Annotated in this window: 36 protein-coding genes; 22 read left to right on the plus strand and 14 right to left on the minus strand. The window is 41.5% G+C overall.

Features of this window, described 5'->3' with window-relative positions:
* Positions 1-89 precede the first annotated feature (89 nt).
* Positions 90-2609, plus strand: a complete 2520-nt coding sequence (locus L1D51_RS04595; protein ID WP_239962844.1) for a TonB-dependent receptor plug domain-containing protein — start codon at positions 90-92, stop codon at positions 2607-2609.
* 63 nt (positions 2610-2672) lie between these two features.
* Here L1D51_RS04595 and L1D51_RS04600 read toward each other — a convergent pair whose 3' ends face one another.
* Positions 2673-3554 (minus strand): dioxygenase family protein, encoded by an 882-nt coding sequence (locus L1D51_RS04600; protein WP_082423015.1) that lies wholly within the window; start codon positions 3552-3554, stop codon positions 2673-2675.
* Between the two features lie 231 nt (positions 3555-3785).
* Between L1D51_RS04600 and L1D51_RS04605 the strand changes: the two genes are divergently transcribed.
* From L1D51_RS04605 to L1D51_RS04615, 3 genes are read left to right on the plus strand one after another with little or no spacing between them, the layout of a single operon-like run.
* Positions 3786-5303: an ATP-binding protein gene (locus tag L1D51_RS04605; RefSeq protein WP_239962846.1), complete on the plus strand. Its 1518-nt coding sequence runs from the start codon at positions 3786-3788 to the stop codon at positions 5301-5303.
* 1 nt (position 5304) lies between these two features.
* A complete protein-coding gene (locus L1D51_RS04610) occupies positions 5305-6000 on the plus strand; it encodes a response regulator (RefSeq protein ID WP_062565069.1) in 696 nt (231 codons plus the stop codon).
* A gap of 59 nt (positions 6001-6059) precedes the next feature.
* Positions 6060-6608 (plus strand): hypothetical protein, encoded by a 549-nt coding sequence (locus tag L1D51_RS04615; RefSeq protein WP_055022100.1) that lies wholly within the window; start codon positions 6060-6062, stop codon positions 6606-6608.
* On the opposite strand, the gene L1D51_RS04620 is transcribed toward L1D51_RS04615, so the two are convergent.
* The 3 genes from L1D51_RS04620 to L1D51_RS04630 form a co-directional block, all read right to left on the minus strand.
* On the minus strand, positions 6605-7510 hold the full coding sequence (locus L1D51_RS04620; protein WP_239962848.1) for a tetratricopeptide repeat protein: 906 nt from the start codon (positions 7508-7510) through the stop codon (positions 6605-6607). The two genes, L1D51_RS04615 and L1D51_RS04620, sit on opposite strands and share 4 nt — an antisense overlap.
* A gap of 67 nt (positions 7511-7577) precedes the next feature.
* A complete protein-coding gene (locus L1D51_RS04625) occupies positions 7578-7754 on the minus strand; it encodes a hypothetical protein (protein WP_239962850.1) in 177 nt (58 codons plus the stop codon).
* A 127-nt stretch (positions 7755-7881) separates the two neighbouring features.
* On the minus strand, positions 7882-9525 hold the full coding sequence (locus L1D51_RS04630) for an amidohydrolase family protein (RefSeq protein ID WP_239962857.1): 1644 nt from the start codon (positions 9523-9525) through the stop codon (positions 7882-7884).
* Positions 9526-9632: 107 nt separating this feature from the next.
* Here L1D51_RS04630 and L1D51_RS04635 point away from each other — a divergent pair, with 107 nt between their 5' ends.
* A complete protein-coding gene (locus L1D51_RS04635) occupies positions 9633-10532 on the plus strand; it encodes a LysR family transcriptional regulator (protein ID WP_239962859.1) in 900 nt (299 codons plus the stop codon).
* Here the strand turns inward: L1D51_RS04635 and L1D51_RS04640 are convergent.
* Positions 10529-11881: a magnesium transporter gene (locus L1D51_RS04640; RefSeq protein WP_239962861.1), complete on the minus strand. Its 1353-nt coding sequence runs from the start codon at positions 11879-11881 to the stop codon at positions 10529-10531. The genes L1D51_RS04635 and L1D51_RS04640 overlap by 4 nt on opposite strands.
* Positions 11882-12121: 240 nt before the next feature.
* Here L1D51_RS04640 and L1D51_RS04645 point away from each other — a divergent pair, with 240 nt between their 5' ends.
* The 4 genes from L1D51_RS04645 (at position 12122) to L1D51_RS04660 (ending at position 21841) form a co-directional block, all read left to right on the plus strand.
* Positions 12122-14875 (plus strand): Ig-like domain-containing protein, encoded by a 2754-nt coding sequence (locus L1D51_RS04645; RefSeq protein ID WP_239962863.1) that lies wholly within the window; start codon positions 12122-12124, stop codon positions 14873-14875.
* Between the two features lie 302 nt (positions 14876-15177).
* Positions 15178-17856 carry a TonB-dependent receptor gene (locus L1D51_RS04650; RefSeq protein ID WP_239962872.1) on the plus strand — a complete coding sequence of 893 codons (2679 nt, stop codon included), beginning with the start codon at positions 15178-15180 and terminating at the stop codon, positions 17854-17856.
* Positions 17857-17959: 103 nt separating this feature from the next.
* Entirely contained in the window at positions 17960-18916 is a 957-nt protein-coding gene (locus tag L1D51_RS04655) for a cytochrome-c peroxidase (RefSeq protein ID WP_239962874.1), read from the plus strand.
* A gap of 168 nt (positions 18917-19084) precedes the next feature.
* Positions 19085-21841 (plus strand): Ig-like domain-containing protein, encoded by a 2757-nt coding sequence (locus tag L1D51_RS04660; protein WP_239962876.1) that lies wholly within the window; start codon positions 19085-19087, stop codon positions 21839-21841.
* A 32-nt stretch (positions 21842-21873) separates the two neighbouring features.
* Here the strand turns inward: L1D51_RS04660 and L1D51_RS04665 are convergent, their stop codons facing one another.
* Together L1D51_RS04665 and L1D51_RS04670 are read right to left on the minus strand one after the other, a co-directional pair.
* Positions 21874-22872, minus strand: coding sequence for a helix-turn-helix domain-containing protein (locus L1D51_RS04665; RefSeq protein WP_055022104.1), 999 nt, complete (start codon positions 22870-22872; stop codon positions 21874-21876).
* Positions 22856-23773 carry a GGDEF domain-containing protein gene (locus tag L1D51_RS04670; protein WP_239962885.1) on the minus strand — a complete coding sequence of 306 codons (918 nt, stop codon included), beginning with the start codon at positions 23771-23773 and terminating at the stop codon, positions 22856-22858. The genes L1D51_RS04665 and L1D51_RS04670 overlap by 17 nt, the downstream gene beginning before the upstream one ends.
* A 284-nt stretch (positions 23774-24057) precedes the next feature.
* Between L1D51_RS04670 and L1D51_RS04675 the strand changes: the two genes are divergently transcribed.
* Positions 24058-26358, plus strand: coding sequence for a TonB-dependent receptor plug domain-containing protein (locus L1D51_RS04675; RefSeq protein WP_054560673.1), 2301 nt, complete (start codon positions 24058-24060; stop codon positions 26356-26358).
* 58 nt (positions 26359-26416) lie between these two features.
* The gene (locus tag L1D51_RS04680) at positions 26417-28345 is read left to right on the plus strand and encodes a phytase (protein ID WP_239962894.1); all 1929 of its coding nucleotides are present in this window, start codon (positions 26417-26419) and stop codon (positions 28343-28345) included.
* 58 nt (positions 28346-28403) lie between these two features.
* Here L1D51_RS04680 and L1D51_RS04685 read toward each other — a convergent pair whose 3' ends face one another.
* From L1D51_RS04685 to L1D51_RS04695, 3 genes are all read right to left on the minus strand, one after another.
* Positions 28404-29990 carry an L-lactate permease gene (locus tag L1D51_RS04685; RefSeq protein WP_054560675.1) on the minus strand — a complete coding sequence of 529 codons (1587 nt, stop codon included), beginning with the start codon at positions 29988-29990 and terminating at the stop codon, positions 28404-28406.
* A gap of 81 nt (positions 29991-30071) precedes the next feature.
* On the minus strand, positions 30072-30656 hold the full coding sequence (locus L1D51_RS04690) for a YqaA family protein (protein ID WP_055021262.1): 585 nt from the start codon (positions 30654-30656) through the stop codon (positions 30072-30074).
* Between the two features lie 59 nt (positions 30657-30715).
* Positions 30716-31624: a GGDEF domain-containing protein gene (locus L1D51_RS04695; RefSeq protein ID WP_239962896.1), complete on the minus strand. Its 909-nt coding sequence runs from the start codon at positions 31622-31624 to the stop codon at positions 30716-30718.
* Positions 31625-31860: 236 nt separating this feature from the next.
* On the opposite strand from L1D51_RS04695, the gene L1D51_RS04700 reads away from it, so the two are divergent.
* Together L1D51_RS04700 and L1D51_RS04705 are read left to right on the plus strand one after the other, a co-directional pair.
* On the plus strand, positions 31861-33093 hold the full coding sequence (locus tag L1D51_RS04700; RefSeq protein WP_055021264.1) for a TMEM143 family protein: 1233 nt from the start codon (positions 31861-31863) through the stop codon (positions 33091-33093).
* A 141-nt stretch (positions 33094-33234) separates the two neighbouring features.
* On the plus strand, positions 33235-35274 hold the full coding sequence (locus L1D51_RS04705) for a S9 family peptidase (RefSeq protein WP_239962898.1): 2040 nt from the start codon (positions 33235-33237) through the stop codon (positions 35272-35274).
* A 33-nt stretch (positions 35275-35307) separates the two neighbouring features.
* Here L1D51_RS04705 and L1D51_RS04710 read toward each other — a convergent pair whose 3' ends face one another.
* A complete protein-coding gene (locus L1D51_RS04710; RefSeq protein WP_239962900.1) occupies positions 35308-36438 on the minus strand; it encodes an ROK family transcriptional regulator in 1131 nt (376 codons plus the stop codon).
* Between the two features lie 155 nt (positions 36439-36593).
* Here L1D51_RS04710 and fucP point away from each other — a divergent pair, with 155 nt between their 5' ends.
* From fucP to L1D51_RS04750, 8 genes are all read left to right on the plus strand, one after another.
* Entirely contained in the window at positions 36594-37871 is a 1278-nt protein-coding gene (fucP, locus tag L1D51_RS04715; RefSeq protein WP_239962902.1) for an L-fucose:H+ symporter permease, read from the plus strand.
* 92 nt (positions 37872-37963) lie between these two features.
* The gene (locus tag L1D51_RS04720) at positions 37964-38314 is read left to right on the plus strand and encodes a hypothetical protein (RefSeq protein ID WP_054561182.1); all 351 of its coding nucleotides are present in this window, start codon (positions 37964-37966) and stop codon (positions 38312-38314) included.
* Positions 38314-38694, plus strand: a complete 381-nt coding sequence (locus tag L1D51_RS04725) for a hypothetical protein (RefSeq protein WP_054560682.1) — start codon at positions 38314-38316, stop codon at positions 38692-38694. Before L1D51_RS04720 ends, L1D51_RS04725 begins: the two co-directional genes overlap by 1 nt.
* An 84-nt stretch (positions 38695-38778) precedes the next feature.
* The gene (locus L1D51_RS04730) at positions 38779-39534 is read left to right on the plus strand and encodes a substrate-binding periplasmic protein (protein ID WP_239962904.1); all 756 of its coding nucleotides are present in this window, start codon (positions 38779-38781) and stop codon (positions 39532-39534) included.
* A 3-nt stretch (positions 39535-39537) separates the two neighbouring features.
* On the plus strand, positions 39538-41754 hold the full coding sequence (locus L1D51_RS04735) for a tetratricopeptide repeat protein (RefSeq protein ID WP_239962906.1): 2217 nt from the start codon (positions 39538-39540) through the stop codon (positions 41752-41754).
* A gap of 149 nt (positions 41755-41903) precedes the next feature.
* Entirely contained in the window at positions 41904-43787 is a 1884-nt protein-coding gene (locus L1D51_RS04740) for a propionyl-CoA synthetase (protein WP_239962908.1), read from the plus strand.
* A gap of 112 nt (positions 43788-43899) precedes the next feature.
* Positions 43900-45567, plus strand: coding sequence for an asparagine synthase-related protein (locus L1D51_RS04745; RefSeq protein WP_239962910.1), 1668 nt, complete (start codon positions 43900-43902; stop codon positions 45565-45567).
* A gap of 128 nt (positions 45568-45695) precedes the next feature.
* A complete protein-coding gene (locus L1D51_RS04750) occupies positions 45696-46265 on the plus strand; it encodes a DUF2799 domain-containing protein (protein WP_239962919.1) in 570 nt (189 codons plus the stop codon).
* Here L1D51_RS04750 and L1D51_RS04755 read toward each other — a convergent pair.
* On the minus strand, positions 46251-47933 hold the full coding sequence (locus L1D51_RS04755) for a sensor domain-containing diguanylate cyclase (protein WP_239962927.1): 1683 nt from the start codon (positions 47931-47933) through the stop codon (positions 46251-46253). The genes L1D51_RS04750 and L1D51_RS04755 overlap by 15 nt on opposite strands.
* Before the next feature lie 115 nt (positions 47934-48048).
* A complete protein-coding gene (locus L1D51_RS04760; protein WP_239962936.1) occupies positions 48049-49362 on the minus strand; it encodes a DASH family cryptochrome in 1314 nt (437 codons plus the stop codon).
* Between the two features lie 235 nt (positions 49363-49597).
* On the opposite strand from L1D51_RS04760, the gene L1D51_RS04765 reads away from it, so the two are divergent.
* Complete coding sequence (locus tag L1D51_RS04765) at positions 49598-51238, plus strand: BamA/TamA family outer membrane protein (RefSeq protein ID WP_095209726.1); 1641 nt, start codon at positions 49598-49600, stop codon at positions 51236-51238.
* Here the strand turns inward: L1D51_RS04765 and L1D51_RS04770 are convergent.
* A complete protein-coding gene (locus L1D51_RS04770) occupies positions 51235-51708 on the minus strand; it encodes a VOC family protein (protein ID WP_054560690.1) in 474 nt (157 codons plus the stop codon). The genes L1D51_RS04765 and L1D51_RS04770 overlap by 4 nt on opposite strands.
* Positions 51709-51782: the final 74 nt, after the last annotated feature.

The raw sequence follows: 51782 nt of genomic DNA on the forward strand, positions 1-51782 counted from the left end.
TAATCATATAGTATACTTTTATGTTATTTGTTTGTTCCTTTTTTATTGATAAACTGCGAAGCGAAATCAACGTCAGAAGGGATCCAACAATGACAATTTTTAAAAAAGTACCTTTGCAAATCGCAATTGCAAGTACACTCGCTACATCAGTGACTGCAATCGCTGCTGAGCAAACAACTGACAACACCGCTCAAGATGTTGAAGTTATTTCTGTTACAGGTACTCGCCGTAGCCTTCGTAGCATTTCTGAAAGTACCGTGCCTGTCGATTTATTAACAAGCCGCGATTTATCAAGCACAGGCCAGCTTGATATGAGCCAAGTATTGGCATCACAATTACCAAGCTTTAACTACCCGAGTGCCACCATTGCTGATGGCACTGACCACGCGAAACCGGCTGTTTTACGTGGCCTTGCCCCTGATCACACATTAGTTCTTATTAATGGTAAACGCCGCCATGCCGGTGCATTATTAAACTTAAATGGTACGGTTGGCCGTGGTTCAACGGCAGTTGATTTAAATAATATTCCTACTTCTGCAATTAAACGTGTTGAAATTCTGCGTGATGGCGCTGCAGCTCAATATGGTTCTGACGCGATTGCCGGTGTGATCAATATTGTATTAAAAGATGCCGATGAAGGCGGTAGCGTGAGCTACACATACGGTGAATACGACACACAAATGGCAGGCTCTCCTCAGCTACTAAACACCACAACCGATAGCGAAGGCAACTTAAGCTTTGAAACTGGCAGCGACCGTGAAGTAAACGACGGCATTACGCGTACAGCAAGTGCTAATGCGGGCTTTGCACTTGGCGATAATGGTTTTATTAACGTGTCGATTGAGTCACGTAATAACGAGCCAACAAATCGCTCTGGCTTTGATGCACGTGAGCAATATAGCCGTGATGAGAATGGCGATTTAGATTCACGTGAATTTGACTTTGACCGCTATAACCACCGCTTTGGTAAAGCCGATACCGAAGACTTCGCGCTTTTTTATAACCTAGGTTATGAGTTTGATAACTCGCTATCGCTTTACTCATTTGCAAGTTACTCAAACCGTAAAGGTAACTCAGGTGGTTTTTATCGTCGCGCCAAAGATTCTCGTAACTTAACTGAAGTGTATCCTGACGGTTTCTTACCGCAAATTGATACCGATGTTGATGATTACTCATTTGCAATTGGTCTAAATGGCGAAACCAATGATTGGGCTTGGGATGTAAGCACCAATTATGGTCGCAACGATTTTGGTATTGGCGTAAGCAACAGCTTAAATACCTCGATGGGTGTTAGCAGCCCAACAGAATTTGATGATGGCTCGCTTGTTTATGAACAATACTTGGTGAACATGGATGCTAGCAACACACTAGATTTAGGTTTACCTGATGATGTGTTTGTTACGATTGGTGCTGAGTATCGTCACGAAAACTACCAAATTAACGCAGGTGAAACAGCATCTTACCTCACTGTATTAGATGACGATGGCAACCCAGTTGCTGCCGGTGGCGCGCAAGTGTTACCTGGTTTCTCACCAGAAAGTGCAACAGATAAAAGCCGTCATAACATTGCGGTATTTGCAGAGTTTGATACTTACCTAACTACAGATTGGAACCTTGTTTTAGCAGGTCGTTTTGAAGATTACAGTGATTTTGGTAGTACCTTTACCTCTAAACTTGCTTCGCGTTACAGCATTAATGAGTCGCTGTCGCTACGTGGTGCAATTAGCACAGGTTTTAGAGCGCCTTCACTTGCCCAAACATCTTATAAATCAGTAAGCACTGTTTTTGAAAATGGTGTGCCAAATGAAGTGGGTTTATTCCCTGTTGATGAGCCAGCAGCGCAAGCACTGGGAGCTCGTGATTTAGACGCTGAAGAGTCAGTTAATATGACGGCGGGTTTCATCTTTACGCAAGGCGGCTTTAGCTTAACCCTTGATGCGTATCGCATTGAAATTGACGACCGTATCGTATTGTCTGAAAACTTAAGCGGCCCTGAAGTTGAAGCGATTTTAGCCGAAGCAGGCGAAGTAAATACGCAGCGCGTTCGTTACTTTACTAATGCCATTGATTCACGTACGCAAGGTGTTGATATTGTTGCGACCTACTCACTAGGTTTAGAAAACTATGGTGATTTACGCTTAAGTGCAGCAGTTAACTTTAACGACACCGAAGTGACACATGTTAAAGAAAACCCAGCAGAGCTAGAAGCCCTTGGCGATAGCTACGAGTATTTTTCTCGTCGTGAAATCACACGCTTTGAAAAAGGCACTCCAGCCGATAAATGGAACCTATCTGCAACATGGGATTATGAAAACTTCCAAACTACATTACGAGCAACTCGTTATGGTGAAGTAGTTGACACTGCAAGCAGTGAAGATGGTGATGAAGTACTTGATGCTAAATGGATTGCTGACTTAGAAGTGGCTTACCGCCCTGATGAGCAGTGGAAGTTCGCATTAGGCGCCAACAACCTTTTTGATCAGTACCCTCAAGATACTGTAAGTAATATTGGTTACAGCGATTTCAACCAAATCTTCCCTTATAGTGGCTTTGCGCCATACAGCTTAGATGGCCGTTTTATTTACGGTAACATCACTTATAGCTTCTAAAAAAATAGGGCGTGAAAGCAGTAATTGCTAACACGCCCTAACCTACAATGATAAGTGAATAAATTAACTAATTTGAATAGTGTGATACGCCAATAAAGTGCCATCACTATTTTGTGCTGTGTTTAAAATAAACTGCTCATAATCACTACCAAACACGTTGTCGTTGCTAGCAAGGGTTGTATCTTGTTCACCACGTGATTTGTAATCGCTATGAGTGGTACAAATTTCTTTTGCAAACGCATCAGTAAAACAGAACTGACTGATTACATAGTCGTTATTGTTGTTTGCTACTTTAAAGTGAATATGAATAGTACGGCCAGAGTACCAACCTGGGAAATGCGTTTTAAAGTTCACACGACCACTACTATCTGTGATCAATGAACCACGATACCAGGTACTTGCCTCAGCTTCGGCATCGCCATCAGTACAGAAATCACCCGCAAAACGTGAGCTATCAGAGCTACTGCTAGTATCGCCCGAATAAATACCGCTGGTATCACAGTGCCAAACCGAGATTTCGTAATTTGCTAATGGGTTACAGTCGCTATCGATTAACTGTAAGCAAAGCATCATAGGTAAACCCGTTAGGCCATCAGAGATGTCTTCGTCTGAATCAGCTTGGAAGTAACACGGGCCTTCGGTTGTTGCTTGAGTCAGAGCTAACACACATGCGGTTGATGTTTCAAAAATGCTGTCATCAGGAAAGTCATCTGTAATAAGAGCTGTTGTGCCTGATACATAATCACTATCGTTCGTAGTTGTTGTATCGTCTGTATCAGTGCTGGTGTCTGTATCTGTTGATGTATCGGTGTCTGATGTTGTATCCGTTGATGATACTGTATCTGAGTTACAGCCTAAAAATGCCAACATAGGCACAGCAGCAACTGAAACACCTAATGTTTTAAGCATTTTTCTACGAGTATAAAGTTCAGGTTTTAAAGTCATCTTGTGCCCCTTCGCTAACATGAGTAATTAACGTCGAGTATAAAGAACAAATGTAGAGACTTTGTGTAGAAAAAATGGTGCTTTTATAGAGTGACTAGGATGCACATGCCAAAAAATAGACATTTATAGTATATTCATTTCTGGCTATTACATTTTACTATTACATCTATGAAGTTAATTCACAAACTCTTAATTACCAATCTTATCATTACGCTACTACTGGTGCTGACCATGTTTGGTCTAAATGCAATTTCCAATAAGCGTATGCTCAATAATGTATTTGAAGATATAGATAACGAAGCATTTAACCGTATAGCCACTGAAATTAGCCTGCAGTATCAGCAAACGGGTTCGATTGGGATGTTTATCGATTCTAAAGCCCTGTGGTATGAATTAATTAACCGTAATTTTCATTCAAGCCGTTTATTGTTTTCGCCCAATAGCCCAAAACCAGGAGAGCCCGGCCCTTTTCCATTAAATGGCCCTCCTGAAAAACGTATGCAAAATGAAGCGATGCCACCCCCCGATGACTTTGGGGTGCCACCATCGTTCGACCAGCCACCTGAATTTGACCCATCAAATGAGTTTAACGAGCCTGCTAACTTTGCTGACATGCATGAGTCGCCACCTCGCAATAAACCCATGCCTGATGACTTCATGCCCTTTGAAAAACGCCTAAGTTTGCTTGATGAAAAAGGCGAAATATTGATTGCAGGCAATACCGAAACTGAGGTCATGAACGAGCAAGAAATCACCCACAATGGCGACGTTGTTGCGGTGCTTCAGCTGCATGCTAACCGCAATCATGTTAGCGAGCTAACTCAGCATTACCTAAATACACAAATTAATATCAGTTTGTGGACAGCAGGGATTGGTTTATTAATTGCGTTATTGTTTAGTTACTTACTCGCACGTCATTTTACTAACCCTATTTCGCAGCTGAAAAAAGGCGCAAAAGCCCTTGCAGAACGCGAATTTGAGACCAAAATAACCGTCAACAGTAGTGATGAATTTGCGACCTTAGCGGATGATTTTAATCGTATTGCCACAGAGCTCAGACGCTTTGAGTCGCAGCAAAGCCAATGGCTCATGGATATTTCTCATGAGCTACGCACGCCTTTAACTATTTTAGAGGGTGAACTAGAGGCTATTAACGATGGCATTATCGAACCAAACCAAAAGGCAATAAGCTCACTGCAAGAAGAAGTGGCGCTGTTAAGCCGACTTGTGAACGACTTACATAAAGTTAGCTCACTCGACAGACACAGTTTTAACTATCATATGGAAACTATTGATTTTAATGCCTTGGTGGCCCTACAAGCGCATAAGTATGCGTTTAAATTTCAATCCAAAAACATCACGCTTAATGCCACCTTACCAGAGCAAACAGTGATGATCTTAGCCGACCAAAATCGTATTACACAAGTTCTACAAAACATTTTAGAAAATAATTTACGCTATACCGATGAACAGCAAAAAGTCTGGTTAGATTTAACCGTGTCTAATCATCATGTATTTTTGTCGATAGAAGATTCAGGCCCCGGTGTTCCTGATGAGGCTCTTGAAAAACTATTTGATCGTTTATATCGCACCGATAGCTCTCGTAACAGAAAAACCGGCGGTTTTGGCTTAGGCTTGGCGATTTGCCAAACAATTGTTGAAGCCCATCAAGGAAAAATAAATGCAACTAAAAGCCGTTTAGGCGGTCTGTGTTTAACGTTAAAACTCCCGCTTGCAGAGGCGCAATAATATGTCAGAAACCTTAGCTAAACAGCATATTCTCGTTATTGAAGACGAAGTTAAAATTGCCGAATTAATAGAAAAGTATTTATATCTTGAAGGGTTTAAAACAAGCCTAATTCACGATGGCAACTGCGCACTGGATGCTGTTAATGAGCTAAACCCTGATTTGATTATTCTCGATATCATGTTGCCAGGCACAAATGGTATTGAGTTGTGTAGCAAGATAAGACAATTCAGTGATGTGCCTATTATTATGCTTACAGCACGGGTTGAAGAAATTGATCACTTAATTGGTTTTGATGTTGGTGCCGATGACTATGTTACTAAGCCATTCAAACCAAAAGAGTTAATGGCGCGTGTGAAAGCTATTTTGAAACGACGACGAATGCCAAGTAGCAAACCGAGTACATTCAAAGCGGGCAATATTATTGTTGATCCGAGCGAATACAAAGTGTTGGTAAAAAATGAAGAACTGAAACTAACAATTAATGAATTTAGCTTGTTAAAAATATTAATTGCCTCACCTAATAAGGTTTTTTCACGCCAAGATTTACTAACCATGACTCAAGGTAAGTACTTTGAGAGCTACGAGCGCAGTATTGATTCGCACATTAAAAACTTGCGTAAAAAGCTGACTCAAGCCGATCCTGATAGTCATTACATTGAGTCAATTTATGGCGTGGGATATAAATTTAAAATTTAAACAACCTTTTTCACACTTGCGACGACTAACTAAATAACATAACCCATTAGGACATCATTATGAATTTAGTACGTATTAGCGTAAGTGCACTCTTAATCACGGCCACTACTGCTTGTATTGGCCTCTCTAATGCCAGCACAACAAACAACCAGGGTGATTATCGCGTTATCACTTTTAAAGACTGTAAAAAGGTAAGCGAAAGTCCCCTCAATAACGAGCAAATTGCAGCATACCTAGAGCTTGAGCGTGAACAAGTAAAACTTGAAGCACTTGAGCAACCAATTAATGACATAGAGCTACAAGTTACTGAGTACTCTGAGCAAATAGAAGCAATCACCGAAGAAGCAGTTGTTGAAGACGAGAACCACTTGCGAATTAATAAAAGTTTATTAAAAGAGCAAGATAAGTTGGCTAAAGAACTCAATAAACTTATGGCTGCTCATGATGCTGATTTTAAAGCACTGGAACAGCAAGCAAAATTAATTGAACATGCCGCTAAGCAGTTTGATAAAACTATGAAGCCTTTGATGGAACAAGGTGAGTCAACCCATCTACAAATTTTAGCGCCGGGTGAAGCCGAAAAACCAGGGTGTTTTTACACTATCTAAAGCACGTTACCTAGGTGTGCATAAAGTTTCGCATGTGATTGGCGAATGTCTTCTTTATGCACTTGCTTAAACCATTTTAATGCTTGATCTTGCTTTCCTGCTTGCCAATTGATTTCAGCAAGACGTAACTTATATATAGCAATCATATTTCGATCTGAGTCTGAGTCCATGTACTTAAGAGACTGTACATAAACTTCATCGGCTTGCTCATAACTAGCCAGAAGTTGGTGGGTACGAGCTAAGTTACCTAAAGCGACAGATATTTTGCGGTTATGGTTGGTTTTTAAAATCCAATCAGCGGCGGATTTTCGGCTTGCAAGTGCACCGTCTACATCACCTAATGAGTGATAAACATTTGCTTTATTCGAAGCCAGTTCAAAGTGAAAAATGGGATCTTTGCTTTTACCAAAGCGTCGCTCTGCCCTATCAAGAATTTGCAATGCCGTTTCTTTGTTGCCAAACACGTATTGCAAATTAGCCAATTCGACCATACGCATAGGGTTACCAAAAGAGTCGAAGATTGCTTGCAGTTTTTCAAATGCTTTTGTGGCATATTTACGACCAGTTTCAAAGTCGCCTAAATAATGCATTGATTTAGCGTAATAAAAGTAAACTTGCACTTGGAAGACAACAGGCAATTCTTCACCGGTAATGAAAGGCTCAGTGCTATCTTTCAAGATTTGAAATTCCATTTTGTCGTAGAAATAATCAAACTGATAAGATTTAATCTCATACCAACGCGCAGAGCCAAGCTCACTGCTTGCTAGCTGTTGATTAATGTAATCTAAGCAACTAATTTGTGATTGTTGCTCACAAAACATCTCATGATCACTAAAGTTTTCAGAGGCATTGGCATTAAGGCTCGATAATCCTAACAATAACAAGGCTAACTTTTTCTTCATGCTCTATTTTCTCAGCGATAACTCACTCAGAAAACTAACAAAATTTAACAGCTTATAACAGTAATTTTTAATTAAATTGATAAGTGTAACCAAGCACTAAGTTTTGATCTGAGCCATAATCACTGTCTTCTGTTGCAGCAAATAGCTTAAAACTTTGTTGTTTATCAAATTGATAACTTGCACCAATAGCGGCGAAATAACCTGAATAATCGTTAGAACCTACCGAATACGCTGCTGCAGTCATTAATGTCCATTTTTCGGATAATGGCTTTAATTAGTAAAGCCTCTTAACCTAACTCTGCATTCCTTTTATCTAACTACAATCAGGTATATAAAGTTAGGTTAAGAGTATATAGTTTTCCTGTGCATCACTACAACGCGGCAATACACTCCACTTCAACCTTTGCGCCAAGTGCCAAGCCACTGGCTGCAAAAGCACTCCTGGCGGGTAACTTAGTAAAAAATGGCGTGTAGGCTTGATTTGCTAAAGGCCAGTCTTTTATATCTGCCAACATAAGGGTGCATTTAACAATATCGTTAAAATCTAAGTTGTGATCTTGCAAAACAAAGCCAATGTTTCTCATTGCCTGCGTCATTTGGGTGCTGATGTCATTGCCAGCCAACGCCATGGTGGTTGGCAAGTTGCCTAATTGCCCCGATAAAAATAATAACCCTGCCGCTTCACGCGCCATCACAAACGGTAATTTTTCATTATCACCCAAGTAGATAAACTGGCCATTTTTAATTACATGAACAATGTTTTGGCTATTGGCAACCTCATTACTTGGATCACTGTTAAGTACCACAAGATTCGCCGTTTTACCTGCCTTTATTGAACCAGTTTGCTTCTCAATGCCAATCACTTTTGCACCATTAATGGTTGCAGCCTGTAAAGCTTCTAAAGGTGTTAAACCTGCCCGTTCAACTAATAATTGCATTTCATGGTGCACCATAGGCGTTACAGTATTAAACCTATCACTGGTCACATCGGTACCTGCTGCAATAGTTACTCCGGCTTGATGAGCCAATTGCGTAAACAGCCCACCCCACTCATTTAGCAATAACCCTTTTTCACCACGAGAGGCTTTAGTTTTATCAAATACCGTTAAGGTTGAGTCTAGAATTGTGCCCTTATTTTTCATCTGTTTTATAAGTGTTTGATAAGCTTCTAATTGCTTTGCATCGCTTTTTTGCTGCTCTGTTAAAGCGACATTTTTACGGCGCATATCATAGAAGTTTTCAATTACTTGCGCGGCAAAATCGGCAGCATGTGAAATTGTTTCAACCCCACCATTAACCGCTTCAAGTGGTGTTGCTGGGCCAATAAAAGCATGCGACCACACCTTGAGGTCATGTTTTTTAGCAGCTTGAGATAGCTTTGCTACCACTGTTCCTGGCACATTTGCATAAATTTTGATGCCGGTTGCCCCCAACCCTTTGCTACGTAGCATAATGGCATCAAAGTCACTGTGTTCATCAACGGCACGCATCCAGTCAACAGCACCGGGGATTTCACCTTTTGCAGAGGCGACTGTACGGGGATCCGAAAAGAACGCTTTACCACCAATAATCACAGAATAATAAATATCCGGTGATTGAATAATATCGTTATCGGCTCGTCTTTTAAGTGAACTCAAAGCACGGGTATCGCCGCCCATATCGCGCACACTTGTTACACCACCCTGTAACAGCTGACGCAAGCGAATGCGCGTGATTTCATCGTTATCTGAATCATCAGGCGAAGTAGCATGGTGCACATGAGTATCGATTAAACCGGGTATTACATACTTACCTGCTAAATCGATTTTAATGACATCATCGGCAAAGCGATGAGAGCTCGCAGGAACAATTTGTTTGATTTTGTCATCTTCTATGATGATGGTTTGTGCTTTGTTAACCGACAAGGCTTCGACATCGATTAGGTTCACATTTTGTAATGCAATGGTTTGAGCCATCACCGACGACGATAAACCCAATGCAATGCTGGCTAGTAATGTGTTAATGCCCGATTTCATAATCACCTCTTATTCTTGTTTTAACTCCCAACTTACACCTGAATTGCTTGGTTTTACATCTCACTAAAGTTTATAGTGTATAAACTTATAGTTTAAAAATAATAACAATGAACAAACTAGAAGCCGTTAGGGCCTTATGCTTAGTCGCTGAATATCAAAGCTTTACTCGGGCTGCTAAGCAGATGCAGCTGTCTACCACCATGGTAAGCCGCCATGTTAAACAGTTAGAGCAAAACTTAGGCTGCTTGCTGCTAAAGCGAAACACCCGTAAAGTTTGCTTAACTGATGCAGGGCAAAATTATGTTCTGCAAATGAAGCCTTTACTGAATAAATTTAATGAAGTTGATGAAGAGCTAAGCGGGCTTAGTCAAGCGCCTAGCGGCAAGCTGGCTATTTCCGCCAGTATTGAATTTGGTTGCCAATATTTAACACCTTTGATCAGCCAATATCAGCATGCTTTTCCCGATGTTAAATTAGATATTGTATTGTCTAATACGCCCGTTGATTTATTTGATAGCCAAATTGATCTGGCATTTAGAGTTGCTCCTTCATTACCTGATGCCAGCCATATAGCGCAGACAGTTTGCCATTCATCATTATCTTTGTGGGCAAGTCCTGCCTACTTAAAAAAGCATGGCACGCCAATAGATATAGCAGCCTTATCGGAGCATAGATTACTGTTTTTCAGTCATCATATTCGTCATGACCAATGGATTTTTTTGCTAGATGGTCAGCATGTTTGCCGCAAGTTTAACTGGGCAATGACTTCTAATAATGGCCGATTTTTAAATGAAGCAGCGGCAGCGGGTGATGGGATCATTCAAGCCCCTCGTTATTCAGTAGCCCCGTTTATAAAATCAGGCGAATTAGTCGAAGTGTTAGCAGAGCACACCCTAAATCCACTAACGATTGCTGCGGTTTATCCGCATAGGTATGCGCTGTCAAATCGGGTGAAATCATTTGTTGAGCTGGCTAAACACTACTTTAGCCAGCATCCGATCCCTTAAAGAAGGAGTAAACTACCTAAACCTAGGAAGGTAACAAAACCGACGATGTCGGTGACTGTGGTCAGGATCACAGAACCTGAAAGGGCTGGATCGATTTTAAGCTTATCTAAAATCGATGGGATCACCACCCCTGATAACGAAGCAGCAACCAAGTTAAGTAAAATAGCGATAGTAATTGTTAGACTTAACATGCCATCATTGAACCAAAAATAAGTGAGTACACCAATCACAAAGGCCCAAACACAGCCATTTAACGCCCCCACTCTTAGCTCTTTTTTCAGCAGTGCTCTACGGTTGGAGTCGGTAACCTGACCGAGTGCTAAACCGCGCACAATAACCGTTAACGTTTGACTACCTGCAATACCGCCCATAGAAGCGACAACCGGCATTAATACCGCCAGCGCAACCACTTGCTCGATAGTTGCACCAAACAAACCGATAAACCAAGAGGCCAAAAACGCCGTTGCTAGATTAATACCAAGCCAAATACCGCGGTTTTTTGCCGATTTAGTGACGCTTGAGAACAGATCCTCGTCTTCACGAAGACCACCGGCTTTTGCAGCGGCTTCGTCGGTGACTTCTTGGCGCAATTCATAAGCTGATGACACTGACAATCGGCCTAATAGTTTGTTGTCGGCATTAACAACTGGCATTGCCATTTGTTCACTGTGAATAACCACTTCGGCAGCTTCGTATAAGTCGTCATCAGCATGTAAAGCCGATACATCAAGGTTAGCGTAATCCAGCAGGCTGTCATTATCATTGGCTTTAAATAAAGCATTGATAGCCACTTCACCAATGAGAGTGCCCTTACGGCTGACTAGATAAATCACCTCGGTATATTGCGGTAAGCCTTTTTGAAAAATTTTACGCGCGCCAGCCACGGTGATTTTTTCTGACACTTTTAGTGCATCAAAATCGAGCCAGTGACCTAACTGCTCTGGATTATATTGCTGTGCAAGGTCGTACTGTTTTGTTTGAACTTCATCAAGTTGTCTGCGTGCATAATCAACAAAGCGCTCAGGAATAATTTCTTCAAGTTCAAGTAACTCTTCTACGCTTACTTCGTCAAGTAGCTTAAAGCCTTCGGCTTCTTCTAGGCTTTGCAATAGCCAACGACAGCTGTCGCCACCTAGGTTAATGAAGATTTCATGTTGTGTATCTTCATCGAGTAATTGCCAAATCTCTAGACGCTGTTCTTTAGGTAAGGCTTCAAACAATAACGATAAATGCTCAGTAGAAAGCTTTTCTTTAGCATCAGCAAGTAACTTATTTTTACGTGTTGTGGTATCACACTGAAGCAAGTCATCAATTAACTGGGGAAGTTGGTCAACAGGATACTCAATCATTTGAGACCTCGGTTAATTACATCAATAACAATAGTCTAACGCAGCTCGGGGAAAATAACTGCTCTGAAAAGGTATATTTTTCCTAACATGATATGAAGCCAACTTTTAAAGTGAATTAACATTTGAAATTTCTGTATATACTATGCTTGAACAAACAAAATACAATTAAGATCTATTCTCATTCGCATTTTGATGTTACTATCTCGCCAATTTCCAAAAATAATTAATGCGAGTTTCCATATGGGTAACAAAATAAAGTATTTATCATTAGCAGTGGCGCTAGCACTCACTGGGTGCGGTGGTTCAGATGGCGACAAGGCTCCTCAGTTTACAAGCAGTAGCGCCTTTACCTTAAGCGAAGATAGCAGTCTTACCGGTCAACTAACTACCAGCGATGACGATTCAGTAAGCTATTCACTTGGCTCTGCAGCAAGTAACGGACTATTTTCATTAAATGCTGATGGCAGCTTTAGTTATACCCCAAAAGAAAATTTTGCAGGCCAAGACACGGTAACCGTTACTGCTACTGACGGTAACTTAAGCACAGATGCAGTGCTTACTTTTACGGTTAATAACGTTAACGATGCGCCAACACTTGCGAGTCAATCAATTTCTGTAACTACCTCGACTACAACAGAAGGTACATTAACTTTTAATGATGTCGACGGCGATACTGTAACTGTGTCTTTAGTATCACCTCCAGTCAACGGTACCCTAACTCTAGATGAGCAAACGGGGGCATTTACATTTACCGCAGAAACGCTGTCAGAAATTAACGACAGTTTTGTTATTGAATTTACCGATGGCAATATCAGCTCGCCTATCAGCGCAACTATTGAATTAAAACCTTCGTATGTTACGAACGAGGATAAACTCAATTACTACTACAGCTCAGATAAATCGTATCTAAAACAAGCTGAGGCAATCGGCGAAAACATTAATGATGATGTTTATATGAGTGACGTTAATGCTGCTCTGGCAATTGGTTATCTATTAGCTGGTTTCGACCAAAAAGCGATCGAACACTTTGATAAAATCACAACATTAAGTGACAAAGCAAACGCATACCGATTAACCGCACAAAAATTTGATGCTCTAGGTGTTGCAGAACAAGCAAGCTCTTACCGAGACCTCGCAGTAACCACTTATAATCAATATATTGCAAGCATAGGTGTTGAGAACCTAACATCTAGCGACGCTGCATTTTATTCGTATATTGCTAATGAATATAAAGATTCTGGTGAATTTACTCGCGCCGCAGAGCTTTATAAAACATTAGAGTTGTACGCAGATAGTGTTAGGCAAGAGAACTACACAACAGTTTATGGTCGTTTATTAACAGCATTTAGCAACGCTTCTAGTTCTGCTGTAGAAAGGTATTTAGCAGAGCCAAACGAAACAAATAAAGCGCTCGCTTCTGAGATAATTAAAACGTACGGTGAAGCTATTACCAAAACAGGCTACCAGTACGTTAGCAGTGGTGAATATAAAGGTGAAAAAACCGACAGATTGAAGTCTTATTATATTCAAGGTGTTATTGAACTGTCGATGCAAGTTAATGATATTGCGACTGCTAAATATTACGCTAACTATGCATTATCACTATTTGGTCATACTGGTTTTGATAGCAGCTATTCATTTAGTGCAGCAACAAACTCTGCGGTAACACTTGCTACTTATCAATCACCTTTAGAAAAATTAACAGCCTATATTGGCAGTTTGTACGATATCGATTTTGCACAGAATCCTGCATTTAATTTAATTTCGACCGAAAAAGACCAAACTGATGCACGAGAGAAGTCTTATGCTTATCAAATTGCAAACAAAGTTATTGCTGGATTTAGCGTTGCAGATGCAATTGCAGATGCTAAAGATTACTTTATAGAACAAGATGATAATAACGTAACTAGCTTATATTGGGCTATGGCTGATGGTACAACCTCATCGGGTGCTGCCTCTATTGTTTATAGTTATGGCTACCCTGAGCTTGGTTTAGCGCTCTTAGACGAAGCAAGTAAAGTTATGTTTACCGAAGCCTATTTTGATCAACAGTCCTTCAGGAGCTCTCATCGTAGAACAGGTTGGCAGGGCTGTGCTCGCCATATTTCGCTTGATTTATTAATGGGCAGCGAAGAGCAAGCAAAAAGCCATGCCCTGCAATGTACTCAGTGGATGGAAGCAAATTCAGGAAAGCTATCTACAGAGCTCGATATTAAAGGTTATAGCGAATTAATTCGCACCTACAACATGGCAGGGATTAATGACAAAATACCTGAATTAGTAGCTAAAATGAAGGCTGAAATTGACAAGCTGGAAAATCCTGAAAGCAAAATCCCCCATTTAGTTTCTTACTTAGGTTACCTAAACGAAAATAACCTAACTGAGCTTGCAGTAGAATGGGTGCAAGAAGCCATTACCCTTGTTTCAAGCAATGCACAATTACTTGAATTTGAAGACTTTACTGACCTATTTGAAACACTTTATTTGACCCTAGTTAGTACAAAAGAAGTTGGTGATAAATATTTTGTACGCGATTCATTCTTTGTATCTCTAGCTAAGTACCAATCAAATAACGAACAGTATGCTGACATTTATCAATCGGTTCACAGCCAGCTTATTAGCATGCTAGATGAGTCAACCGAGTATTTATTAACTCAAGAAGATAAAGTTATTCAGGATAACGTAGAAACCTATGTATCTATGTATACTCGTTTAGGGCAATACAACAAAGCCGAGCAATTGATTAACTTAGATATAAATGCAGAGGCAGACAAATTAGCACTGTATGCTTTACAAGCATCTCTTGTAGCAACTAAAGATGATTTTCCGGGTAGCACAGTTGCAAGTGTTGATACTGATAACGATGGTAAACCAAACTTCTTCTTATCATCGGCAACACCTGACGCTATTAGCGACTCAGGGCTCACTGCTGATACCGATGCTGACAATGATGGTATTGAAGATAGTTTAGATACTACGCCATTAGGTGAGTAAATTATTGGCAAGTACATGTTTACATGTACTTGCCTACTCTTTTCAAAAAGACAATGAATTTCATCTAATAAAATCCCAAACATAGAAACAGCGACCCTCTAGCTGATAAACGCCCCATTAATTATTTAATTTTTCTGCATAAATAATAACCACAAATGCAATTGAGATCTATTTTCATTCGTATTTTAATGATAAAATCAGCCCACATAACACGCTAACTTTCTGCTAGTCGTGATTAAACATCATGCAGCTGCAGTTATTACCTAAGCTTTTTACCAGATCAACAATCAGGAGTTGTCACAATGCAAATACGCTATTTATCAGCGTGTTTGATGCTTTTACTTAATGCCCCGTTACATGCTAACGAAGTAAAAGAGCAAACAATTAAGCCTCAATGTGAACCAAGTAAAGATCAGCACTGTAATACCGACGATATTGAACGCATTACTGTAAAAGGTCAGTACATAGGGATTGAGGTTCCTGAAGTAATTGGTCGAGCCTATCTTGATCGCAACTTTATTGAAGCAACTCCAAAAGGAAATGGCGATATTAACGAGCTAATTGGCTTACTGCCTGGCGTGTTATTAAGTGAAAATCATTTCTCAATTGATAGTTTGGCAGAAGTCAGTGCCCCAGAAATAAGCATATCGGGTGCTAAGCCTTGGCAAACAGGTTTTATGATTGATGGCATGAACTACAACAATCGGTTAGATCCTGCTAGTTCTTCAAGGATCAGTGCATCAGAAAATGATGTCTATGGTGGTGTGCAAAGCATGAATGTTAACAGCCAATTGGTTGAATCAATTACAGTGTATGATCACAACATTCCAGCTGATTATGGTGACTTTTCTGGTGGTGTTATTGATGCCGAAACCATTTCACCCTTTTCTAAAGATACAAAGATAAGCTTAGGTGTACGTACTAACCAAAGTGATTGGGGGGAATATCACATTATCAGAGGTGAAGATAACGATAATGATAATCCGCTCGCAGAGCAAGAAGCACTTGAGCCGCCAGTATTTGAAAAAACAGATATCGATTTGATGCTGCAAAAGCGTATCAATGATAAACACGCCCTATTGTTCAATTTAAGTTACTTAAAAAGTGATATCTCTTCTATTTCATTACAAGAAATGAAAACCGAGCACAGAGAAAATATCAATGGCTTACTAAAATATAGTTATCGTGATGGTTGGGTTGATGCGCTTGATCTAACGTTTTTATACGCCCCATACAAATCACAAAGCTTCCTCGATGACGTACTAGACAGTGACTATGAAATTGATGGCGGTAATACGGGCTTTATTGCCAATCTAAGTGAAGAAACCAGTTTAGGCTTTTGGCGTAGTGAGTTTAATGCTAGCCAAAGCGATAATAATCGCAGCGCCCCTGCGCATTTTTATCAATGGCTACAAGCTAAAGGTAAAGAATGGGGTCAGTATGCTGACCAAGAATCTAGCAATGAAAATTACACACCTATCTTATTCTCCAAAATAGGAGGTTATGGTAATTTAGAAAACACCCAAACAACCTTCAACTGGCGTAATTCATTAACCCTAAACCGCAAAAACTGGGGTAAAACAGAGCACGCCATCCGTATTGGTGCTGAATTGAATCATCAAAACGTAGAACGTAATCGCGCACAAAACTATTACAAATATGATTCACCTGTGCAGTACTCTTCAAGCCAAAACTCATTAAACTGTAGCGGTTATACTATTGATTGTATTGAAGAAAGCTTTTATGTGGATTTAGATACGCTTGCCGAGCAACTAGGCGGCAGTATCGATTTTAATAACCCAGAGCACTTACTTGCCTACTCTAATAATGTAGCAAGTACGGCTCAGTATTTTAATTCACGTTTGGTCACACCCAGTGAACAAATAGACGTAAGCTTAAATAAAGCAGCACTGTATGCAACCGATGTGATCACCTGGAAGCAGTTTGAGTTTCAATTAGGGCTCAGATACGACTACGATGATTTTTTTAGAAATCATAATATCGCTCCTCGCTTATCAATGGGTTATGACGTATTTAACGATGGCAATACACTGCTTACCGCGGGTTTAAATCGCTACTATGATGCAGGATTATTAGCATACAAAATCAAAGAGCAACAAAAATTTGCCTACCGTGAGTACCGCCCTATCCAAAACGGTTATTTACAGGCTTGGCTTCCTTCTTCTTACACAGGTAACTTTCGCTATATTTTTGACGATGTGAAAAGCCCTTACGATGATGAAATTGCGCTAGGTCTTCGCCATGCCACAGAAAACTTTGGCAACCTATCACTGAAATATGTGAAAAGATTTAAACGTGATCAGCTTGCCCGTAATGAAGAAACCAACTTACATAATGATGGTTATAAATACATTACTATGGAAAATACTGGCACAGGTGAAAGCGAACGTTACTCACTGTCTTGGGATGCAAAATTTGGCGATCACTCTTTGTGGGCTAATATCAGCTACAGTGAAAACTCAGAAAGTAATACTGATTACACAGCTACACCTGACAACACCCCTATTGAATCATTGGTTTATTATAAAGATCAAATCATTAGCTTATCTGAACTCAATACTATTAAAGCTAACTTTGGCCGTCCTGTTGCTGCAAACTTTGGTTGGAATACTTTTTGGACAGACAACTTATCGACTGGCTTAACAGCAACGTATTCTGGTAGCTACACCACAGCTGTGCTCGGCTCTGGTTCTGAAGTTATCGGTGTCGAAAGTGAATGTAGTGGCTGTGAAAGCATAAATACTGCTATTCCAATTTACAAAGACTATGAATATAAAGCTCGCGTGATGGTCTCGTTAAATACCAGTTGGGAGTATCAAATTACGCAAAAACAGTCATTACAATTACGTGTTGATATAAGCAACTTATTTAATGCTCGTACTTATTCTATTATTGAAGGAAAATCAGGTGTTGAACCTGGCAGAATGTTTTGGCTGGGTGTGACCTATAACTATGAATAAAGGGTTTATTTCAGTCGCTTGTTTTCTCTTTGCTTCTGTAGTTCATGCAGACACAACTCTGCGAGAACTTTATTCTGTGGAGCAAAGTCAATGGCCAGCCATAATGACAGCTAAAGAGACCCCTGCTGCGCCACTAAAACCGTTAAAAGCCAAACCTTTTAACCAAAGTGATGAGATCATTGCATTAGGTGAAAAGCTATTTAACGATACACGTTTGTCACGAGATAACACGGTAAGCTGCGCAAGCTGTCATGAATCTCGTTTAGCGTTTACGGATAGGCGTAAACTAGCTGTCGGCATTGATGGCCAAGTCGGTACTCGTAATACCCAGGCAATTATTGGCATTGATCATTGGCAAACATTTTTTTGGGATGGCCGAGCTAAAACAGCGACAGAGCAAGCTTTAATGCCTATCGAAAATCCCAAAGAAATGGACTCATCTATTCAGCAATCGCTTGACAAAGTAAACGCTGCAGAAGATTACCGAACCCCTATTTTCGCAGCGTTTGGTAATCAAACAATGAGCAAAGAGCAAATGGCAATAGCCATTGTTGCCTTTGAACGCACGTTTGATATCCCAGAGTCATTATTCACGCGGTTTATCGATAAAGCGCAAACCAATCCTAATGAAGCGGTTGCACTTTTAAACGATCAACAACTTGAAGGCTTACATCTATTTAGAACCAAAGCAAAATGTATGACTTGTCATGAAGGAGCTTTACTCAGCGACAATGAATTTCATGTTACGGGGCTGCATTTTTATGGTCGAAAACTTCAAGATTTAGGACGTTTTGATGCCACGCAAGACCCAGCTGATATTGGCAAGTTTAGAACACCTTCTCTACTTGCTTTAAAGCAAAGTACCCCTTGGATGCATACAGGCTTATTTCAAGGACTAGCTGGTGTTGTTAACTTTTATAATGCAGGCGGTGCAAGACCAAAGCCTAAGGGAAAGTATAAAGACGACCCAAACTTCCCTACAACCACTGACTTACTCCATAAGTTAGAGCTAGAAAAGCATGAGCGCGAAGCGCTTGTCGCCTTCTTAGAAATACTTTAAAAAATGGATGAGAATGACAACGCTCTCATCCATATAACTATCACTTCTTAGTTAGCTGTAATTCCAAAAAACACAACAACCAAATACAAATGAGATCTATTATTATTTTTATTTGAGTGGTAAAATCCGTTCCGTTTTTAATATTATATGATTAACATGGGATATAAGATGAATAATAAGATCAAATACGCACCGCTAGTTATTGCGCTCGCTTTAGCAGGCTGTGGCGGTTCGCAGAGTAACAAAGCGCCAGAGTTTACAAGCAGCACAGCATTTACATTAGAGGAAGATACATCTTTCTCAGGTCAACTTGAGGCGACGGACGATGACTCATTGAGCTTCACACTCGCATCTGCTGCAAGCCATGGTTTATTTGCTCTTAATGCCAATGGCAGTTTCACTTATACCCCAAACGCTGACTTTGCTGGTCAAGACACAGTGACGGTCACAGCCAGTGATGGTAACTTAAATACGGATGCTGTTTTAACCTTCACAATCAATAATGTAAATGACGCTCCTGTATTAGTTAGTCAAACAGTGACGGTGACAACGTCAACGACAACACAAGGTTCATTAGTATTTAATGATGCTGATGGAGACGTAATTACTGTTGAGTTAGTAACAGCACCCGCTAATGGCACATTGCAGCTAGATAGCGACACAGGTCAGTTTACTTATGAGGCAGAAACACTCTCAGAAATAAACGACAGTTTTGAAATCGCTTTCACCGATAACAAAATAAGCGAAGCGATTACAGCTACTATTGAACTAACACCTTCATATGTGACAAATGAAGATAAACGCAATTTTTACTACAGCTCACATAAATCACACCTAAAGCAAGCAGAGGCAATCGGTAGTGAAATTAATGACGACAATTACTTAAATGAAGTAAATGCACAATTAGCTGTGGGTTATTTAATTGCTGGTTTTACTGACAAGGCTAATTCACATTTTGAAAAAATCACAACATCTCATGAAAAAGCATCGGCATATCTTGATGCAGCAGCTAAATTAGATGAATTACAACAAAGTGATGCAGCTATTGAGTACAGAGAATTAGCTTTTACGACATACAATCAATATATTGCTGAAAAAGGGTTAGAAAACATTAGCAGTAGCGATCCGAGCTTTTATCTATCTATTTCAAATCAATACAATAGCGCTGGTCAAACTGAACACGCACAAGCCATATTAGATACTATTTCTCTTTACGCCAGTAAGGTATGGACTGAAGAGTACAATAAAACTTACGCTAGATTTGTTTCAGCTGTAAAAAAAACAGCACTCGCTTCTGTAGAACAATATAGTGCGAGCCATACCGAAGCAGTTAGAAATGCAGGCCTTGCTGTAATAAAAACCATGGCAGATCTTGCCGAAAATATTGGGGCTTACACCCAACCGTCAGGAGATTACAAAGGCCAAAGCACAGAGCGTATGCGGGCATTGTACATGAGTTGGGCTGCCGACTATTATTTAAGACTCAATGATACTGAATCTGCTAAATATTATACAAATTTGTCATTGTCATACTATGGTGTAGTTGGCTTTGATAATAGCTATAGTTTTTCAGCAAGCCCTTACGCTGAAGCAACCCTCGCAACCTATACTTATCCACTTGAAGCACTTACAGCAACGATTAAAGCCCTCTATGATGTGGAGCTGGTAAATAACCCTGCCTATCAATTACTGACTAAGCAGGCCGATAAAGACGACGCAATTGAATACTCTTATGCGTATGAAATCGCAAATAAATTGCAAGCAGGACAAACTTTATCTGACGCGGTCAGTAACGCTAAAAACTACTTTATGGAAGGTGAAACTACCAATGCTAAAAGCTATTATCAAACCTTAATAAATGCATCGGCACAGCCTGGTGCTGCAGCCATTTTACAAACTCGTGGCGAAAATGAACTAGCACTAGAAGTCACTGATTATGCCCAAAGCATCCTAGCATCGCCTGAATATGTTTTATCTGTATCTGAATATTACATTATGGGTAAATTTGGATGTGGTGGCTTAGTACAATTAGCCCTTAACTTAAACAGCCCTGAAAAAGCAAAACTTTACGCAACAAGTTGCGCCGCAATGCTTGATGAGTACTTTTTAGAAAATGAAAACAACTTTTCAACAAATAGCAGTATCAGTGCTTTAACGTCTCTTATTGCGACGTATGGTTTTATTGAAAACAACGAAGGTATAAGTAGTCTCGCCTCAAAACTGGATACACAAATTAGCTTATTAAGTAATAAACATGAACAAGCAGAAAAACGCTTGAAAGTACTTGGTTATTTGGTGAGAGCCGGCTTATTAGACACAGCTGTTTCGTGGTTAGAAACCAGCTTAGCCATTATTGATAGCGAAAAAGAAAATATAGATATTGAAGACTACACTGCTTTATTAGAGTCAGTTTTTGAGTCTGCTTTAAGTAATGAGTTGCTTAACACTGGGACTTTTGAGCAATATACACTTATAACAGCACTGTCTCGCTTTCAAGCAAACAACCAGCAATATGCTGAAGTATATGCAAATACGATGTCAGCACTTACAACATCTATCGACAAAGCAAAAGCTTATGTATTAACTCAATCAGATAAAGTAATACAAGATAACCTAGAAACCCTTGTGGCTGTGTACGCACAATTAGGTGACGATGAATCTGTAAACGAACTAATCAACCTTCCTGTTAATGCTGAAGCGGATAAATTACCTTTACTCACGTTACATGCGACTCTAAAAGCTCAAAGGGATGACTTTTCTGGTCAAGCAATTGCCAGTATTGATACAGATCATGACGGCAAACCCAACTTCTTTTTGCCTAATGTAACTGAACAAGCAATTTTAGAGTCTGGTCTAACGGCTGATGATGATGCTGATAATGATGGAATTTTAGATGAAAATGACATCACACCTATTGGTGAATAACAGCCATAGCCCATGCAATAGCATGGGCTTTCTTACCCCTTCAATTGACTTGGCGTAAGCCCGGTCCAGCGTTTAAACGCTCGTCTAAAATTAGCAATATCATAAAATGATAAGCGCATGGCAACTTGCTCATTGCATTGCTCGCGCATGGCAAGTAGGTAAATCGCTTTGCGCTTACTTTGCTCATCATACAAGGTAGAAAAACGTACGCCATGAGCTTTTAATTTACGCTTGAAGGTTGCAGGGCTCATGGCAAATTGGCTAGCTACTTGGTCTAAATTTAACGCCGGAGTTTGATAAATTAATCGGCTTACGGCTTCCACAAAGGTGCTATTTGCAGAATTTAATGCCGCTAGCTGCGAGTTAATTTGTGAGAACCTAAAACTACTAAACGCGGGGTTAGTGAGCCTAAGCGCTTGTTTATTCAATACCCAACGGGTTATAGGCTTTTCAAAAGCGACTTTAAGGCCTAAATGCTGCTCGTATTCTTGGCTATGTCTGGCGCGTTTATAGGCAAACTCAAACTGACAAGGGACTCGCTCACCTGCCACTTTTTTTAGAACTTGGTAAAACGCGGCGCTGTAAATTTCCATTACGTACTGGCTTATTTCATCATCCAAGCCCACAGCATTTTGCAGCACAATGTAATACTGCTCGTTATGCACATAACTATAACTAAATAACAAAGGTGCTAATTGCATGCGTAAATTGTGTAACTGTTTTAAAGCTTGGCCGATGTGCTCAGAATGTAACACGCCTTGGGCGGCAACAGAGGTATCGTTTGCTAGTTGACTGCCTAATAAAAAACCGCTGTCGGCGGACTTCATCAACTGCTTAAACTGCGTCAATAAGCGCACTTGCTGTGAAATACTAAACTGATGCTGCACACTCATTAAGTCTTGCTCAAACACCCCTGTGCCTCTGAGTAACTTATGCAGTGCAATGCCGCGACTTAAGGCCAGCTCCACCAGCGTGGTGATCAGTCCCTGTGCGGTGAGGTATTTGTCATCTTGATTAAGATACGGCTTCACAATGGCTGACTCTTTGTTGTTTTTGTTGTTGTAACTTAGCGTGTAAACGCGAGCTTAAACTTTGTGGTGTATCGCCTTGCATACTTCCTACTAAGGCCGCTGTTACATCTTGAAACTTAGCGTGTTTTTCGCCTTCGACCTTAAAAGCACAATGGCTCAGCGCAGAGGTAATTTGCGCCACCAGTTCTTTTGCTTGTACTGCGCTGGTGTTTGGCATTAGCACCATAAAGCAGTCTCCTGCATAGCGGCATACGACATCGTTAAGGCGGCAATTCATCAATAAAAGCTCGCTCACTTCACGGAGTAAGCGGTCGCCTTCGATAAAACCAAATTCAGCGTTAAAATCAGCAAAACCACGAATATCAATGGCGGCTAGTTGCAATGGCTGTGGCTCACTTAACTGCTCTTTTAGTACATCTTGTAAGTAATCAGCCTTATACAGCCCTGTTATTGAGCACACTAATTCATGCTCACGATGCTGTGCTTCACGGCGCTTTAACTGCCTGTTAAGGACGTATTGCTCTTGATGCCACTGATAAAGTCCAAGACTTGTGAAGATCATACCTATCGGCGCAGGCAATGATTCAATCCAAGTAAGCCACGTGTTGGTTGGTTGATGTAACCACTCATCAAATAAATCAAGGGAAGCTGAAAACATAAAAAGCCCAAGCCCAAGCACTAAAAAGCTGGTGACTTTGCCGGGCGGCCTCGAAATAAGCAGCGCAGCTATCCAAGTAAGGGTCATAAGCACAATGCCACCCTCGCCTAAAATATCTAACCATGCGATATCGGCTAGAGGCTTTAACTCTCCTGCTTGCGCGCTTAGCAAAAACGCAATCACAAACAAAGCAATAACGGCATTGGTTAAAAATCGATGATGAGTAAAAGGGTTATATCGCATTCTCAGTACCTAACAATAATTCACGCTGCCATGCTAACTCGTTAGCGTTTAAAGCAGCAGGGTCATATTAGCTCAATGATGTGACAGCAAAACGACAGTCAAACCTTGTTAAACCCTTTAAGTACTATAATTGCCTTAAAAAGATGGGGTTATTGCAGCTCAAAAGTACTTTTAAAACCCTCTAATCACTTGTTTTTACTGGTTGTTAGCGATTTTCTGTCACATTTGCGTCATTTAAGCTGCGTACTTTGCTCATCAAACCAAGGACAACCAGGAGCAAACCCATGAAACAATTTAAAACGAAGGCGTTAGTAAGCGCCCTCGCCTTATGCCAATTTGCCGCTTACGCACAAGACGAACAAAGCAGCGATGAGAAAAAAGTAAAAGTCTCTGAAGAGCTTGTTGTATATGGCGAGATTGGTTATCGCAACCGCTCACAAGAGCTAGCACCGACGCTTGAATACTCACAAGAATACTTTCAACGTTTTGAACCGCTGACTGCCGGTGATGCATTAAAACGTGTACCAAGTGTGACGTTTTTATCAGATGTTTTAGAGTCTGATGGCGCGCGTATGCGTGGCTTAAGCCCAGCTTACACAAAGGTGCTTATCAACGGTGAAGAAGTACCTGGTGCAGGTGCTGACCGCTCATTCTTTGTTGACCGTATTCCTGCTGAGCTAATTGAGCGTGTAGAAATTATTCGTGCTTCAAGTGCAAACCGCTCTGCCGATGCCATTGCCGGCACGCTAAACATTGTATTGCGTGACGGTTACAGCCTAGATGGTGGTTACCTTCGTGCGGGTGGCCTGCGTTATGACGATGGCGAATTAAAAGAAAGCTTTGCAGGTGTTTACGGCACTGAGTTTGCTGGCGGCCGTTTACTACTAGGTGCGAACTTACAAGGTCGTTATAACCCAAAACAAAAATCAAGCCTACGCTATGGCGACAGCCCAGAGAATAACGCTAATTACAAAACCGAAGAATTCGATAACCGCGAAGATCAATCAGATATTCGCGACGGTGACGATACCTCGCTAAATGCCAGCTACGAAATTGCTTTTGATGATGGCAGTAAGTTTGATATCAGCGCGATTTGGGTTGATACCGACCGTACTGAAGATGAGCGTTCATTTGAATATGACGACCCAACAGCAATTAATAACTCAATTGTTGAAGGCGGTAACCTTGAAACCGACAACGCCAATGTGTCTTTCATCGACCAAACCAACTACAACATCAACTCGGGTTATGAGTTACCCCTTTTTGGTGGCACCAGTAAATTCAAACTTGGTTTTGCAAGCTTTGAAGAGTCTGTTTACGAACAAGAAGTAGAAATCGATACCTCTGAACTACCTATGGTATTTGAGGAAGAAGAAGAAACCGTAGACCTTGATGACAAAGAATGGTCATTACAATGGCAACATAGCTTGTTTGCAGGCGAGAACAAAACGATTCAATTCGGTGCCTTTGTACAAGGTAAAGAGCGCGATACTGCGGTTTATCAAGCCGAAGGTGAAAGCGAACAAAGCTTTACTAGCTGGGATCAGTTCAGCAAAACACCACTGTCACTGGCAGGCTTTAACAACGAGTTTGAAGCAGCCTCTGGTGGCGTCAATAAACTCGAAGAAGACCGCCTAGATGTATTTGCATTAGTTAAGCACGAAGACCAAGACTTCTCGTGGGAGTTAGGTGTGCGCTACGAAACAACCGACTCAACCATTACTGACAAAGCAGAGGGTGTCAGCGCTAAAAACGATTATGACTTTTTCTTACCATCGGCACATTTACGCTATAACGTCTCTGAAAACGGCCGTGTTAGTGCATCGGTTGCACGTAGCTTACGTCGTCCTGACTTTGATTACATCACCCCTGCTCTACTTGAAAAAGAGCTAGGCGATAACGACTTTTTAGGTAACCCAGACCTACAACCAGAATCATCGTGGGGTATGGACTTAGGTTATGAGTATCGTTTAGGTAAAAGCGGCGTCGTGGGTATTAATGTGTTCTATCGCGATGTCACAGACCTTATCGAAATAGCTAATACAGGCCAACAAGGTTCAGAAGGTGATGGTACTTACATTTTGCAACCGCGTAACACCGGTGATGGCAACGTAAAAGGTATCGAGCTTGATTTATCAACGCCGCTAAGCGCTATTAGCATGCCAAACACAGGGGTATTCTTTAACTACTCTTGGCTTGATTCAGAAGTAGATGACACTTTCGGTAGCCGTAAATTCAACGACCAATCTGACTACGTGTTTAACGTTGGTTTTATTCAAGACCTACCTGATTTAGGCGCTTCGTTCGGTGCAACTTACCGTAAACAAGGTGATGCTTATGGCCGTATCGTGGGTGAAGAAGTGACCACACACTACGGCGCAGACCTTGAAGTATTCGTAGAAAAACGCTGGCAAGACGTCACGCTTCGTTTAGTGGGCTCAAACCTATTAGATGCAAGCAAAGACGAAACCTTTAACAAGTTCGACACGGTTGATGACCAAATCAACCGCGACTTTGACGAGTATGAACTGGAGTCTGAAGAAGCAGGCCCTGTTATTCAGTTAATGCTGCGCTACGCGTTTTAATACACATAAGAGTTATTAAGGCAGCGCATTGCTGCCTTGTAGTATATTTGGGGATCCCATGAATTTTAAAAAACCACTTAACCTTGTTGCCAGTGCAGTGATACTAAGCACCCTAGCAGCGTGTAGCCAAACAACGGCAACCGAGGCACCAAGTAAAAACCAATTAACAGCCTTTGGCACAACAGAAAATATGCAAGGCTCACAAGCGGCAGCCCTTGCTGATGACGCTTGGCTATTGAGCTCACAAAGCCAAGGCCTACAACTTATTGATGCCACAGGTAAACAACATGCATTACAAAAAGGTAACTTCGAAGCGCTGTCTGTTAAGGCAATCAGCAAAAACAGCTACCTTGTTGCTAGTATCGACAACGAAGCTGACCAAGCAGTGATTTTTAGCTTACAAAAAGCAGCTAAATGGCAGCTAACTGAAATTAGCCGTATCAGCCCACCAAAAGCAAAACCTGAGGCGGTGTGCTTATTTGCTAACCCGACAACTCAAGCAGTTTCGGCATTTGTGGCAGACGCTCGTGGTCTTATCCGCGAAACACTGGTGTTCGATATGGCAAACAAAAGCGCGTTAAACCTTGAATTACGTGAGTTTGCTGGTGTAAGTGAAACATCAGGCTGTGCGGTCGATGATAACAGTAAAACTCTTTATTTAAGTGAAGGCGAGCTAGGCATTTGGCAAATTAACGCAGATGCTGAATCGCGCGCCGATAAAAAGCCCGTGGCTTTGATGTCGCCATTTGGCAGCTTAGCGCCTGAAGTTGGCGGTTTAAGCACAACAGATGATGGTAGCTTATGGTTCACCACCTCTGAAGATAACCAATTACATCGCTACGAAAAGAGTACTAAACGTTTTAGCAGCTGGCAATTTGCTGGTGAATTGGCGATTGAATCTGCCGCAGTGCGCTTTAACAATAATCAAGCTGATATTGTGCTATACGATGATGAATCAGGTCATTATGTAAAAGGTCAAATAGATGGGCAGGCTAAACAACATAATAGCGCTAAAACAGCCGCTGTTACTTACATCAATGCACAAGCGCAAACCGATGCAGTACGTGCTTTTGGTGATGCCGCCGATGACCCTGCTATTTGGGTAAATTCTAAAAATGCAGCAAAAAGCCTGATCTTAGGTACCGATAAACGCCGTGGTTTAATGGTGTATGACCTTGCAGGCAAAGAGCTACAAGCGCTAGAAACAGGCCGTTTAAATAATGTTGATGTGCGCCAACATGCAAGTATCAACAACGCAAGCAATACGTGGATCACCGCAAGTAATCGTACTCACAACAGCATCAGTGTTTACAGCGTCGATACTCACAATCAAGTGCAACATCTTGCTGAGCTGCCAACGACTCTAAAAGAAATTTACGGTATGTGTATGTACTCATCAAACACAGGCAACTATGTGTTTATGAATGACAAATCAGGCCTATTTCAGCAATACAAACTGACTGGCAATAATGAGAGCGTATCAGCACAACTAGTGCGCGAGTTTAGTGTTCCAAGCCAACCAGAAGGTTGCAGTGCAGATGATAAAACCGCACAGCTATTTTTAGGTGAAGAAGACGAAGGTATTTGGTTTATTGGTGCTGAGCCAACAGCAGGAAATAAACTTGTAATGCTGCAAACCGTGAACGATATGTTGGTTGATGATGTAGAAGGCATGGAAATCTACCACGCAAAAGATGCCCGCTATTTAGTGGTTTCTAGCCAAGGTGATTACAGCTATGTGCTTTATAAAATTATTGATGGCAATACCCCTAGCCTAGAGTTTGCGGGTAAATTTGCAATCAGTAATAACCTAGAGTTAGCAATAGATGGCGTATCAGAAACTGATGGCCTAACGGTAACACCGGCTGCGTTACCGGGCTACCCTGAAGGGGTGCTAATTGTGCAAGATGGTTACAACCGTATGCCACAGGCACCGCAAAACTTTAAGATTATTGACTGGCGCGAAGTAAAAAACGCCATTCAATAAATTACTCCGTAAGGGTGCTCGGTTTATCTGGGCACCTTTTTTATCTGAACATGTTTAATCAGTAAAATAGATAACTAAAACACCCAACTATTGCACCGTAAATTAGCATAGGCAAAAAGGTTTTCTTAAGCACTGGCCCTTCTTGATTATTCACTCCAACGATACTGGCTACAGCAATAATATTGCTAATGCAGATCATATTCCCCATCGCCGCCCCCGTTGATTGCAACGCAAGCACTAAGGTTTCTGATAGGCCCACTTGCTGTGCAATACCATATTGAATACCGCCAAAGGTAAGATTAGACACGGTTGCCGAACCTGAAAAGAAAGTCCCGAGAGCTCCCAAGTAGGAGGCAAATAACACCCAGTGCTCACCGCTTAAATCAGCAAAGGTACTCGCCATATAAAATATGGGCGCATTATGGCCGCCTTGCATTAAAACATTCACCATCACCAGCGCCCCGATTAAAGCGATACATGGCATAACAATACGGCCTATGGTGTCGGAGCACATTTGCTTTACTTGTGTCTTACTCATTTTAAGTAACGGCACACAGATCAACACCACTAATACAAACGGGATCAACGCTGGTACAAACAAGGTTTTATACGACCACCCCACTGAAGTGCCGAATATCTCATGTAAAGATAAGATCAGTGCTTTGCTTAATTCAAATTGTGCAAAGCCCAAATGAATACTCACCCAGAGCGTTTCGTCGTTAAGCAATGCTTTAATGCCCAACTGATGAATACGGGTTATCACCAGCACAACAATCAAAAGTAATAACGGTAATAAAGCTAAAAATAGCGCTTTGGGTGTAAGCTCAGCTTTGCCTTTCGAGCTTTGTGCATTTACAGCTGACTTATCTAACCCCACTCCCCTACTTGCTAAATAGATAGTGACTAATAGACCCACTGCACCACCTATCAACGATGGAAATTCATAGTTCCACTGGGCAAACAACCAATAAGGTAAGACACATGAAAACACACTCAAATAAATGAATACGCTATTTTGACGCACCTTTTTTAGTGGTAAAACAAGACAAAGCGCAATCATAGGAATAACCAAAGCAGCAATAACATGACAAAGCGCCGTCCACCTTGAGATAGCCAACACTTGCCCATCATCTAAGTTTAGCGCCGAAAAGCCAAACCATGTTGGTGTGCCAACTGCACCAAAAGATACGGGGATCGAGTTTAAAATAAGAGTGAAAATAATCACTTTAAAAGGCGAGAAACCAAGCCCGACCAAAATAGGCGCCGCGATGGCCGCAGGCGTGCCAAAGCCCGATGCGCCTTCGAGCATAAATGCAAATGCCCAACCAATGATCATCAACTGTGCAACTTGATTACTGCTAATTGATTCAAGCCAATGTTTTATCGTAGTTTCGGCCCCAGATATTGCCAACATGCGGTTAAGTAAAATAGCCCCTGCAATAATCGAAATGGGCGTCATAACAGACAACACACCAGCAAACGAATTAGCAAGCAACAGCCTTAAATCAGCTTGGAAGTAAAACAGTTGCAGTAAAGCAGCGAGTAGCGCTGTTATGGGTAAGGCAATATAAGAAGCGATGGGGCTGCGTTTTACCATCATCCAGATCAGCACCAAAATAGGCAGTGCAGCCACTAGAGTATTCATGGGTCATCCTGTTGTTTTTATTAAGCGCTTTCCTTAATTCAAAGTATAGACAGGATAACCATAATCAGTATTTTTTATTTGTTAAATGAGTGTACTGAGCCACCAAAGTAACAGTACTAACACAGAAATAGCGACTAAAGCTTTGGTTTTGTGCTTTTGAATAACTCGCTCTGCCTGATTACCCGCGTAATAAACAACGGCAGCAAGGGCAAAGTAGCGGATTGAGCGAGCAATAACCGTTGCCAGTAAAAATAGAAAAATTGAATACTTAGTTGCTCCAGCGGCCAGCATGGCAATTTGAAATGGGATGGGCACAATACCGAGCGTCAATACAAACCAAAAGCCTTGTGCCTGCATTTTTTGCTTAACTTGCTCGAACTGCTCAGGGTTTGAGAAGGTATTAATCACCCAGTCCCCCACTACATCAAATAGATAGTAGCCGAGGGCATAACCAAAAATAGCACCAATAATACAACCAATGGTCGCCATTAATGCGATTAACCAAAGCTTTTCTCGGCGGGCTTGCATTAACGGAACAAGCACAGCTTCAAGAGGAATAGGCACTATAGTTGACTCTAAAAATGATGCCACCGTGATTGATTTGAGCATATGTTTAGAGTCGATAAACTGCCGTGTTTTTTGCTTTAACTTTTTAGCAATTGCCATTATTCATCCCTTGGAGTTTTGTTGCGATATAGGTTACAACAAAAACCCTTAACCGTCCCTTACGGTTTATGAATATAACGGCTACGGCCTTGATTTTTTGCCAAATAAAGCGCTTGGTCGGCACGTTTCATGGTGTTGCTAAATGTCTCTGTGGCACGTTTTATAGCCGAACCCACACTCACGCTGAGCGTTTTACTCGGCGTCACCATCACATTATTAGCAAGGCTCAGCAGTTGCTCACAGGTAGCACATAACTTATCAGCGTCGTCAGTGGCAACATACAATGCAAATTCTTCACCGCCTATTCGCGCAAATAGAATGTCATCATTTAATGCTTGATGACACTGATAAACAAAATCTATCAATACCTGATCACCAACATCATGGCCATATTCATCATTAATCGCTTTAAAGTGGTCGATATCAGCTATCACTAGGCTGTGTGGCTTATCTTGGTTTTGCTGCACATAATGATAAAAATAACGACGGTTATACGCCTTTGTTAATACATCGGTTTTTAGTTCTTCTTCAAGCTGTTCGCGGGTTTTAGCTAAGTCTGTAAGGGCAAGGTAAAGACCAAACCCAGTTACTAGCATCCCTAAAGTGCGGGTAATATCTTCGATATAAATGCCAACCCAGATTGGTTGAAATACCAGCTCGTCTAAAAAATCAAAAGTAAGCCCAGCACTCCAAAGGAAGATACCCACACTTAAAAATAAGTAACTACGCTTAGCAACCACCGAGGTTTGCACAAACGCGAAAATACAAATCAAAATAAGCAAGTTAATGGCATCACTTAGCACGCCATTTAAGTAGATATCATTTTCGAGCCGATTAAAGTAATACAGATAAGTGATCACTATCAGCAACAAAAAGACAATAAAAGAACTAATAAATAACCGCTTTATTATGAGTGGTACTGAGTTTAACTCAGCCTTTACTTCAGGAGGGGATGCTTGCTTATTCATAACTAATCACGACAACGTACTGCAATGAACTAAACATTAGCAAAGCAAATTTAAAAGTGCATGATAAAGCCGCTTAAAAGGGCAAAAACCAGCGTTTTTACTGGAGTAAAAAGTCTAAAAATAAGCCGTTTTAGTCAGTGAAAAAGTCTAAGTTCATGCTATTTGCCACTAACGGTCGCAATTCTGCTGTTATTTTTTTATCATCGCTGACAATTTAAATGACACAGCAAGAATCAATGAGCGACGCACGATTTATTCCTTTTCGAAAACACGACATCATCAACCTTTGCCAAGCCTATTTAGGTGAATCGCAATCAGGTTCGTTTATGGAGTTGGCTACACTTTTGCAAAGCGTGACTCATTACCAATATCACGAGCTGCTGGAGTCATTAAAAAACAACTATGCGCCATTTGACCCAAATAGCGACACCCGCACTTTAATACCGATTACCGACGAGCAACGTGCCAGCTACCAATCTGCCTTTGCAAAAGACTTTGCCACCGTACTCAATGCTGCCAATTTTGAAACCATTACCAATCAAGACTTACAAGATGCGCTCAATGAAGAGTCTTTATTTAAAGTGCGTTTAGCCGTTGAGTTTGATGACTTCGCAGAAGTGGTCTTTTACCGCCGCGGCGAATCGCAAAAAACTGAGACGCTGCGCAGTTTTTGGGGGCTTAAGAAAAAACAGATTCAATTTACTAACTATGATCGCGTTGCCATATTCATCCGCTTTAAAGACGAGCAGTACTTTTTAGAAAAAGGCAAAATGCCAGTGGGCTTTGAACCAAATTCAACCATTGTCAAATTATTCCAGAATGTGCCAAAAGCCGATTTAGAAATGCTGTTTCCGAATAGCGAAGTAAAAATGCGCCCAATAGATAAACTGATTATTGGTTCATCAGCATTGATTGGCGGTGCTGTGGTGTTGGTAACAAAATTAGGCGCGTCAATTTTACTACTGATTGCTCTGATTGCCTTTTGGGGTGGTTGGCGCAGTGAAGAAGTGCATATGAGTCAGCAACACTTTATTACCTTTGCAATCGGCATGGGGGTATTTGGCAGCTTTATTTTTAAAGAATGGAGCAAGTTTAAAAACCGTAAAATTCGCTTTATGAAAGCACTAGCGGACAACTTGTATTTTAAAAACCTCGATAACAATGCAGGTGTTTTTCATACTCTCGTTGATGCAGCTGAAGAAGAGGATGTTAAAGAGGCGCTGCTTGCCTACACCTTTTTACTAAAAAGCGAATCAGCGATGACTGCAGAGCAATTAGATAGTCAAATTGAGCAATGGTTTAACGAACAACATAATTGCCAGCTCGACTTTGAAATTGATGATGCTTTAGACAAACTCGTAAAGCTTGATCTAGTTAATCAGCAAAATGAACTTTATTCGGCGGTTGATTTAGATAAGGCCAAACAGCGCTTAGATGCGCGTTGGGATGACTATTTTAAGTTTGCCTAAGCCTTTAAAATCAGGTACTAGCAAGTACAAATCGAGTCTGAGTCTGTTTAACTCTCGTTACGGCATTTTGGTCTCAATGTGCTTGCGCAGCGAATGGTCTGCTTTTAGGATAAAATTTTACGGCTAAAAAAAGACCATTCCATGCAATTAAAAAAAACAATCCTTATTGGAGCAAGTTTGCTGTGCGCAGCAACAACAGCTCAAGTATATGCTAACGACAAATTTGTCTCTGAAGATATTTTTCAACTTGAATACGCAGGCGACCCACAAATAAGCCCAGACGGTAAAAAAATCGTTTATGTTCGCAGCGGCTACGACATCATGAAAGATGGTAATAAGCGTAGCTTTTGGCTGTACGATATAAAGTCTGGTCAACACACGCCGCTGTTTTCTGATGAACATAACTATAGCCAACCTACTTGGTCTCCAGATAGCAAGAAAATTGCTTTTACCAGCAACTCAAGTGGCTCAAATCAGCTTCACGTTTATTGGTTAGCGCAAGACAAACAAGCATTATTAACGCAACTACCAAAATCAGTACGTAACCTAAGTTGGTCGAATGACTCTGAACAAATTGCTTTCACCATGAGCATTCCTGAAGGTAAATCTGCGTTCGCTAAATCAGTAAAATTGCCTAAAAAGCCAAAAGGCGCTGAGTGGTCAAAACCAGTGAGAGTGTTTGAAAAAGCACGCTATCAAGCTGATGGCGCAGGCTTTTTAGAGCCTTCATACCGTCACGTTTTTGTTATTCCTGTTTCAGGTGGCACACCACGCCAATTAACATCGGGTGATTATCAGCACTATGGTCCACTTGCTTGGGATCCAAGTAACACAAAACTAGCTTTTTCTGCTGATCGCAATGATGAGTGGGAATACCGCACAACTGAGTCAGACCTATATGAAGTTAATGTAAAATCAGGTGAGCTTACGCAACTAACCGATTTACCTGGCCGTGAAAGTAACCCACGTTACGCACAAGACGGTGATGAACTTGCCTTTGTTGCGCGTGACAATGCCCCTGTGCCTTACATTAACTCAACACTATCTATGCTCGATTTAGACGATAAATCAATCAAGCATATTACTGAAAAATTAGACCGCTCAGTGGCTGATTATAAGTGGTCAGGCGATGGTGACTTTGTTATTCAGTACGACGACTTTGGTAAGCGTAAGCTCGCTAAAGTAAACAGCCGCGGTAAGGTAACTGATTTAACTGATACCGTATCAGGTACTTCAATTGGTCGTCCGTATATCAGTGGTAGTTTCAGTATGGCCAATAATGGCGCTATTGCTTACACCACAGGCAGCGAATACCGCCCAGCTGATTTAGGCTACATCTACAGAGGTAAAAATAAAACACTAACTTCATTAAACGAAGATGTATTAGGCCATAAGAAACTTGGTAAAGTGCACGAGCTGAATGTTAAATCGCAGTTCGACGGCCAAGCCATTCAAGGTTGGTATATCACGCCACCTGATTTTGATGAAAACAAACAGTACCCATTAATGGTTGAAATTCACGGCGGCCCACATCTTGCCTATGGCCCAAGCTTTACTGCTGAATTACAACGTTATGCCGCTGAAGGTTACGTTGTTGTGTATGTGAATTACCGTGGTTCAACAAGTTACGGTAAAGACTTTGCACTACTGCTAGATGGTAAATACAGCTCAGAAGAAGACTTTGCCGATCACAACTCGGCAGTTGATGCCATGATTGCTAAAGGCTTTATCGACAAAGATAACTTATTTATTGCTGGTGGTTCAGCAGGTGGTATTGCAACGGCTTATGCGGTTGGTTTAACAAACCGCTTTAACGCTGCGGCAATTACCAAGCCAGTGATCAACTGGTTAAGTAAAACGCTTTCAGCCGACAGCTATATTGGTCAAATTCGTAACCAATTCCCTGGTATGCCATGGGATAATGTGGAGCACTACTGGAAACGTTCACCGCTTTCATTAGTGGGTAACGTAACCACACCATCATTGATCATGACAGGTGAAGAAGACCGCCGCACGCCTATTTCAGAATCAGAGCAGTTCTATCAAGCATTAAAACTGCAAAAGGTAGATACCGTGCTTATTCGTGTACCGGGCTCACCACATGGTATTGCGGGTCGTCCTTCACGTATGATTTCGAAAATTGAATACACCCTTGCGTGGTTCAAACAATATCAGAACTAATGAATTAAGCAGGAGTGAGGTGCTCACTCCTGCTTAAAAATAATGATGACTAAGCGCAAGTTGAGCAGAACCTATCGACTGCGCTTTTTCCCCACACACGCCTAAACCAACTTCACAGCTACGTAGTCCACGACTATCTAACCGTGCAAATGCTGCAATTGATAACTGCTTGAGCTGTTCAAGCGCTTTACCCGGTAACGGCGAATCAATAATCACAGCTTGCATATCTAATAAACTCAAACAGTTATGCATGGCAATACCGATAGCCTCAGCAGATTTTTCAAGCCAAGGCTGAACTAGCCGTTTATGATCTGAAAACTGACTGTCGGTAAGCTCATACACAGATATACCAAGTTGCTGCTTATCAAACTCGCTTTGTAATGAGAGTAGTGAACATTGACTAAGTAACTGTTCGCGTTCAGCGTTTAGCATTGAGCCTATAGCACCGGCATTACCACTTTTACCTTCGAGAAGTTGGTGGTTAATCACCACGGCTCCACCTAAAAAAGCCCCCAAATAAACATACAAAAAATCGCTGTAGTTATTAGGGTTACCAAGGCTTAGTTCTGCACAGCAGGCAGCGTTATTATCGTTACTAATATAAACCGGTAAATTAAACTGACTTTCTAAGTAACCTTTTAAGTCGAAATTTTGCCATTGACTAAGGGTATTTGTTGCAGTGTCTGAAGCGGCTTGCCATTGCCAAATATCAAACGGCATAGCGACCCCTAGCCCACACACATGTGAGCGCAGTTCAGGTTCTAATTGACTGATTAATTGTGGGATATGTGTTTCTAAGAATGATTTAAGCTCATCGACAGATGCTTCATTCACCTCAACAGATACCGATGCTCTTTGCGTGCTGTGTAAGTCAACGAGTATCAGGTCGAAGCGTCGTCGCCCGATTTTCAAACCAAAACTAAATGCACCATCTGGATTGAGCCTAAATGGCACGCTTGGTTGCCCTACCCGTCCTTTTACAGGTGCATCACGAAGCAATAGCTTATCTTCTTCGAGCTTGTTGATGTTCACTGTTGCCGCCTGAGCAGACAAGGCTAACGCTTTCGCTATTTGTGCTTTAGGCATGCTTTGCTGTTGCCTAATTAAGCTTAGAATTGCGCGCTCGTTCTTGCTTCTTGGTGCTCGCGATAAACTACTCTTCATAACATCCTTCTTGATACCAGCTTAATACGCGGCCTATTAGACCTTTTTGGCGTACTATCTACCAGTCAAAATAATAAATCAACTAGGTTGATTTATTATTTATAGTCGTGAATACTGTCGGCCACAACAATATGAACACATTAATCTGGTGAACTATGCAAACACAGCCTGCTATTGTATCGCGCCAAATGCTTTGGCCTTTTATTTTGCTTACAATTTGCTTTGCTGCTTGGGGTACTGCGGCCAATATGACAGACCCATTAGTGAAAGTTTTTAGCAAAACATTTTCGATGAGTGCGTTGCAATCAGCACTGGTGCAGTTTAGTTATTACGGTGCTTATTTTTGCTTAGCTTTACCGGCAGCCATGATCAATAGACGGTTTAATTATAAAACGGGGCTGTTAGTGGGTTTAGCCATGGCCGCCTGTGGTGCCTTATTGTTTTACCCTGCTAGCCAAACCATGCTCTATAGCCACTTTTTATTGGCCTTGTTTATTCTTGCTGGTGGCTTGTCTATTTTAGAGACCTCGGCAAACCCCTATGTCATGCAGTTAGGATGCGAGCACACAGCAACCCGTAGACTTAACCTCGCGCAAGCTTTCAACCCCGTTGGTACTAATATTGGTGTGTTTTTAGCGGCGACGTTGATCTTACCGAACTTAAATCAAGCTGATAGCGCAAGCCGTGCTCTGATGAGTGAAGCGCAATTAAAAACCGTTGTGAGTGCAGAGCTTGACGCTGTGATGGTGCCGTATGTGGGTATGGCCTGTTGTTTAATCTTACTATGGCTATGTATCTTTTTTAGCCGCTCTCCTGCCACAGTAACAAAAGCCGCAGCGCAACCGCGTAAACTTAAAAAGACCTTTCAACATTTGTATCAAAATAAGCACTACCGATTTGGTGTGCTTGCACAGTTTTTTAATGTTGGCGCACAAACTTGTGTATGGACCTACACCATTGGCTACACCATGGAAGCTCTTAACACTACAGAAGTTACCGGCGGTCAGGTATTACAATATTCTATGCTGGTGTTTTTAGTGTCTCGCTTCATCATGACTTGGCTAATGCGCTTTATTAGCGGCGCTAAATTACTGCGCTTTATGGCTTTAGTTGCAGCCGTGCTTTGTTTTATTGTTACCACCCAAGTTAATTTAGTGGGCGTAGTCGCACTTGTAGCTATTTCAAGCTGTCTATCTTTGATGTTTCCAACCATTTACGGCACAGCACTTGAAGGCCTCGGCGAAGATGCAAAAGTTGGTGCGGCAGGTTTAGTAATGGCAATTTTAGGGGGCGCATTTTTACCTCTTATCCAAGCTGCAACTATAGATGCTTTTAACACTGCGGTTTCGTTTGTTGTACCACTTGTTTGCTTTTTAATTGTTGCTTTGTATGGCCACCATACCAAAGTAGCAACAATACCCGCCAAAGCGTAGTTGCAGGACTAAACGCATCAATGAGATAATGCACCTCGTTTACCTACTTAAGCGAGGTGTATCGTCAATTAATGGCACATATTACATTTTTCATGGTCAAGTTTTTGGCCTTTTCTGTTGGCTGTTTTTCCTGCTTTTTACTTCATGACCAAGCCAATGTTGCCCTTGTGTTATCTGCTGCATTTACCGGATTAGTTGGCACATTTATTCCTTTTCCTGCTCGTTTTGGTAACCATCCTTATGCAGCCATTTACGCTGGTAGTTTTGCTGGTATGTGCTCATCGAGTTTAATCAACAGCTACTGGGAGCTGAGTTTTATCTCTTTAATTGGTGCCAGCCTTTACGTATTAACTATGAACCTATTTGCAGGTTTTGGTGGTCGTCTTGGTAGCGTTGCTTTTGCCAGTGTGGCGCTTTATATGCTTGCAAAAGGAGTCTTTTAATGGATTTGTTTATTACAATTACCGCTTTACTTGGTGCCTACTCTACTTACTTTTTAGCGCATCATAACCGCTTTGATGGCATTCGCGCCTCAGCCGCCACCAGCATTATTGCATTTGCAATTTTAAGCCTATTCCCTGTTGATGTAGAACTTTACAGCGTGGCGTTTTTTGGGGGGACTTTCATTGGCATGAGCGCACCAAAACGCTTTGGCATTTTTACATTAGCCATTGCTTCAATATTGTTTGCTTTGTTGTTTGAATACCTTGTGCCGCGCTTGCATGGCTATGGCGGTGCATTGGGCTTGAGTGCTTTTCTATCTGTGTGTGTTTGCCATATCGGTATCTTGCTAGGGGCGCCCCGCAGTAAAAAAAGCAACTAAATCTGACTTGGCAATTAAAAACCTATACCTTTTCATTAAGATTCTTTAGTATGTTAATTACTTGTTTAAGGATAAAGGATCTTTATGCTGTTTCGCTCATTACTGATTGCTACTCTGCTTTGTTTCATCAGTTGTGCAACGGCTGCGAAAACACTGACCTTTATCGCTGAAGATCTACCTCCTTACCATTTTAAAAATCAGCAAGGCGAAGCCGATGGTGCACTTGTTGAAGTAGTAAAAGCCGCCTTAGCACACGCAAACATCCCTAGCGAATTCGCAATTATGCCTATGGCGCGGGCTTTTCATGAGCTCGAAAACAATCCAAACATGTTAATGATTTCGCTACTAAAAAACCCAGCTCGCGAAAACCGCTTTCAGTGGTTAGCACAAACCTATTTTTCGGACGCTTACCTCGTTGACCTTGCGAGCAAAAGCCACAAAATATTTAGTTTAAAGCAAGCTCAGCAGTACCGTGTCGCGACTATTCGAGGCTATTCAAGTGAGCATTACTTGAAGCATGCCGGATTTAATGAAGATAAAAATTTGGTGCTAGTCAGTCATTACCATCAACTTTGGCAATTGCTTGAAAAAGAGCGCATAGACTTTGTGCTGACCAACACCCTGACTTTGCAAAACGAACTGGCATTATCTGGGGTTGATCCAAGTGACATTCATAAAAGCCTACACTTAGATGACTTTCCTTCAGGTCTTTATTTAGCTGCAAACCTTAATTTAGATAAACAACTCGCAGCGCAATTAAGTAACGCGGTTGAAGCTTTGAAGCAAAGTGGTCAATACCAAGCAATTTTACAAAAATGGCAGTTGCCTTTACCTAAATAAAAAATGAAAAATACTCCATTATTTTACAAAAGCTTAGCCTTAGCTTGTGCCTTTAGCTGTCTATCGCTAAGCGCCTATGCTATTACCCCTGAACAAGCGTTAGAAAAGCTAAACGAAGCCCAGTCACTACGCAATAGTAACCCAAACCAAGCCACTGAAATTTTTGAGCAGTTAACCACCGATACGACCCTCGTCAATGAGCCTAACATCATGCAAGAAGCGCTTGAATCGCTGGCATTTATGAATGTCAGCAGTGGTGATTATGATCAAGCACTGAGCTATGCAGAGCAGCTACTGGAGTACGGACAAAAGCAAAGTAATCAGGCTATCGCAGTACGAGCGATGCTTATTCAGGGCTACGCACAAGGTAGAAAAAGTAACTTTCTAACAGCAGAGCAGCACTACCGAGATGCATTAACTATTGCAAAACAGATAAAAGATTCTGTGCTGATTGCCCAGTCTTATGAGCGATTAGCAGCCATTTTACGCTGGCAAGATAAATACATAGCCGCCCTTAATGAGGCACAAAAATCTGTTAATATCTTACATGAATTTGATGATGAAAAATCGTATGCATCGGCATTACTAAACTTAGGAATAATCGAAGCCATTATTGGCGATCACAATGCGGCACTTGCAAGTTTAACTCAATCATTTTCTTTGCATCAAAAGCTCGATGATAAAAAAGGCATAGCCGATTCGCTTTACGAAATTGGCGAAGTTTACCGCCGTATGGGCGACAGTGCTCAATCGTTAAAGCACTTTAAAATGTCTCACGTGTTGGATTTAGAAATTGGCTCAAAAGTCGACATCGGTAACAGTGCCATGAAGGTCGGCTACGCTGCGCTAAAACAAGGCGAACTTGCTACAGCCACAGATTACGCAGAAAAGTCGATTAGCTATTATCAGCAATCATCTTCAAACACAGGGCTATGTCGCTCGTACGATTTAATGGCGTTAATTGCTTTAAAACAAAATAACATAAGTGAAGCGCAAGCCTATATCGACCGCGCTTTGGCAATCGCTACTGACTATAATTTTCGCTCACACTTGGTATCTTTAGGGATCACCCAAACACGTATTTATCAAGCCCTTGATGATCACGCTGAAGCAATTAAAACCGCAGAGCAGGCTTTAAAACAGGCTGATGAGCTGCAAGATGTTGAAGATCAAATTAGCTTAAATAAGTTACTCACTGATTCTTACCTTGCTTTACAACTGTATAAACAAGCATTTGAATCGCAAAACCGCTATCAAACCCTTGAAGATAGTACCGGTAAAAATCAGCACGACTTAACCGTGGCCGCGATGCAAAGCCAAGTAACTTTTATGCGAAATCAGCAAGAAATCAACCAATTGAGTGCTGAAAAGCAAATTCAAGCGGCTCAACTAAGCGAAAGTGAATGGCAATTCAAAGCGTGGTTACTGGGCTTAAGCTGCGTGATTTTACTGATATCTGGCTTTGGTTACCGCTCATTTAAAAAGCGTAAGCTTGCCAGTGAACGAGCACAGCTACTCCAAGAAGTCGTTGATAAAAAGAACCGCTTACTAGCCGATGTGTCTCATGAAATTCGCACGCCACTCACAGCACTACAATTGCAAGTTGAAGCATTGCAATACAATATCGCCAAAGACGTAGATGCCTCTTACGATGCCATTAATCGAAAACTTACCGATATCAATGTACTGATCCGTGATATCCATCAACTAGCACAAGCTGACTCCGATAGCCTATATCTGAACTTAAAACCCTATTTACTTGCTGACGTATTATCCGTTTGGCAGCAAGACTTTACTGCTTTTGTAGAAAACAAAGGTTTTGAATTTACTAGTAACATTCACCTTGCTGCAGATATCAAAGTGACATGGGATATAGATAAAATTAAGCAAGTACTGACGAACCTTTTATCAAACAGTACTTTTTATACTGATAAACCCGGCAAAATTAAATTTATAGCAACGGCCTCAGAGCAGAGTATTACTTTTAGTATTGAAGATACCCCACCCGGCGTTACCAATAATCAGTTAGTTGAAATATTCGAACGTTTATACCGCGTTGATAAGTCGCGCAGCCGTCAAACAGGCGGCTCAGGCCTTGGACTTGCGATTTGTAAAAGCCTGATAGAAACACACAAAGGCACTATAAAAGCTGAGCACAGTGAGCTAGGTGGCGTTAAGATCTTCATTTGCTTACCGCTTATTAGTGAACAACAGGTTTAATTAGCACCACGATTCCCTAAAATCGCCCCTAAACAGGGCGATTTCACGACATTTAGCCCAATTAATGCCGACCAAGGTCGCATATTATTTAATCAAAAAAACACCTACATTTTTTAGGGTCTCTCACTAAAAAGTATAGGAGCCTCACAATGGCGGGCGAATATCAACAACAATACAAACAGTTCCAGCGCGATCCGGGTCAGTTTTGGCTTGAGCAAAGTAAACGAATTCCTTGGTTTAAAGAGCCAAGTGCCCCTTATCAATATGACGATAATGATTTTTACCATTGGTTTGCCGATGGTCAGTTAAACACTTGTTACTTAGCCCTGGACCAACACGTCGAAGCTGGCTATGGCGACCAAACTGCACTGATTTACGACTCCCCTGTTACCAATACCAAACAACAATACACTTATGGCGAGTTACAAACTCAAGTTGCTAAATTTGCAGGGCTCATGCAATCCCTTGGCGTAAGCAAAGGTGACCGTGTAGTCATTTATATGCCAATGATCCCACAAGCAGTTATTGGTATGCTGGCGTGTGCGCGCCTTGGTGCCATTCACTCCGTTGTATTTGGTGGTTTTGCACCTCACGAACTCGCTGTGCGTATTGATGATGCAAAACCTAAGCTTGTGCTTACTGCGTCTTGCGGGGTCGAAATTAATCATGTGATCGAATATAAACCACTGCTTGATGAAGCACTCGAAAACGCCAAGCATGCTGTTGAACACTGTATTGTATTTCAGCGTGAACAAGCCATTGCCGAGATGCAAGATGGCCGAGACATCGATTGGCAATCAGCCTCTGATACAGCAAGTGCAGTCGATGCAGTGCCTGTTGCAGGCGACGACCCGCTTTATATTCTTTACACATCAGGTACCACAGGCACACCCAAGGGGGTGGTTCGAGAAAACGGTGGTCACGCAGTTGCAATGCATTACAGCATGGAAACCGTGTATGGCATGAAGCCCGGCGAGGTATTTTGGGCAGCTTCCGATATTGGCTGGGTGGTTGGTCACTCATACATTGTATATGCACCGCTCATTTATCGCTGTGCCACCGTACTTTATGAAGGAAAACCAATAAGAACTCCTGATGCCAGTGCATTTTGGCGTGTTGTAGAAGATTATAAAGTCACCGCCTTATTCAGTGCTCCAACTGCATTTCGCGCAATTAAAAAAGAAGACCCGACCGCCGAGGGCTTTAAACAATACGATACCTCAAGTTTAAAACGTTTATTCTTGGCCGGCGAACGCCTAGATCCGCCAACGTATGAGTGGTTGAAAGACAACACTGGCTTGCCTGTACTCGACCACTGGTGGCAAACAGAAACAGGTTGGGCAATTGCGTGTAATCCAATTGGTATTGAACAACTTGCCACTAAACCGGGAAGTTCAACTGTGCCAACACCGGGCTTTGATGTACAAATTCTTGATATGAATGGTGAGCAGTGCGCCGCAAACGAAAGCGGCGCAGTGGTTATTAAACTGCCTTTACCTCCTGGCTGCTTACCAACAATTTGGCAAAACAATGAACGCTTTCAGGCGGGCTACTTAAGTGAGTACCCTGGTTATTACCTCTCTGGTGATGGCGGCTATATTGATGAGGATGGGTATCTATTTATTATGGGTCGTACCGATGATGTAATTAACGTTGCAGGTCATCGCTTATCAACCGGTGAAATGGAAGAGATTGTAGCAGCCCACCCTGCTGTTGCTGAATGCGCAGTATTTGGTGTTAACGATGCACTCAAAGGGCAATTACCCATGGCGATGATAGTGCTCAAAGACGATTATCTTGGCGATAGCAAAGAAGTTGAGCAACAGTTAGTTCACTCGGTAAGAAATCAAATTGGCGCCATTGCCTGCCTGAAAAACATTTTGCATGTTGAGCGCCTCCCAAAAACCCGCTCAGGGAAAATACTCAGAAAGAATTTACGCCAATTGGTCGATGGTGAAGAGCTGCAAATTCCATCAACCATTGATGATGCGAGTATATTCGATGAAATCAACCAACAACTTAACAATCGCTGATCTGCGTTTGTAATTTTGTAATGTTACCAAAGGCCTTGTTTAAGGCCTTTATTCGTTTTGGCCTATGGCTTGCAACTTTACATGTAAGTTAGCAAACGAAAAGGTGGTTAACATGGCTGTTATCGCAGGTTATATCCAATTCAATGAATTAGGCAAAACAGAATTTCATTATATTAATCAACTAGCTGATGTATTTAATCGCTACAAAAAAGCAGATGTTCAGCGCTTTGATTGTGATAATGGAGCTATTTTTCACTATGACTTTGATGCTTACCAACAAGCGAGTTGGTTGCAAACTGAGTCGCAAATTGCAACGCTGATTGGTCACCCTTTACTAAGCAGCTCGCGCAGTGATGATTTAAAAACCATGGCCAATACAGCTTCGCTCAACACTTGCTTACAGCAATGTGAAGGGGTATTTAGCTTTTGCCAGTTTAATAGCCAATTAGGCAGCTTAGTACTTGCCACCGACCCACTTGGTTTAAAGCCGTTTTATACCTTAAAAACAGCGCAAGGCTTACTGTTTTCAACCAACTTGGGGTTATTCAAACAGCTCAATATTGAGCTTGAAAGCGATGCCGAAGCACTCACAGAGCTTGCTGTGCTTGGTTACCCGCTATTAGATCACACGCCTTATAAAAACATTAAATGCTCATACCCAGGCGAAATATTACGTTTTGATGCCAGTCATGGCGTGGTAAAACAGCGTTACTTTGATTGGGTCGCCCTTGCCAAACAAAACTTTGAGGTGACCGACGCAATTGAAGGGGTTACTCAGGCCTTTCGCAGTGTTGTAACAAAAGCGATGCACACCGATAAAAAAGTGCTGAGCACCTTGTCTGGCGGCCTTGATTCACGGTTAATTAACTGCGAGCTATTACGCCAAGGTGTTGAGCTTAAGTCGTTTAATTTTTCGCAATCAGATAGCCAAGATCTCTACTGCGCAAAACAATATGCTTCGCAAAATGCCCTTAAACTTGAAGTTGTGCAAGTACGCGACACACAAAAGCTCTCTGTTGAGCAACGCCTTGGCAAATACTGGCGCAAAGCACATCACAATGAATATAAAACCGTTTCAAGACCACAAATTAGTTGGTCTGGTAATGGTGGCAGTGTTGGTTTAGGTGCCGTATTTTATGGCGACGCTATTTATGAGGCGGCAAAAGAAAACAATCTTGATAAGCTCATTCAAGCTTATTTAGATCAGCAATACGCTTATTTGCCAAAGTCAGTGGTCCATAATGCATCAGCATTACAACAAAAATTAATTGATAACCTAAAACTTAGTTTTAAACCATTAGCCGAGCTACCACTCGAAAAAGCATTTCAATTGTTCTTACTACTCAATGATCAACATCATCATTTGAGCATTCCGAACGAGCAAGTATGCGAGTTTAAAATGGAGTTCTTCCATCCGTTTTATTCGTGGAAAGTGCTGCAATATCCTTTAGCTGTCCCTGTTGAATATGTTCGTAAGCACCGCTTTTATCAGCGCTGGCTGAAAACCAGTTACCCACGAGCTATGCTTGCACCATGGCAAGCCTATCCGGGTCATATGCCTTGCCCTATCAAGGTAAATTACCAATCACAGTGGCAGTTTAACAATAACAATCTAATGCGTTTTGGCGAGCTGTTTAAGCTGTGGTACGAGATCATGCGCTTTGACCGCCATCAATTGATCAAACGCAGTCACTTTACCGCGTTATGCTTATTACAGTTAGCTCACTTAAAGAATGCGCAGCCAAATATACGCATTGCTCAGCGGTTCTGTCAGTGGTAATGGATACCTAGGCGCAATAAAACTTAATCATTTGAGGGCATTGTTATGAAATACAAAAACTACTTTCTAAAAAATAATATTACAGGCTAGAATCAAGTTAGTTATTAATAATTTAAGCTGAGACTTTAATGAGAAAATGGACACTTCCTCTACTGCCATTAATCGTATTAGCAGGCTGTACCTCAGTCAGTAAAGATGAATGTTTACAAGCCAATTGGCATGGTATTGGTTATAAACATGGTGCAGATGGCACTGAGTATCGTGATGGCATAGATGCCTTATCACAATGTAGCGAGTATGGCGTAAGTGCCGATATTGCTGAATATAAAGTGGGATACGATCAAGGTCTGGCGGTGTATTGTGAGCCCGAAAATGGCTTTACCCTTGGCATGCAAGGAGCATCTTACAATGGCGTCTGTAATAGCACAGCATTTCGTAAAGCATGGCAGGAAGGCAACGACAGGTATCAAATACAGCAAAGGCTGATATACATTGATGACCGAATTGACGATATTGACCGCCGCCTAAAAGATATTCGCGCTGAGCTTAACAGCAATCAACTTGATAATGGCCAACAAAAAGAGCTTTATCGAGAACGAAGAGATTTAGAAAACGAGCGCAAAGATTTACGTAAAGAGCGTGCTTTACTACCGCTTTTGAATAAGCTGCCGAGTGTCGAAATTTCAACCGAGTGGTGATGCTTTATGTTTAAGCTTCATCTTATACATTTGCTCGTCAGCAGTGGCGAGTAACTCTTTGGCATTTTTACCATCTTCTGGGTAAAGCGCGATTCCAAAACTAGCACTCACAGGCACTTTTGTTGCGTAGCGCTTTGCTACGCCTTCAACCGCTTTTTGGCAGCGCCCTGCAATGTCTTGGCAAACAGAAAGTTTTGCTAACGTTGGTAACACAATCACAAACTCATCGCCGCCAATACGAGCTAATATGTCTTTATCGCGCAGCTGAAGTGAAAGCTGCTCACTGATTTCAAGCAGTAGATTATCGCCCTGCTCGTGACCAAAGGTATCGTTCACCAGTTTAAAGTTATCAAGGTCGACATAAATCAACGAAAACTGGTTACCTTCACTCACTGCATGATGAGAAAATGAATGTAACTGAATATCTAAACCACGCCGGTTTAACAGCTTTGTCAGTGGGTCTTGATTGACTAATTCGTCAAGCAGTTGGCGTTTTTCTACTGCCTTTGAAATATCATCAAATGCACCAATGTAATGACTAACCTTACCATGTTCGTCATACATGGCATCTATGGTTAACAACTCAGGAAATACTTCACCGGTTTTGCGCTTGTTCCATATTTCGCCTTGCCAACGGCCAGTATTTAATAAACGCTCCCACATCTTTTCAAAAAACTCTTTGGGTTGCTGCTTAGCTGAGAGTATAGATGGGTTTTTACCAAGCACTTGTGCTTTACTAAAGCCTGTGATTTGTTCAAAAGCAGGATTAACATCCACAATTTTAGGCTCAGGGGTGGTTATTAATATACCGCGGCTTGTTGTTGTAAATACCGCGGTAAGCAGCTGTATTTTTTCGTTACTTTTAACTTCTTCAGTGACATCTTCTGAATAACCATTCCACTCAACACTGTCATTAGTTCGGGCAATTGGTGAGGACTTTCCTTCAACCCAAATCACGCCTTTAGTTGGGTGATTGACTCTGTAAACCTCATGCCAATCGGATAATTCAACTCGCGATTTTTCAATGCTTTTTATAACGCGCTTTAAGTCATCAGGATGGATAATATGCCTGATTAAATCAGCAGACTTAGTTATGTCATCTGCCGTGCAGCCATAGATATCAAAAACTTTAGAGCTTGCAAAAGGAAAGTAAGCTTGGTCATTTTTATCAACTATATACTGATAAACAAACCCCGGTAAGTTATCAGTAAACTTTTGTAATTTAGCATGTAAAAACTCAATTTCTCGCTCTTTTAACCACTGTTCAGTAATATCGATATGAACGCCTAGCATCCACTCCGGGTTGCCATTTTCATCCCAACTTTGCACTTGGCCTTTATCGAGCACTTTAACCCAATGCCCTTGTTTGTGCTTCATTCGCGCTTCGCAAATATAACGCTTAGAGTCACCTTTAAAGTGAGCGTTTAATAGCTGTTCCGATTTTGACAGGTCGTCAGGGTGAGCAAAGCTGAGCCAAGTTTCAATTGAAACTGGCAATAATTCTTGCAGTGTGTAACCGATAATATCGGCCCACTTATCATTGAAAATGGTTTCGCCTGTTTGTACATTCCAAAGCCAAATACCCGCATCTCCACTGTCGAGAATTAGCTGAGCAATGTCTAAACCAAGATGCGACTTAATCGCATCATACCCTTCACTAAATGCCATAATTAACCTTGTTAACTAGCCCACCAACAATAAAAGCAAGCCTTAATCATTATTTTAGTTAACAAAATAAAAAAACACTAAAAATCTGTGAAGAATATTGATCTAACGCAGGCTATTAAATCCTTGGCCAATCCACCTCATCAACACTATCGATTGTGCTTACGATGGTTTGATCTCCTTGCCATTTTCGAATGTAACGCGCCAGAGGATCATAAAGCGCTGTTTGCTTATTAATATGAAAATGCCGACCACCTCTAGGGTCAACACCGACACCCGCAATATATTGCCAATTACCCCAGTTCGCAGCCACGTCGTAATCGATGAGTTGCTGTTCGAAATACGCTGCGCCATAGCGCCAATCCAGTTCAAGCTCATTAACTAAACAACTTGCCGCAATTTGCCGAGAGCGGTTAGAGATATAGCCTGTCGCATTAAGCTCATGCATTATTGCATTTACCAAAGCAAACGGCGTGCGACCTTGGCACCACGCATTAAAGCGCTGGCTGTTAAAAGTCGTCAGTGGCGCACTATGCTTTTGCCCTTTAAACTGGAAGAGTGTTGGGCCAGCATGCATCGCATGCCACTTAAAATATTCACGCCACAGTAATTCGAACTTTATCCAATAGCTCGACTCATTCGCACCGTTTTCTAACTCATACACTTCAACTTCTCGGTAAAGCTGTTTTGCGCTAATTGTGCCCCCAGCGAGCCAAACACTGAACTTAGTACTGTTTCTAAAGCCGTCTAACTCATTGCGTGTTTCTTTATAACTGCTTGGCGCTTTAGATGAAAAGTACGCATCACAATGCTGCTGAGCTGCAAGTAAACCACCTTTAAAAATGTTAGGTTGAGTTGCAACATCATCAATAGGGTTATCAGGGCATAGTTGTACAGGATGAGGTAAGTGGCTAACCGCTTGCAGTGGCGCCGCTATAAAGGTTGGCTCAGCTTCTACCTTTTTGCGAAAGGCAGTAAAGTTTTTAGGTAGGTCATCAAACTGAAAAGGCAAGTCCGTTGCTTTAAACAAGGTATCTTGTTGATAAGTTTTCACTGTCACTTCTGGGCATAACACTTTGATTTTATCGAGCTGTTTTTGCTCATAAACGCCAACTTGCTCTGTACAAACCAAAGTTTCAATATTGTACTTTTGTAATCGCTGACTGATTACTTGCTCAGGCTCACCACTTAGCACATGAAGTGTTTGCCCAAGCTTCTCAACAGCTTGTGCAAATGCTGCTAGGCTTTCACGTAAAAAACGGTGTCTATGCGTGCCATACGGTTTTGATTGATAGTTAGTTTGCCTAAACCAGCGCGGCTCAATCACAAACACTAAATCAAGCTCGCCATCAAAATCAGCTAACTCAGATAGAATTTCATTGTCGACTAGGCGTAAGTCATTTTGCAGCCAATATAAAACACGCTTTTTCATTATTTGCTCTATTAGAAACCTTAAGAAATCATACGTAAGCCAGCTATTTATCGATTAACTTCGCCACAGTTAGTTAGCATAACGTTTATTAATCATAAACTTACAACCTTCAATGAAGTTTAAGTTTTAGTTAAGTTTTTCTTAAGTTAGCGATTTTATGCTGATAACTGTAAAGAATTTAAAGGTTGATAAAGCCAAACACGCTGCATCTCCTTGGTATTTAGTAGGCATAATAATGATGAATAAAATAACATCGGTTTTATTAATAACATGCACTGCTACAGGGACTGTTTATGCAAACGAGCCTTTAAGCTTAGATGTGGTTTGTGAAGTAAAAAGCAAACCTACTGCAGAGTTAAGCGAGGACAAAGACATCACTGTTGATAAACTCAACATTGATACGCATACGATTTTCGATCCTAATGACCCTGAAACAACCGCCCTACATCGCTTTATCAACTGGCTGCACATTGATACCAAAAACAAAGTGGTTAGTGAGCAAATTACCTTCAAAGAGGGTGATCAAGTCAGTGAGCGTCAGCTACAAGAAGCGGAGCGCATTTTGCGCAGCAAAAAATACTTAAGAGATGCCAAGGTTAGCTATACAAAAGATTGCCTTGAAGATGAACCCCGCGTGGTGCAAATCGATACCTGGGATACCTGGAGTTTATTGCCAACCATTAATTTTGGCCGTAGTAGTGGCAATAATAAATACAGCTTAGGTTTTAAAGAAGAAAACTTTTTAGGCTACGGTATTCGCGCATCTTTAAAGTATAAATCAGATCATGAACGCTCAGGCTACCACTCAGTGCTGCAAATGCCAGTGCCTTGGCAGCCTCATGCAACCCTCACTTTACAAGCTGATGATTACGATGACGGGCAAGTGTTTTTAGTGGATTATCATCAGCCTTTTTATCAACGCAGCAGTGACGCACTAATGCGCTACTTTGCTAAATCACAAAAGCAAAAAAGTTATATCTATCAAAATGGCATGACTCGTTCAGAGTTTTTTACTGATGAATTAATCGCCCAGTTTGCTTACGGCGGAATTTTATCGCAAGACAGTCAGCAAACCTTTCACTGGCTTGCTGGGATTGATTACGAAGATGTCAGTTACCGCCCTTTTGAAACAGAGCCTTTGCTTGCAGGCCTTAACGATTACACCATTGCAGCGCCTTGGGTCGGATTACATTGGCTAGAAGACAATTACGCCGTATTGCACGATATTGACCTAATAAACCACAACGAAGACGTTAACCTAGGTTGGGAGCTAAATTCAAAGTTTGCCATCGATACCGTAAATTTTGGCCAAGGCTTTTTATTTGATACAAATCTTACCAAAGCGTGGTTTAACAATAACGCCTTGTATCGATTTGCCGCTGGAATGAAAGGCAATATGGGAACTGAGCTTGATGACCGTTTAGCGCTTTATTCAAAAGCACAATTTAACTATCGCTGGTCAAACTCATTTGCTTTTTATGCGCATCTAAATGGTCATTGGCAAAACCATGAATTTGCTGATAAACCACTGGCCGTTGGCGGTGAAGAAGGCATGCGTGGCTTCCCAGAAAGTTACCAACATGGTACATCAAGCGTACAAGCAACGGCTGAACTAAGAATGTACCCTAATATCAATCTGTATCAGTTTGTAGATGTAGGCTTTGTTGGCTTTGTTGATGTAGGCCAAGCATTTGGCAGCACTGAAACTGCAAATATTTCAGATTCAATGCTAACCAGTGCAGGCGTTGGTATTCGCCTATATTCATCGCGCTCAAGTAACGACAATGTGATACATATCGACTTTAGTACGCCTCTGGGCAGTTACCAAGACGTGGATTCATGGCAAATAGGAATGTCGGTTGAAACAACTTTTTAAGCATCTTGCTCTTTACTCATAAGCTCGCTCATGCGCTGCATAAGCTCTTGCTCACTGAGGTCTTCTTTGTGTGTGCCTATAGTCCAGATATGACCAAAAGGGTCTTCTAGAGTCCCTGACCTATCGCCATAAAATTGGTCATGTACTGGGCGTAGCTCTTTTGCCCCAAGCGACAAAGCTTTAGCAAAAACACCATCGACATCTTCAACATACAGCATAATGCTCACCGGTGTACCGCCAAGTTGTTGCGGCGACTTAAATTGCACATCAGGGCAATTATCAGAAAGCATAATATGAGAGTCGGCTATTTTTATTTCAGCATGCGCCACTCCACCATCAGGCAAGGGCATTTGCATTACAAGCTCTGCATCAAAAGCGTGTTTGTAGAACTCTATCGCCTTAGTGGCACCTTCAATAACCAAATACGGGGTTACCGCATGGAAACCTTTAGGGATTGCAGAAACAGCCATGTTACACCTCAACGTTAAATGTGTGAGTTATAAAGGTAGCAGTTGTAGCTAATTTCACTAATCTAATAATAAAA

Origin of the sequence: Pseudoalteromonas shioyasakiensis, from assembly GCF_022398475.1 — a bacterium.
Taxonomy (GTDB): Bacteria; Pseudomonadota; Gammaproteobacteria; order Enterobacterales; family Alteromonadaceae; genus Pseudoalteromonas.

Excerpts from the sequence above, each read along its gene's own strand:
- L1D51_RS04755 (WP_239962927.1), bottom strand. The coding sequence starts at position 47,933 with ATGGCATTTAGTGAAGGGTATGATGCGATTAAGTCGCATCTTGGTTTA.
- L1D51_RS04700 (WP_055021264.1), top strand. The coding sequence starts at position 31,861 with ATGAGCGACGCACGATTTATTCCTTTTCGAAAACACGACATCATCAAC.
- L1D51_RS04645 (WP_239962863.1), top strand. The coding sequence starts at position 12,122 with ATGGGTAACAAAATAAAGTATTTATCATTAGCAGTGGCGCTAGCACTC.
- L1D51_RS04675 (WP_054560673.1), top strand. The coding sequence starts at position 24,058 with ATGAAACAATTTAAAACGAAGGCGTTAGTAAGCGCCCTCGCCTTATGC.
- L1D51_RS04620 (WP_239962848.1), bottom strand. The coding sequence starts at position 7,510 with ATGAAGAAAAAGTTAGCCTTGTTATTGTTAGGATTATCGAGCCTTAAT.
- L1D51_RS04695 (WP_239962896.1), bottom strand. The coding sequence starts at position 31,624 with ATGAATAAGCAAGCATCCCCTCCTGAAGTAAAGGCTGAGTTAAACTCA.
- L1D51_RS04760 (WP_239962936.1), bottom strand. The coding sequence starts at position 49,362 with ATGAAAAAGCGTGTTTTATATTGGCTGCAAAATGACTTACGCCTAGTC.
- L1D51_RS04710 (WP_239962900.1), bottom strand. The coding sequence starts at position 36,438 with ATGAAGAGTAGTTTATCGCGAGCACCAAGAAGCAAGAACGAGCGCGCA.
- L1D51_RS04595 (WP_239962844.1), top strand. The coding sequence starts at position 90 with ATGACAATTTTTAAAAAAGTACCTTTGCAAATCGCAATTGCAAGTACA.
- L1D51_RS04640 (WP_239962861.1), bottom strand. The coding sequence starts at position 11,881 with ATGATTGAGTATCCTGTTGACCAACTTCCCCAGTTAATTGATGACTTG.
- L1D51_RS04655 (WP_239962874.1), top strand. The coding sequence starts at position 17,960 with ATGACAGCTAAAGAGACCCCTGCTGCGCCACTAAAACCGTTAAAAGCC.
- L1D51_RS04705 (WP_239962898.1), top strand. The coding sequence starts at position 33,235 with ATGCAATTAAAAAAAACAATCCTTATTGGAGCAAGTTTGCTGTGCGCA.
- L1D51_RS04615 (WP_055022100.1), top strand. The coding sequence starts at position 6,060 with ATGAATTTAGTACGTATTAGCGTAAGTGCACTCTTAATCACGGCCACT.
- L1D51_RS04650 (WP_239962872.1), top strand. The coding sequence starts at position 15,178 with ATGCAAATACGCTATTTATCAGCGTGTTTGATGCTTTTACTTAATGCC.
- L1D51_RS04600 (WP_082423015.1), bottom strand. The coding sequence starts at position 3,554 with ATGACTTTAAAACCTGAACTTTATACTCGTAGAAAAATGCTTAAAACA.
- L1D51_RS04610 (WP_062565069.1), top strand. The coding sequence starts at position 5,305 with ATGTCAGAAACCTTAGCTAAACAGCATATTCTCGTTATTGAAGACGAA.
- L1D51_RS04605 (WP_239962846.1), top strand. The coding sequence starts at position 3,786 with ATGTTTGGTCTAAATGCAATTTCCAATAAGCGTATGCTCAATAATGTA.
- L1D51_RS04685 (WP_054560675.1), bottom strand. The coding sequence starts at position 29,990 with ATGAATACTCTAGTGGCTGCACTGCCTATTTTGGTGCTGATCTGGATG.
- L1D51_RS04765 (WP_095209726.1), top strand. The coding sequence starts at position 49,598 with ATGATGAATAAAATAACATCGGTTTTATTAATAACATGCACTGCTACA.
- L1D51_RS04735 (WP_239962906.1), top strand. The coding sequence starts at position 39,538 with ATGAAAAATACTCCATTATTTTACAAAAGCTTAGCCTTAGCTTGTGCC.
- L1D51_RS04630 (WP_239962857.1), bottom strand. The coding sequence starts at position 9,525 with ATGAAATCGGGCATTAACACATTACTAGCCAGCATTGCATTGGGTTTA.
- L1D51_RS04725 (WP_054560682.1), top strand. The coding sequence starts at position 38,314 with ATGGATTTGTTTATTACAATTACCGCTTTACTTGGTGCCTACTCTACT.
- L1D51_RS04720 (WP_054561182.1), top strand. The coding sequence starts at position 37,964 with ATGGTCAAGTTTTTGGCCTTTTCTGTTGGCTGTTTTTCCTGCTTTTTA.
- L1D51_RS04730 (WP_239962904.1), top strand. The coding sequence starts at position 38,779 with ATGCTGTTTCGCTCATTACTGATTGCTACTCTGCTTTGTTTCATCAGT.
- L1D51_RS04660 (WP_239962876.1), top strand. The coding sequence starts at position 19,085 with ATGAATAATAAGATCAAATACGCACCGCTAGTTATTGCGCTCGCTTTA.
- L1D51_RS04745 (WP_239962910.1), top strand. The coding sequence starts at position 43,900 with ATGGCTGTTATCGCAGGTTATATCCAATTCAATGAATTAGGCAAAACA.
- L1D51_RS04740 (WP_239962908.1), top strand. The coding sequence starts at position 41,904 with ATGGCGGGCGAATATCAACAACAATACAAACAGTTCCAGCGCGATCCG.
- L1D51_RS04690 (WP_055021262.1), bottom strand. The coding sequence starts at position 30,656 with ATGGCAATTGCTAAAAAGTTAAAGCAAAAAACACGGCAGTTTATCGAC.
- L1D51_RS04635 (WP_239962859.1), top strand. The coding sequence starts at position 9,633 with ATGAACAAACTAGAAGCCGTTAGGGCCTTATGCTTAGTCGCTGAATAT.
- L1D51_RS04680 (WP_239962894.1), top strand. The coding sequence starts at position 26,417 with ATGAATTTTAAAAAACCACTTAACCTTGTTGCCAGTGCAGTGATACTA.
- L1D51_RS04670 (WP_239962885.1), bottom strand. The coding sequence starts at position 23,773 with ATGCGATATAACCCTTTTACTCATCATCGATTTTTAACCAATGCCGTT.
- L1D51_RS04770 (WP_054560690.1), bottom strand. The coding sequence starts at position 51,708 with ATGGCTGTTTCTGCAATCCCTAAAGGTTTCCATGCGGTAACCCCGTAT.
- fucP (WP_239962902.1), top strand. The coding sequence starts at position 36,594 with ATGCAAACACAGCCTGCTATTGTATCGCGCCAAATGCTTTGGCCTTTT.
- L1D51_RS04625 (WP_239962850.1), bottom strand. The coding sequence starts at position 7,754 with ATGACTGCAGCAGCGTATTCGGTAGGTTCTAACGATTATTCAGGTTAT.
- L1D51_RS04750 (WP_239962919.1), top strand. The coding sequence starts at position 45,696 with ATGAGAAAATGGACACTTCCTCTACTGCCATTAATCGTATTAGCAGGC.